This is a genomic window from Duganella sp. HH101, from assembly GCF_001758795.1.
Taxonomy (GTDB): domain Bacteria; phylum Pseudomonadota; class Gammaproteobacteria; order Burkholderiales; family Burkholderiaceae_D; genus Rugamonas; species Rugamonas rivuli.
In genome coordinates this window covers 1-57671 of record NZ_LRON01000028.1, presented here as the reverse complement: position 1 = coordinate 57671, position 57671 = coordinate 1, and the positions used below count along the sequence as shown (strand labels likewise).

Genomic DNA, 57671 nt, shown 5'->3' with positions numbered 1-57671 from the left:
CTGCTTCTGCTCGGCGATGTGGATGTGCACCGGACGGTCGCCCGGCAACGTCAACAACACCTCGTTAATCTGCGCCACCGACGCCGCGCGCAGCGAATGCGGCGCCACGCCCACCTCGGTCTGCGCGTCGCGCAGCGGCTCCAGCGCCTCGATCACCCGCAGCACATCTTGCGGATCGGTCTTGAAGCGCTTCTGCTCCGGCTTCAAGGCGCTTTCGCCGAAGCCGGAATAACTATACAACACTGGCAGCATGGTGATGCCGATTCCCGCCAAACGTGCGGCGGCGATGACACGCTCCGCCGTTTCCGCCGGGCGCGGATACATGGCGCCGTCCGGCGCCCGCTGCACGTAGTGGAACTCGCACATCGACGTGTAGCCATGGCGCAGGCATTCGGAAAACAGCTGGGCCGCGATGGCTTCGATGTGCTCGGGCGTGATGTTGCGCGCGAAGCGGTACATCAGGTCGCGCCAGGTCCAGAAGCTGTCCTTGAGGTTGCCAACCGCGTCGCCGGCCTTTTCCGTGCGGCCGCCAAGCGCCCGCTGGAAACTGTGCGAATGCAGGTTGATCATGCCCGGCAGCGCGTACTCGACGATCTGCGCCACCACCTGTTCGCCGGACGGCAACGCCGCCCCGGCCTCGGCGCGGACGATGGTGCCGTTGGCGTCCCACTCGATCAGCACATCCTTGCGCCAGCCCTCGGGCAGCAGCGCGTTGCGCGCGAACAGGCGGTTCATGCGCGCCCCCAATCGGCCGCGGCCTGCGTCATTTGCTTCAACACGCCTTGTACCTGCTGTGCGCGGTCCTCGCGGTAGCCGTACGGCGCCTCCTCATCCATATACGTGGACTGGCACATCTCCAGCTGGATCGAATGCACGTTGTTGGCCGGCTGGCCGTAGTGGCGGGTGATGTGCCCGCCCTTGAAGCGGCCGTTGACGGCCACGCTGAACCGGTCCTGCGCCAGCGCGCGCGCCACGATGGCGTCGCTCAGGCCCGGCGCGCAGCTCTTGCCGTCGGCCGTGCCGAAGTTCAGGTCCGGCAGCTTGCCTTCGAAGAAGCGCGGCACCACCGACGCGATCGAATGCGCATCCCACAGCACCACGCGGCCGTGCAGCGCCAGCAGGCGATCCAGCTCGGCGCGCAGCTGGTCGTGATACGGCTTCCAGTAGGCGGCCAGGCGGCGCTGCACCTCGGCCTCGCTGGGCGTATGGCCTTCGCGGTACAGCGGCTCGCGGTGGAAGGTGTCGACCGGGCACAGGCCCGTCGTGTCCTGGCCCGGATACAGGTTGGTGTTCTCCGGCGGACGATTCAAGTCGATGACGTAGCGCGACCAGCGTGCCGACAAGGTCGACGCGCCCATCTCGCCCAGGAACTCGTACAGGCGCACCAGGTGCCAGTCCGTGTCCTGCTTGTCGACGGCGGCCGGCGTCATCGCCGCCGCCACGTCGTCGGGTATATCGGTGCCCACGTGCGGCATGGACACCAGCAAGGGAATACTGCCTGCTTTGAACTGATAGTCCATGACGCCTCCTCTTACGGGTGCAGCGGCGTGAACAGGCTCTTGCACGACGCGCTCAACTCGCCGCGCATGACCATGCCCTTGGCTGCCTCGATGTCCGGCGCGAAGAAGCGGTCGGCGTCGAAGAACGGCACCTTCTGGCGCAGCTGCGCATGCACATGCTCCAGGTGCGGCGAGGTTTTCAGCGGACGGTGGAAGTCGATGCCCTGCGCAGCAGCCAGCAGCTCGATGCCGACGATGACGGCGGTGTTGTGCGCCATGTCGTCCAGGCGGCGCGCCGCGTAGGTCGCCATGCTGACGTGGTCTTCCTGGTTGGCCGAAGTCGGGATCGAATCGACGCTGCCAGGATGGGCCAGCGACTTGTTCTCCGACGCCAGCGCGGCGGCGGTCACGTGGGCGATCATGAAGCCCGAGTTCACGCCCGGATCGCGCACCAGGAACGGCGGCAGGCCGGACAAGGTGGCGTCGATCAGCAGCGCGATGCGGCGTTCGGAGATCGCGCCGATTTCGGCGATCGCCAGCGCCAGCGTGTCGGCGGCGAAGGCCACCGGCTCGGCGTGGAAGTTACCGCCCGAGACCACTACCGACAGCTCGCCGTCCTTGAACAGCAGCGGATTGTCGGTGACGGCGTTGGCTTCGATCAGCAGCGTGCGCGAGGCGTTGTTGATGATGTCCCAGCAGGCGCCCATGACTTGCGGCTGGCAGCGCAGGCAGTACGGGTCTTGCACGCGTTCGTCGCCGACCAGGTGCGAGGCGCGGATCGCGCTGTTGCTGACCAGTTGGCGATAGATGGAGGCGGCGGCGATCTGGCCCGGCTGGCCGCGCACTTCGTGCACGCGGGCGTCGAACGGCGAATCGGAACCCTTGGCCGCGTCCAGCGACAGCGCGCCGGACACCATGCCCGCTTCCAGCAGGCGCTCGGCCATGAACAGGCCATGCAGCGCCAGCGCGGTCGACACCTGGGTGCCGTTGATCAGCGCCAGGCCTTCTTTCGCGGCCAGCACCACCGGTGCGATGTTGGCCGCCTTCAGCGCGTCGGCGGCCTGCATCAGCTCACCGTTGACGCGCACTTCGCCCACGCCCAGCATCGCCAGCGTCATGTGCGACAGCGGCGCCAGGTCGCCCGAGGCGCCGACCGAACCCTTGGCCGGAATGGCAGGCATGATGCCGGCGTTGTACAGCGCGATCAGCGTGTCGATGATCAGCGGACGCACGCCCGAGTAGCCGCGCGCCAGGCTGCCGATCTTCATCAGCAGGATCAGGCGGCAGACCGCGTCCGACAGCAGCTCGCCGGTGCCGACCGAGTGCGACAGGATCAGGTTGCGCTGCAGCTGTTCCAGCTTCTCGTCCGGGATGCGGGTCTTGGCCAGCAGGCCGAAACCGGTGTTGATGCCGTAGGCGGCGTCGCCCTTGGCGACGATGGCGCGCACGGCGGCGGCCGATGCTTCGATCACGGGATAGGCTTCGGCGGCCAGCGACAGCGGGCCGGCGGCGCTCCACACGGCGCGCAGTTCGGTCAGGGTCATCGCGCCCGGTTTCAGGGTCAGTGCATTTGGTTTCATAGGTTTTCTCTGATTTACTTGATCATAGGGAGATTGAGGCCGTTGCGCTTGGCGCAGGCGACCGCAGTCTCGTATCCCGCATCGGCGTGACGCATCACGCCCGAACCGCTGTCGTTGACCAGCACGCGCGCCAGGCGCTTGGCGGCGGCGTCGGTGCCGTCGGCAACGATCACCACGCCGGAGTGCTGCGAATAGCCCATGCCCACGCCGCCGCCGTGGTGCAGCGACACCCAGGTCGCGCCGCCGGCGGTGTTGAGCAGCGCGTTCAGCAGCGGCCAGTCGGAGACGGCGTCGGTGCCGTCCTTCATGCTTTCGGTTTCGCGGTTAGGGCTGGCGACGGAGCCGGTGTCCAGGTGGTCGCGGCCGATGACGACAGGCGCCTTCAGCTCGCCGTTGCGCACCATCTCGTTGAAGGCCAGGCCGGCGATGTGGCGTTCGCCCAGGCCCAGCCAGCAGATACGCGCCGGCAGGCCCTGGAAGGCGATGCGCTCGCGCGCCATGTCCAGCCAGCGGTGCACGTTGGCGTGGTGCGGGAACAGCTCCTTGATCTTGGCGTCGGTCTTGTAGATGTCTTCCGGATCGCCGGACAGCGCCACCCAGCGGAACGGGCCGCGGCCTTCGCAGAACTGCGGGCGGATATAGGCCGGCACGAAGCCCGGGAAATCGAAGGCGTTCTTGACGCCGTGGTCGAAGGCCACCTGGCGGATGTTGTTGCCGTAGTCGACCACCTTGGCGCCCAGCGCCTGGAAGTCCAGCATCGCCTGCACGTGCACCGCGCACGATGCGGTGGCGGCGGCCTTCAACGCCTCGTGCTGCGCGGCGTCGTGCTGCGCGGTCTTCCACTGGTCGACCGACCAGCCTTGCGGCAGGTAGCCGTTGATCAGGTCATGCGCCGAGGTCTGGTCGGTGACGACATCAGGAACGATGCCGCCGGCCTTGGCGCGGCGCACCAGCTCCGGCAGCACGTCGGCCGCGTTGCCCAGCAGGCCGATGGAAATGGCGTCGCCATTGGCCTTGTGCAGTTTGATCAGTTCCAGCGCCTCGTCGATGCTGGCGGCCTGCTTGTCCAGGTAGCGGGTGCGCAGGCGGAAGTCGATGCTGCTCTGCTGGCACTCGATGGTCAGCGACACGGCGCCGGCCATGGTCGCGGCCAGCGGCTGCGCGCCGCCCATGCCGCCCAGGCCCGCGGTCAGCACCCAGCGGCCTTTGAGGTCGCCGCCGAAATGCTGGCGGCCCGCTTCGGCGAAGGTTTCGAAGGTGCCCTGCACGATGCCCTGGGTGCCGATGTAGATCCACGAGCCGGCCGTCATCTGGCCGTACATGAACAGGCCTTTGCGGTCCAGTTCATTGAAGTGTTCCCAGTTGGCCCATTTCGGCACCAGGTTGGAATTGGCGATCAGCACGCGCGGTGCGTCTTCGTGGGTCTGGAACACGCCGACCGGTTTGCCGGACTGGATCAGCAGGGTTTGATTGTCTTCCAGCTCGCGCAGCGAGGCCAGGATCTGGTCGTAGCATTCCCAGTTGCGGGCGGCGCGGCCGATGCCGCCGTATACCACCAGGTGTTTCGGGTTTTCCGCCACTTCCTTGTCCAGATTATTCTGGATCATGCGGTAGGCCGCCTCGGCGCCCCAGTTTTTACAGGTGCGCTCGGGTCCGCGCGGGGCGCGGATTTCGCGGCTGGCGTCAAAACGTGGATCGCTGTCTAAATGGGTCGTCATGGTGGCTCCTGCTCCTGAGTGAGTGGGACCGGCCACGGGCGCAACCATGCACGCGCAGCCAGCGCATCCTCAAAGGATAAGTTGTATATACAACCAAGTCAATCAGTTTTTAAGCGGCCTGAGGGAACCTAACGTCCCTGAGCTTGTCAAATATGTCATCAGCTCTTGATATCTTGCCAGCATACGCCGGCGCATGCTCACCGGGAGCTTCGATATGGTTGCCTTGCCGATCAACCTGCAGAATCTGTTGCGCCATCGCACAGTGGAAAGGGAACGCATCGAGTACAAAGCGGCATGGAACCCGGATGCAATTATCCGCGCTCTCTGCGCCTTCGCTAACGACTTCGAAAATCTCGGTGGTGGCTACATCATCATCGGACAGGATTGCGATGGCGAGGGCCGGCCTACGCGGCGAATGCGAGCAGGAGCTGCTGAACCTGACCGCCAACGTGCCGTTCGACGACCGGATCGCACAGCAGGCGAAGGTCAGCGACCTCTCCAAACCGTTGATGCTGGCCTATCTTCAGGAAGTGGGCAGCGCGCTGGCGGACTACGCGGACCGGCTCTCCATCGAAGAACTGGGACGCCAGATGAATGTGGTGGACGGCCCGAGCGAATGTCCTTGGCCCAAGAACGTCGGCCTGATGTTCTTTAGCGAGACGCCAGACCGGTTCTTTCCGTACACGCAAATCGATGTGGTCTGGTTCCAGGATGGTCCAGGCGGAGATCACTTCGATGAAAAGATATTCAAGGGGCCCTTGGCACGAATTACCCGCGAGGCCTTGGGCTACATCGAGCGCAATTATTTGCACCAAACTGTCCTGAAACATCCTGATCGCGCCGAAGCGACCCGTGTATGGAATTTCCCTTACCCGGCCATAGAAGAAGCGGTGGTCAATGCGGTCTATCATCGCTCTTATCAGGACAGGGAGCCGATAGAAGTACGCATCATGCGTGATGAAATACTGGTACTAAGCTACCCAGGACCCGACCGGTCGATAAAACTAGCGGACTGGATAGCCGGACATGCTACTTGTCACCGCTACCGGAACCGGCGCATCGGAGAGTTCCTGAAGGAACTTGGCCTGACCGAGGGGCGCTCCACCGGCGTCCCCAAAATCTTAAAAGCCATGTCAGCAAATGGTTCGCCACCGCCGCAGTTTGACACCGACGACGATCGCAGCGGGTGTCTGGTCAGGCTGCCGGTTCACAAACTGGCTCAATGGCCCATTGATCAGTCCGCCACCCCGGAAGTCACCCCGGAAGTCGGACGCCTGATCAAGCTGCTGATAGGCGAATGGCCACGACTGGAACTACAGCAAGCGCTAGGACTGAAGGATGACGACCATTTCCGCATAGCCTATTTACTACCCGCCATACAAGCGGGGCTCGTGCAGATGAAGTTCCCAGACAAACCCCGCAGCAGCAAACAGCGATACCGCTTGACCCCGGCGGGCCAGCAATGGCTTAAGCAACACGCCGACGGTTAATCCGGCCGTTTGTCTTTTTTATACACCCGCTTGCCACCCATCCAGGTCTGCAACACCTGCGTCTTGCCGATCTGCTCGGCCGGCACCTTGAACAGGTCGCGGTCGATCAGGATGAAATCGGCCCACTTGCCCGGCTCCAGCGTGCCGATGACGTTTTCCTGATGCGCCGCATACGCCGCGTCCAGCGTGAAGCAGCGGAAGGCCTCGGTCAGCGTCATCGCCTGGTTCTTGTACCAGCCGCCCGCCGGCACGCCGGCGTTGTTCTGCCGCGTGACCGCCGCATGCAAGCCCTCGAACGGATTCGGCGACTCCACCGGGAAGTCCGAGCCGCAGGCGATGCGCGAGCCCTGGTCCAGGAAGGTCCGCCACGCATACGCGCCCTTGATGCGCTCATGCCCGACGCGCTGCTCGGCCATGTTCTGGTCCGAAGTCGCATGCGTCGGCTGCATCGACGGCACGATGCCCAGCGCCTTGAAGCGCGGGATGTCCTCCAGCGCCACCACCTGCGCATGCTCGATGCGGTGCCGCAGTTCGACGTTGTTGTACTTGGGGATCAGCTGCGCGTAGGCGTCCAGGATCTGCCGGTTGCCCGCGTCGCCGATGGCGTGCACATTGACCTGGTAGCCGGCCTTCATGGCCTTGTTCATCTTGGCCTGCATCTCCGCGCTCGGATAGAACAGCAGCCCCTTGGTCGACGGCATGTCGGAATACGGCGCCAGCAAGGCCGCGCCACGGCTGCCCAGCGCGCCGTCCGAGTACAGCTTGACGGCGGCCAGCGCGTACACGTCGTTGGCGTAGGACTTGAGCGGCCCCTCCTTGGACAGCTCGTCGAAATCGGCCGCCGTGTCGCCGATCATCGCGTAGACGCGCGTGGTCAGCTTGCCGTGGTCGGCGTAGTCGCGATACAGGTCGTCCTGCACCACCCGGATGCCGGCGTCGTGCACGCTGGTCAGGCCGGCCTTGGACAAGACGGCCAGCGCGTGATCCAGCATGCCGCGCGCCTCGTTCGGCGTCGGCAGCGGCACCACCTTGTTGACCAGCTCCATGGCGGCGTCCACCAGCACGCCGCTAGGCTTGCCGGCGGCGTCGCGCTCGATCTTGCCGCCCTTCGGATCCGGCGTGTTCCTGTCGATGCCGGCCATTTCCAGCGCCTTGGTGTTGACCCAGACCGCATGGCCGTCGACGCGGCTCAGCAACACCGGACGGTCGCCCACCACCGCATCCAGCTCGGCGGCTGTCGGAAAACGGCCCAGCTTCCACACTTCCTGGTTCCAGCCGAAGCCCCGGATCCAGGCGTTTTTCGGGTGCGACCGGCTGAATTCCCCCACCGCCCGCACCGCGCCGCCCAGGGACGTGGCGCTGAACAGCTCCACGCCGGAAGCGATCTCGCCCAGTTCGAACACGTGGCCGTGGGCGTCGATCAGGCCAGGCAGCAGGGTTTTGCCCTGCACATCGATGTGCTCCGCCTTCGGCAGCCGGGCGGCCGTTTCCCGTTCGCTGCCCACCGCGACGATGCGGCCCAGGTCATCGAACGCCAGCGATGTGAAGCGCTGCAAGGTACCCGCCGCGTTCAGCGTATAGCCGTTGGCATGGTCGATGATGGTGTCGGCCTGCGCCGATGGCAAAACGGCGGACAAGGCCAGGCTGACGGCTGCGGCCAGCGGAGCGGGCGAAAACAGGGGTGCGCGCATCAATACTCTCCATTCAGAAGCAAGTAACAGAGTGTAGCGAACTTTGAGCCGGGGTCAATCAAACTCTAGGTACAATGGCGCATTCGCCGCTCTCTAACCACATCCGTGTCCAGCCGATCCCTCTATTTCCGCCTGCTTAAACAATTCAGCCCCTACGCCTGGATCGGGTTCGCCACCCTGTTGGCGGTCGGCCTGGCCGCCGCCGCCGACGTTTTATTGATACGCCAGCTGCAAAACGTGGTCGACGCGCTGGCGCCGTCGCACACCCTGGGCGGCGCGCGCCCGGCCGCCGGCCTGCTGGCCGAAGTGCAGGAATGGCTGCGCCAGATGCTGCCCAACGATCCGGCCAACGCCGCGCTGTGGTCGATACCGGCGGTGATCTTCGGGCTGGCCGTGATGCGCATGTTTTCCAGTTTTGCCGCCGAATACGGCGCCGCGTGGCTGAGCAGCCGGGTGCAGGCCAATCTGCGCGAGGTGATGTTCGCCCGCATCATGCGCCTGCCGAACGGCTTTTTCGACCAGTCCTCCACCGGCACCACGCTGTCGCGCGTGGCCTTCGACGCCGCCCAGGTGGCGCAGGCCGTCCTCACCGTGGTCAACGTGGCGGTGCGCGACTCGGTCGCCGCCATCGGCTACCTGGCGACGCTGTTCATCGTCGACTGGCAACTGGCCCTGTTCTGCCTTGGCCTGCTGCCGATGGTGGCCATCATCGTCACCTTCGCCGGCCGCCGCATGCGCCACCTGAGCAAGAGCGCGCAGGCCGCCATGGGCTACCTGACCAATGTGCTCGACGAGAGCATCAGCGGCCAGCGCGTGGTGAAGATCTTCGGCGGCCAGAAGTACGAACAGGCGCGCTTCGACGGCGTGGTCAAGCTCAATCGCCAGCTGGCGGTCAAGCACGCGGCGACGTCGGCGCTCAACTCCGGCATCATCATGCTGCTGATCGGGATCACACTGTCGTCGGTGATCTACTTCGCGCTGCTGCGCGCACAGGCCGGCGCATTGACGCCAGGCGCCTTCGTGGCCTTCATGTCGTCGCTGATGGCGATGCAGTCGCCGATCAAGAACCTGACCAAGATTAACGAACCGATGCAACGCGGTCTGGCCGCCGCCGAATCCGTGTTCGGCCTGATCGACACCGAAGCCGAAGCCGATACCGGTACCCGCAAGGTGGAGCGCGCCGTAGGCCGCCTGGCGCTGGAGGACGTGAGCTTCCACTACAGCGCCGATGCCGACGCCAGGCCGGCGCTGGACCGCGTGTCGCTGGACATCGCCGCCGGCGAGACGGTGGCCCTGGTCGGCAGCTCGGGCAGCGGCAAGACCACACTGGCAGGCCTGCTGCCGCGCTTCTACGATGTCAGCTCGGGCAGCATCAAGCTCGATGGCGTCGACCTGCGCGACTACACCATGGCCTCATTGCGTCAGCAGATCGCGCTGGTCAGCCAGGATGTGGTGCTGTTCAACGACACGCTGGCCGCCAACATCGCTTACGGCGATCCGGAGCCGTCGATGCAGCGCATCGAAGCGGCGGCCCGCGCCGCGCACGCGCACGAATTCATCGAACGCCAGGCCGACGGCTACAACACCTCGGTCGGAGAGAATGGCTTGCGGCTGTCGGGCGGCCAGCGCCAGCGCCTGGCGATCGCGCGCGCGCTGTACAAGAACGCGCCCATCCTGATCCTGGACGAAGCGACCAGCGCGCTGGATACGGAATCGGAACGCCTGGTGCAGGCGGCATTGGAAGTGTTGATGCAGGGCCGCACGACGGTGGTCATCGCGCACCGCCTGTCGACCATCGAAAACGCCGACCGCATCGTGGTGCTGGACGGCGGCCGCATCGCCGAAGTGGGCAGCCACGACGCGCTGCTGGCGCAGCACGGCATCTACGCCCGCCTGTATCAAACGCAGAAGAGCGTTCAGGCTGCGTCGTGAAAGATCAGTCCCAGCGTGTGGCGTGAGCCGGCGCGCAGCCGGCTCACGCCATGCCGCATGCTGACCCGGTAGACCCCGCGCGTCCCCTGCGCCGGGCGGTGGTTGACGGGGAAGATCACCATGTCGCCGCGCTTGAGCGGCACCACCTCCACCCGCGACTGCATGCGCGGGCGCTGCTCGGTCAGCACGAACTCCCCGCCTTCGAAGTCCTTGCCCGGTTGGCTCAGCAGAATCGCGGCCTGCAGCGGGAACACATGGTCGCCGTATAAATCCTGGTGCAGGCAGTTGTAGTCGCCGGGGCCGTACTGCAGCATCAGCGGCGTCGGACGCTGCTGGCCGGCGGCGTGGCAGCGCGCCAGGAAGTCGGCATGGTCGGCCGGGAAGCGCGCCTCCATGTCCATCGCCTCGTGCCAGCGGTTGGCGATATCGGCCAGCGGGCCATACAGCGACTGCCGCAGCGCGGCGATCATCGACGGCAGCGGGTAACGGAAGTACTGGTACTCGCCGCTGCCGAAGCCGTGCTGCGACATCACCACCCGGCTGCGGTACAGCGACGCCTGCCCATATTGCGCGGCCATGGCGATGCATTCGTCGGCGGTCAGCATGCCGGGCACGATGGCGTAGCCGTGGGCATTGAGCTCGTCCGCGATGGATTGCCAGTCCAGCCCCGCCACACCGGCGGCGTCTTGCGCGGCTTGCGCTCGGCCGCGCCGCCGCCGAAATCGAATTCGCCGTTCTTCATTGCTTCGCCTCCCGGTCCAGCAGCGCGGCCTTGCGGTCCACGCCCCAGCGGTAGCCGGAAATCGAACCATCGTTGCGCACCACGCGGTGGCACGGTATCGCCACCGCCAGCGCATTCGCCGCACAGGCCCCCGCCACCGCCCGCGCGCCATTCGGCGAGCCCACCAGCTGCGCCAGTTCCGCATAGCTGACGGTGCGCCCGGCCGGTATCCCGCGCAGCACCTGCCACACGCGCTGCTGGAAGGCCGTGCCGCGCACATCCAACGGCAGGTCGAGGCCGAGCTCCGGCCGCTCCACCAGGCCCACCACGCGCGACACCACCTGTTCGAACTCCGGCTCGGCGCCGATCAGCTCCGCCTTGGGAAAACGGTCCTGCAGATCGCGCACCAGCACATCGGGATCGTCATCCATCAGGATCGCGCAGATGCCCTGCTCCGTGCTGGCCACCAGGATCGCGCCCAGCGAACAGGCGCCGATGGCGAAGCGTATCTGCGCGCCACGCCCGCCGGCGCGGAAGGCGGTCGGCGTCATGCCCAGCACCGCCGGCGACTGCGCATAAAACCGCCCGCTGGAATTGAAGCCGGCCGCATACATCGCATCCGTCACCGTGGCCTGCTGCGCCAGCCCGGCCTGCATGCGGCGGGCGCGCTGGGCGTTGGCGTAGGCCTTGGGCGTGATCCCCGTCACGGCCTTGAACATGCGATGGAAGTGAAAACGGCTCACGCCCACCGCCGTCGCCAGGCTGTCCAGGTCGAGCGCCGTCTCGGCGTCGGCCTCGTCGATCAGGCGGCAGGCGCGCGCCACCACGGCGGCCTGGCGCTCGGCCAGCGGCGGCTGTTCCGGCTTGCAGCGCATGCAGGGACGGAAGCCGGCCTGCTCGGCCGCCTCGCGGCTGTCGTAGAACGCCACGTTCTTGCGCAGCGCCGGCCGCGCGCCGCACGACGGCCGGCAGTACACGCCGGTGCTGCGCACCGAGTACCAGAACACGTCGTCGGCGCCGCCGTCGCGCTGCTGCACGGCGGCCCAGCGCAAGTCCTCGCCCTGGTAGGCGGTCTGCTCGGCGAGTTTGTTTGCCAGTTTGTTTGCTGTCTTGCCCATTTCAGACTCCATGATCGGATAAGGTATGCAGCCATCTTATCCAGCGCCCCGCAGCGACACACTCCGGCTCTTGCTTTTGAATTGGAGATTGTACGCCGGCTACAAAAGATGTTCAGCAGGCAAGCTCGCGATGCTAAAATGTCCGTCTGCCGCCAGTGAGGCGCACCCACGGAGAAGCCGTTTGGACGACGAACCAGCCCTGCAAGACACCACCCCGATTTTCCAGCGCATCAAGGACTACCTGGTGGCCCAGATCGCCGCCGGCATCTGGAAGGAAGGCGACGTGATCCCGTCCGAACAGGCGCTGGTCAAGCAGTTCGGCGTCTCCCGCATGACCGTCAACCGCGCCGTGCGCGAGCTCACCGCCGACCAGATCCTGACCCGCCGCCAGGGTTCCGGCACCTACGTCGCGCAACAGAAGTACCAGGCCACGCTGCTGGAGATCAAATCCATCGCCGACGAGATCCGCGCGCGCGGCCACGCCCACCGCAGCAGCCTGCAGCAGCTCGAGCGCGTCAAGGCCAGCGAGCTGATGGCCAAGCAGTTCGACCTGCCGGCCGGCCATCCGCTGTTCCACTCGGTGATCGTGCATTTCGAAAACGGCGTGCCGATCCAGGTCGAGGACCGCTGGGCCAACCCGCTGTGCGCGCCCGACTATATGGAACAGGACTACACCGCCATCACCCCCAACGAATACCTGATGCAGGCCGCGCCGCTGCAAGGCGCCACCTACAGCATCGAAGCGCTGGCGGCGCCGCGCGACATCGCCGAAATGCTGGCCATCGACACCAAACAGGCCTGCCTGGTGCTCAAGCGCCAGACCCGCTCCGGCGGCCAGGTGGCGTCGATCGCCACCATGTGGCATCCCGGCCACCGCTACCAGTTCGCCGGCAGCTTCGCCCAGTAAGCGCGCTTGGCTTCCGGGCTGGCTACCGGTTTGCTACCGTTCTTACAACTTTTCTCGCCTACGGCCAAACCTTCAATGCTATAGTGGCCCGGCCATAGTAGAAACAGGTAATGCCTTGCGGATTGAAAGGGAAGCTCTTGTTGCACCGCCGTTCCAGCCCCCTCTTCTGGCGCCGTCTGCCAAGCCGGCTGACGGCGGCTGCGCTCGTGCTGGCCTGGGGCCTGGGCGGCATCGGCGGCGCGCAGGCGGCGGAAAAGGTCAGCCTGCAGCTCAAGTGGACGCACCAGTTCCAGTTCGCCGGCTACTACGCGGCGCAGGACCAGGGCTACTACCGCGACGTCGGCCTCGACGTCACGCTGATCGAGGCCCGCCCCGGCGTCGATCCCACCCAGTCGGTGCTTGACGGCCGCGCCCAGTACGGCGTCGGCAACACCTCGCTGCTGGTGGCGCGCGGACGCGGCCAGCCGGTGGTGGCGCTGGCGTCGATCTTCCAGCATTCGGCCGCCGCGCTGCTGGTGCGCCACGACGCCGACGGCAAGCCGCGCCCCTGGCCCGGCAGCCGCGTGATGCTGGCGCCGAACAATGAAGAGCTGGTGGTGTTCCTGAAAAAACAGGGCATCCGTCCCGACAGCCTGGCGCAGCCGGCGCACAGCTACAACACCGACGACCTGCTCGAAGGCCGCGCCGACGCCATGTCGATCTACATCACCGAGGCGCCGTACACGCTCGAGCGCAGCAGCGTCGGTTACGAGATCCTGTCGCCGCGCATGCTGGGCGACGACTTCTACGGCGACACCCTGTACACCACCGAGAGCGAGCTGCGCGAACATCCCCTGCGCGCGCAGGCGCTGCGCGAGGCCACGCTGCGCGGCTGGCGCTACGCGATGGCGCATCCCGGCGAGATCGCCGACCTGATACGGGCGCGCTATCCCGAGCGCCACAGCCGCGAACACCTGATGTACGAAGCCCAGCGCATCGCGCCGCTGCTGGAGCAGGGCCTGATCGAACTGGGTTACAGCAATCCCGAACGCTGGCAAGCCATCGCCCGCACCTACATCGGCCAGGGCATGCTGCCGGCCGACTTCAAGCTGGACGGCTTCCTGTACCAGCCGCAGCCCGGCAACCGCCTGCAGCGCTACGCCACGGCGCTGGCGGCGCTGCTGGTGCTGGCGCTGACGGCGGGCGTGCTGTGGCGCCTGCGCCGGCAGGCGGCGGCGCTGCGCGCCACGCGCGCGGAGCTGGACAAGTCCGAACGCTTCGCCAGCTTCGCGCTGGAGAGCTCGGGCATCGGCATGTGGGAGTGGCAGGTCGACACCGGCATGCTGACGCTGTCGCCGCGCTATTGCGCGCTGCTGGGCTACGGCCCCGGCGAGTTCGCGCCGACGCTGGAGCAATGGCTGGGCCATGTGCACCCGGACGACGTGGCCCGCGTCGAGCGCAGCACCCAGTACTACCTGGCCAGCCTGCCCGAATCGAACGCCCAGATCTTCAGCGAGCACCGCATGCGCACCAAGAACGGCGGCTGGATCTGGTCGCTGGCGCGCGGCATGATCGTCGAGCGCGACGCCGCCGGCCGGCCGCTGCGCGCCATCGGCACCATGGCCGACATCAGCGAGCGCGCCGCCGCCGAGGAGGCGCGCATGTGCGCCATCATCGACGCCACGCCGGGCGCGATGCTGATCGCCGACAAGAGCGGCCGGGTGCGCTACGCCAACCCGGCCTGCGCGCGCAGCTTCGGCTACGAGGGCACGATGACCGGGCGCTCGGTCGAGCAGCTGGCGCCGGAGGCGATGCGCAGCAACGGCCGCGTGCGCGAGCTGTTCTCGCGCCCCAACCTGCCGGGCCGCGTGCTGAGCGCGATCCGCGCCGACGGCGGCAGCTTCCCGGCCATGGTGCACATCGCGCCGGTGATGCTGGCCGGCCAGGAGCTGGTGGTGATGGCGCTGCGCGACATGACCCAGCGCCAGCGCGCCGAGGAGGCGCTGCACGCCAGCTCCGAGCGCTACCGGCTGATCGTGCAGACCGCCGCCGAAGGCATCTGGATGACCGGCGCCGACGACCGCACCAGCTTCGTCAACCCCACCATGGCGCGCATGCTGGACTACGACGTCGAGCAGATGCTGGGCCGCGTGATGACCGACTTCATGGACGACGACGGCCGCGCCCTGCTCAAGCAGCACCTGCAGCGCCGCCTGGCCGGCGAGGCTTGCCAGGGCGACGTCTGCTTCCTGCGGCGCGACGGCAGCGCGGTGTGGTGCCTGCTGTCGACCACCGTCATCAACTCCGACGCCGGCCACTACGCCGGCACGCTGGCGATGCTGACCGATATCACCGCGCGGCGCCACGCCGACAGCGCGCTGCGCAGCTCCAGCCAGCGGCTGGCGTCGATCTTCAACGCCGTCACCAACGGCCTGGTGATGGTCGACGGCGACGGCCGCATCCTGGAGAGCAACGCCGCCGCCGCGCGCATGCTGGCGCACTCGCTGGCGGTCGACGGCGGCAGCCTGTGGCGCGGCGTGCGCGAGGACGGCACGCCGTTCGACGCCGCCAGCCATCCGGTGCGGCTGGCCATCGTCACCGGCATGTCGGTGCGCGACGTGGTGATGGGCGTGAGCCAGCCGGGCGGCGGCATGCACTGGCTGTCGGTCAACGCCGAGCCGATACCCGACGACAGCGGCGCGGTGCCGCTGGTGGTGGCCAGCCTGACCGACATCACCGACCGCAAGCACGGCGAAGACCAGCTGCGCGAACTGAACGAACACCTGGAAGAACGGGTGGCGATGCGCACCGTGGAATTGAACCAGGCCCGCCTGCTGGCCGAAGACGCCAGCCAGACCAAGGGCCAGTTCCTGGCCAATATGAGCCATGAGATCCGCACGCCGATGAACGGCGTGATCGGCATGGCCTACCTGGCGCTGAAGACCGACCTCGATCCGCGCCAGCGCGACTACCTGGAAAAAATCCGCTTCGCCGGCGAGCACCTGCTGGGCATCATCGACGACATCCTCGACATCTCCAAGATCGAGGCGGGCAAGCTGGAGATCGAGCAGGTCGACTTCGCGCTCGACCACGTGATCCAGACGCTGACCACGGTGGTCGCGCCCAAGGCCGCCAGCCGCGAGCTGGAGCTGGTGTTCGACCTCGACCCCGGCCTGCCCCGGGTGCTGCGCGGCGATCCGCTGCGCCTGGGCCAGGTGCTGATCAACTACACCAACAACGCCATCAAGTTCAGCGAGAAGGGCCGCATCGAGGTGCGGGTGCGCCAGGTGGTGGGCGACGCCACCGGCTGCCTGCTGCGCTTCGAGGTCAGCGACTGCGGCATCGGCCTGTCCGAGGCCGAGATCGACAAGCTGTTCCAGTCCTTCCAGCAGGCCGACACGTCGACCACGCGCGAGTACGGCGGCACCGGCCTGGGGCTGGCGATCTGCAAGCAGCTGGCGCAGCTGATGGGCGGCGAGGTCGGCGTGCGCAGCCGGCCCGGCCAGGGCAGCACCTTCTGGTTCACCGCGCGCCTGGGCATCTCCAGCGCCAGCGTGCCGGCGCTGATCGACCGCGTCAAGGACGCCGCCGCCGAACTGCTGGCGTCCTCGCGCAGCGCCGCCGTCATGGCCGCGCTGAAGAACGCCCGCATCCTGCTGGTCGAGGACAACACCTTCAACCAGCAGATCGCGCTGGAGATGCTGGAGGAAGTGGGCTCCTCGGTGTGCCTGGCCGCCAACGGCATGGAGGCGCTGGAGCTGCTGCGCCAGACCGCCTTCGACTGCGTGCTGATGGACGTGCAGATGCCGCTGATGGACGGCCTGGAAACCACGCGCCGCATCCGCGCCGACCCCGGCCTGGCCGACCTGCGGGTGCTGGCCATGACCGCCACCGCCACCAACGAAGACCGGGTGCGCTGCATCGAGGCCGGCATGGACGACTTCATCTCCAAGCCGATCCAGCCGGCGCTGATGTACCAGACCATCGCCAACTGGCTGCCGGTGCGCAGCGGCGACGCCCTGAGCGAAGCGCCGCCGGCCGCGCCGCGCCCGGCCTTCAAGGCCACGCTGGGCGGCGACCCGGCGGTGATCGACCTGTCCATCCTGGCCAAGCTGCTGGGCTATCATCCGCACAAGGTGCGCAAGTTCGCCTTCAAGTTCCTGCAGAACACCCAGGAGGGCCTGACCAAGATGGAGCGCGCGCTGCAGCGGGGCGATCTGGTCCAGGTGCGCGAGCTGGGCCACCGGCTGAAATCGCCGGCGCGCACCGTCGGCGCCCTCGGCATGGGCGAGCTGATGCTGGAGATCGAACAGTTGCCGGCCGACGGCCCGCACGCGCAGACGGCGGCGCGCGCGCAAGCCCTGCTGGCGCGGCTGTGGCCGCTGCTGGAACTGATCACCGAACAAATCATGACCAACACCACTTTCGCCGACGACAACTGAGGCAGGCAACACACCATGCGGATATTGCTGCTGGACGACGACGGATTCATGCTGGAACTGCTGGCCGACATGATCGCCAGCCTGGGCGAGCACGAGGTGCTGAGCGAAACCGACGGCCGCCGCGCGCTGGTGGCGCTGCGCCTGCGTCCGCCGGAGCTGCTGATCTGCGACCTCAGCATGCCGGTCATGGACGGCATCGACTTCCTGCGGCTGGCCGCCGCGCAGCAGTACGGCGGCTGCGTGGTGCTGCTGTCGGGCGTGGACAGAGCGGTGCTCAAGACCGCCGCCCGCCTGGCCGAGGCGCAGGGCCTGGCCATCCTCGACGCCTGCGCCAAGCCGCTGGAGATCGGCACGCTGGCGGCGCTGCTGGCCCGCGCGGCGGCGCGCTGCCGGCCGCAGGCCGGGCCGGTTCTTGACAACAATGGCAAATAGTTTAGATGGTTTCTACAATCTGCCGCACATTTCTAAAAAATGGGTTATTATTTACGCCATCCCCGCCTGCCGACCTTGTTGCCATCCCTTCCAAGACATTGAATTCGCGCAATTGGCCACCATCTGCTGCCTGTTACCGGCAACGTTGATGGCGATTGCAGACAACATGGCATAATCCCCAGGCGTTATTGATCCCACAGACCTCGATTGAGGAATATATGAGCGAAAACATCAAACACATCACCGATACTTCTTTTGACGCCGACGTCCTGAAATCCGACCGCCCGGTGCTGGTCGATTTCTGGGCCGAGTGGTGCGGTCCTTGCAAGAGCATCGCCCCGATCCTGGAAGAAGTCGCCAAGGAATACGACGGCAAGATCCTGATCGCCAAGATGGACGTCGACGCCAACCAGGCAGTGCCTGCCAAGTTCGGCATCCGCGGCATCCCGACCCTGATCCTGTTCAAGAACGGTGTCGCAGCGGCGCAAAAGGTTGGCGCCATGGCGAAAGGCCAGCTGACCTCTTTCATCGACAGCAATATCTAAGTAAGATAGTATTACGCTGGACCAAAACGGTGCCGCGCCCGCGGCGCCGTTTAATAACAGAGACAACCACGCAGTCCCCTCCCCTACCTTTACTTTCCCGTCACGGGACACTCAACACATATGCATCTATCTGAATTAAAGGCCCTACACGTCTCGGCATTGCTGGAGATGGCCATCGGTCTTGATATCGACAACGCGGCGCGTCTGCGCAAACAGGAGTTGATGTTTGCGATCCTGAAAAAGCGCGCCAAGACCGGCGAACAGATCTTCGGCGACGGCGCCCTGGAAGTGCTGCCGGACGGATTCGGCTTCCTGCGCTCGCCGGACGCCAGCTACATGGCGTCCACCGACGACATCTACATTTCCCCATCGCAGATCCGCCGCTTCAACCTGCACACCGGCGATTCGATCGAGGGCGAAGTGCGCACCCCCAAGGATGGCGAGCGCTATTTCGCGCTGGTCAAGGTGGACAAGGTCAACGGCGAATCGCCGGAAGCGTCGAAGCACCGCATATTGTTTGAGAACCTGACGCCGCTGCACCCGAACGAGCCGCTGCGCCTGGAACGTGACATCAACGGCACCGAGAACATCACCGGCCGCATCATCGACCTGATCGCGCCGATCGGCAAGGGCCAGCGCGGCCTGCTGGTGGCGTCGCCGAAGTCCGGCAAATCGGTGGTGCTGCAGCATATCGCCCACGCGATCACCTCGAATCACCCGGACGTGACGCTGATCGTGCTGCTGATCGACGAACGCCCGGAGGAAGTGACCGAGATGCAGCGCTCCGTGCGCGGCGAAGTGGTCGCCTCGACCTTCGACGAACCGGCCACCCGCCACGTGCAGGTCGCCGAGATGGTGCTGGAAAAAGCCAAGCGCCTGGTCGAGATGAAAAAAGACGTGGTCATCCTGCTGGACTCGATCACCCGCCTGGCGCGCGCCTACAACACCGTGATCCCTGCCTCCGGCAAGGTGCTGACCGGCGGTGTGGACGCCAACGCGCTGCAACGTCCTAAGCGCTTCTTCGGCGCCGCGCGCAACATCGAGGAAGGCGGCTCGCTGACCATCATCGCCACCGCGCTGATCGAAACCGGTTCGCGCATGGACGACGTGATCTACGAGGAATTCAAGGGTACCGGCAATATGGAGGTGCACCTGGAGCGCCGCCTGGCCGAGAAGCGCGTCTACCCGGCGATCAACCTGAACAAATCGGGCACCCGCCGCGAAGAGCTGCTGATCAAGCCGGACCAGCTGCAGAAGATCTGGATCCTGCGCAAGTTGCTGTACTCGATGGACGAGATCGAAGCGATGGAGTTCATCCTCGACAAGATGAAGGCCACCAAGAACAACGGTGAGTTCTTCGACATGATGCGGCGCGGCGGTTAAAACCGCCCACAGCTTCGTTGCCCCTCCTAGCCGTGCTATTCGCACTGTCTTCGTCGGGGCGCCTCGCCGCGAGCGGTTTTAACCGCCGCGCGATGCCGGGGTAGTAAAAGCGAAGTGCATCATGACAAACAGGCAACCTCGGTTGCCTGTTTGCGTTTACACCGGTATAATCGCCGATCGCATTATTTTTAATTCTGGCAAGTGAGCGGCAATCGGGTCACGAAGCAGTACCGACCGACGAAGTGCTGTTTGGCTACCTAACTAACCGAGGCTTCAAATGAAACCAGAAATCCATCCAGACTACCGCGAAGTGGTGTTCCACGACCTGTCGTGCGACTTCAAATTCGTTACCCGTTCGACCATCCAGACCCGCGAAAAGATCGAGCACAACGGTAAAGAATACCCGCTGATCAAGATCGAGGTGTCGGCTGAATCGCACCCGTTCTACACCGGCAAGCACAAAATCGTCGACACCGCTGGCCGCGTTGAGAAATTCCGCCAGAAGTTCGGCGCCGTGGGTTCGAAGACCCAAATCGCACAAGGCTGATTTTCGCCGCGATCATGAAAAAAGCAGCCTCTGGCTGCTTTTTTTGTTTGTCGCCGCCGCCGCCAGCCGGTTTTCCTTCATACTCCCGTTCACCTCTCACTTGCATACCGATCGATGAAGCCAGTCCGTCTTCCCGCCGCCGCTACCCTGGCACTGCCGCGCTGGGCCTTGTTTGCCCTGGGCCTGCTGTACATCCTGCCTGGCCTGATCGGCCGCGACCCGTGGAAGAACGACGACGCCGCCAGCTTCGGCATCATGTGGACCATGGCGCACGGCACTTGGCAGGACTGGCTGTGGCCGAACATCGCCGGCCTGTCGATGCCGGACGAAGGCCCGCTGGCGTTCTGGCTGGGCGCGCTCGGCATCAAGCTGTTCGGCTGGCTGATCGGCGACGTGCCGGCGGCCCGCGTCGGCACCGTCGGCGTGTTCCTGCTGGGCGTGCTGTCGCTGTGGTACGCCACCTTCAACCTGGGGCGCCGCCAGGATGCGCAGCCGCTGCGCCTGGCCTTCGGCGGCCAGCCCGAACCGGACGACTTCGGCCGCACGCTGGCCGACGCCGCCGTGCTGCTCTACCTCGGCTGCCTGGGCTTGCTGCTGCACAGCCACGAGACCACCTCGGAGGCGCTGCAGGTGTCGCTGGTGGCGCTGCTGCTGTACCGCACCGTGCGCTATGTGGAAGGCCCGTCGCTGCGCAACGCCGCCCTCAGCGGCCTGGCGGTCGGCCTGCTGATCTTGACGCGCGGCTGGGTCACGCCGGTGCTGCTCATGCTGGCCCTGTTCGCCTGCACCCGCTTCCTCGACCAGCCCGCTATCCGCGCGATGCGCGACCTGGGCGCCACCATCGCCGTCGGCGGCGCCGTGGCCGCGCTGTGGCTGCTGCCGGCGCAATGGCTGCAACCGTATCACCAGCTGCCGCTGAACGCCTGGCTGGCCTGGAACCTGGAGCTGTTCGGCCTGCCGAGCGCGGTGTCGCTCAAATTCTTCTTCCGCGTCGGCGTCTGGTTCTTCTGGCCGGCGTGGCCGTTCGCCGGCTGGGCCGTGTGGGCCTGGCGCCGCCAGCGCCGCGCGCTGCACATCGTGGTGCCGCTGGCCTTCGTCACCATGGGCGCGCTGCTGACGCTGTTCAACAGCCAGCCCGAGCAAGGCCAGCTGCTGGTGCTGCTGCCGCCGCTGGCCATCATGGCCGCCTTCGGCCTGCTGACCATGAAGCGCGGCGCCATCAACGCCATCGACTGGTTCTCGGTGATGGCGCTGACCTTGTGCGCGGCCGTGATCTGGGTGTTCTGGATCGCCAAGCTGACCGGCTGGCCGGCCAAGGCCGCCAAGAACGCGCTCAAGCTGGTGCCGGGCTTCCATCCGGAGCTGGGCTGGATCGCGCTGCTGGTGGCGCTGGCCGCCACCGCCGGCTGGTTCGCGCTGGTGCACTGGCGCATCTCGCGCCAGCCCGCCGTGCTGTGGCGCGCGGTGGTGCTGTCGTCCGGCGGGCTGATCCTGATCTGGATCCTGCTGATGACCCTGTTCCTGCCCGACGTCAATTACAGCAAGAGCTACGCCAGCGTGGCGCGCCAGATCGCCGACAAGCTGCCGCCGAACGCGCGCTGCATCGAGTCCAACGTCGGCCCGGCGCAGCGCGCCTCGTTCGCCTACTACGCCCAGCTGCCGTTCGCCGGCGTCGAAGGCGATGCCTGCGACATGCTGCTGCTGCAGGACAGCATCAAACTGCGCGACGAGCGCGAGATTCCGGCGCGCTACCGCGACCAGCAATGGCGCCTGCTGTGGGAAGGCCGCCGCCCGGCCGACCGCGACGAGCGCTTCCGCCTGTACCGCCGCGCCGACTAGGCCGCCGCACGCAAGGCCGGCGGGCGACAGTGTTGCCGCCCGCTTCGCATTGCTGCTATGCTTTTGACGAGAAAGCGGCCAGCCCATGCGACTTATTTTCCTGCCATTGTTACTCGCTGCCGCCGGCGCGGATGCCGGCGCCGCCACGCCGCTGAACATCGTCACCGAACACGCGCCGCCCGCCAGCATGCAGGGGCCGGACGGCGTGACCGGCCGCGAAACCGACAAGGTGCGCGAGCTGATGGCGCGCACCGCCACCCCCTACAAGATCGAGCTGTTCCCGTGGAAGCGCGCCTACCTGATGGCGCAGAGCCAGCCGCACACCTGCGTGTACTCGACCTCGCGCACGCCCGAGCGTGAAAAACTGTTCAAATGGATAGGACCGACCGACGAGGCCGAATGGGTGTTGTGGGGCCGCGCCGACCACGAGTTCCCGTTGAAGACGCTGGAGGATGCGCGCAAGCTGCGCATCGGCACCTACATCGGCGATGCGCGCGACGAGTATCTGCGCAGCCGCGGTTTCAATGTCGAGCCGGTCAGCAACGACCTGGCCAACCCGCAGAAGGTGCTGCTCAAGCGCATAGATTTGTGGGCGGTGGGCATGCGCACCGGCAGCCCCGGACCGAGCCGGCAGGAGTGGGCGGACAAGGTGGTGCCGCTGCTGGTGTTCAACCGCATCAAGGTCTACCTCGCGTGCAACCCCTCAGTGCCGGATGAGCTGGTGGACAAGCTCAACGCGGCACTGGCGGAGATGCGGCGCGACGGTAGTCTGGCGCGCCTCGAACGCAAGTACGAACACTAGGCCCTGCCGGCGTCGCACCCGGCATCAACGCTTGGCCATGACGATGGCGTCGCCGGTGGCCTTGGCCAGCGGCAGGCGGCCGAAGTTGGCGACGCCGACGGTCTGGGCTTCATCGCTGAAGTCGAAGCGGGTGCCGGCATCGCTGACGAACTGGTCGCGGGCGGTAGGGAAGATCTCGACGCGCTCGCCCTTGTCGACCTGCGCGTAGAAGTGGGCCTGGCGCTGGCTGAATTTCAGCACCTGGCCGTTGGTCAACTGATACGCATTTTTGTAGTCGGCAAAGTCTTCCTGCATGATGTGGATGCGGGCGTGGCCGCCTTTGATCTGGACGCTGGTATCGTCGGCGTGGGCCGCTGGGAGGGTGGCGAAAGCGAGAGCGGCGACGACGCCGAAGAGAGTGGTTTTCATGGTGTGCTCCGTTAGATGAGTGCGTTGTAAATACTGCCGGGGAGCCACCGCTGCTTGATCGAATCAGCGGTAGACATGTACAGATTAACAAAGCGCGCGCGCAAGATCCGGCGTATGCGACGAGCTGTCAATCCGCGTGCGCAAAACGTCGAAAATCGCGATGAACGGCAGCCGCGCCGCCGTTGTTGCGGCACCTGCCTTTTTTTTCAGCACAACCGAGACAAAGCGCCGCAGTCCCGCTATAGTGCCGGTATGCCGAGTTGCCACACGGCATGTTTGTTTCGCAATATTGAAGGCAACACCCCGGCAGCGCCCCACCTCGCGCGCCGGCCATAGCGGCCTCGGCTGCTGCGCCCCGCCCCTGCGCACCAGCCCGCCATCAGCCGCACAGCCCTCTGGCCTGGATAGCGTCATGTTTAATCTGTACAAACTTCACACCGCCCTGCGTAACAATTACGTGCGCGCCGGACTGGTGCTGCTGGCCGCGGCCATCGTGGTGCTGCTCGGCTGGCGCGCCGACGTGCCGCAGGACCAGCACCCGATGCTGCGCTCGCAGGACATCTCGCAGATCACCGCGCTGGCGGGCGAGCGCGAGCGGCTGGAATACCTGATGGTGGCGGCGCCGCTGTCGGAAGCGCCGCGCTATGTGTTCAAGCTGCGCGACGATCCGCTGCTGTACGTGGTCAAGGTGCCGGCCAGCACGCACCAGAGCCTGGAGCGCGAGATCCTGCTGCGCCATAACATCCCCTACGCCATCGCGCGCGACGATTACCTGGCCTCGCACCGCGCGGTGCTGCAGGACGAGGAAGACAGCAAGCTGGCGCGCGTCGGCGCCTTCCTGCGGCGCCACGCGGTCGACCTGCTGCTGGTCGGCCTGGCGCTGTTCGTGCTGCGCCACGGCCTGCCCGGGACGGGCGTGTCGGCCACGGTGCTGACGCCGGACCAGCTGAGCGGCAGCATGGACGACCTGATCGGCATGGAGGACATCAAGCAGGAAGTGCTGCACCTGGAGGACATGATACGCAACCGCGCGGTCTACCGCGAACACGATATCGACAAGCCCTTCAACGTCATGCTGACCGGGCCGGCGGGCACCGGCAAGACCAAGCTGGCCGGCTACCTGGCCAAGCGCCTCGACGTGCCGCTGATCCAGGCCTCGGCCTCGGCGCTGGAGTCCGGCTACATCGGCGGCGGCTCCAAGGCGCTGCACGCGTTACACCGCAAGGCTTGCGCGCGCGGCAGCTGTATCATTTTCCTCGACGAAGCCCAAAGCCTGTTCATGCCGCGCGGCCGCGGCGAAAAGAAATGGGAAGACGACACCGCCAACACCCTGCTGGGCCTGCTCGACGGCGTGCGCAGCGACCAGGGCGCGGGCGTGATCTGGGTGGTGGCCTCCAACTTCGACGACGCCTCGTCGCAGATGGACGAGGCGATGCTGCGCCGCTTCTCGGTCAAGATCAACTTCCGCCTGCCGAACAAGACCGAGCGGCGCGAGCTGCTGCGCGCCTTCCTGGCGCGCAAGGCCGACGGCTGCGTGAACTGGGACCAGCTCAACCTCGACCAGGTGGCCGAGATCACGGCCAACCTCAGCCCGGCGCTGCTGCAGACGGTGGTCGAGCGCGCCAGCATGATCGCCATCCAGGAGCACGCGGTGATCGACACCGCGCTGATGTTCCGCGCCTTCGAGCGCGCCACCATCGGCCTGACCGACCGCGCCACCACGGCCGAGAAGACGCGCCAGCGCGAGCGCGTGGCGCTGCACGAGCTGGGCCACTTCTTCATGCAGATCGACCCGTGGCTGCGCCAGGGCATGACGCTGGAGCAGGTCAAGGAGCGCTCGCCGCTGCTCAAGATCAGCACCGAGTCGGTATCCAAGCTGGGCGCGCTCGGCTATGTGCTGTCGGCCGCGGACGACGTCGCGCTGCGCACGCTGGAAGAGCTGGAGCAGGACGTGATCCAGCTGTACGGCGGCGTCGCGGCGGAGGAACTGTTCTACGGCGCGCGCGGCATCTCGGTCGGCAGCCAGAACGATATCCAGAAAGCCACCTCGATGCTGGACATGATGGTCAACCAGCTGTCGATGTATTCGCGTTCCAAGCTGGACTACAGCCAGTTCAAGCACCAGGAGCGCGACCTCGACCAGGTCGAGGCCAAGGCCGACGAACTCTACAGCTACACGCTGCAGGCGATCGCCGACTACCGTGTGCAGATCGGCGAGCTGAAGGAGGTACTGATGGACCAGTACGTGCTGTCTAAGGACGCCATCTTCGCGCTGCTGGCGCAGCAGCAGCTGGCGCCGCGTTCATAGTATTTTTTTAATATTTCATCCTCTGGTGCGCCGCGATTTGGCGTAACGGTGTAATATTGCGGTGCAACATAGGACTCGTCTACCTATGCCCCAAAGGATGAAAATGAAACAACTTCTGAAGCGCGCCATTAAAAAAAGCCTGAAAGCGACCATAGGCTGGCCCAGGGACAAACCCGACCTGATCGACCACTACCGCAAAAACGGCATGAAGGTGGGCAGCAACTTCCACATGCTGGAGGGCTGCATCATCGACGACTCGCACTACTGGCTGATCGAAATCGGCGACAACGTCACCCTGGCGCCGCGCGTGCACCTGCTGGCCCACGACGCCAGCACCAAGATGCACCTGAACTACACCAAGATCAAGAACGTCACGATCGGCAACAAGGTCTTCATCGGCGCCGGCAGCATCGTCATGCCGGGCGTGACTATCGGCGACAACGTCATCATCGGCGCCGGCTCGGTCGTCACGCGCGACGTCGATTCGGACTCGGTCTACGCCGGCAATCCGGCCAGACGCATCTGCGGCATCGAGGAATACCTGGCCAAGGAAGAAGCCCGCATGACGGAGGACAAAACCTTCGGCGAAGACTACACGCTGCGCCAGGCCGTGGGCGCGGATAAAAAGGCCCACATGAAACGCGTGCTGGAAAAGAACGGCATCGGCTTCGTCATCTAGACCTTCATCGGCAAGATCACCATCTGCAAGCCTTCCAGGTGCAGGCGGCGCTGGGCCGCCAGCGCCGCCTGGTTGTGCAGCAGCCGCGTGAACCAGTTGTCGGACGAGAAGATCAGCTTGCTGGTGAAGAAGATCGCGTGCGGGAACTCCTGGCTGATCTCCTCGCACATGCGGGTCACTTCCTCCACCGCGTCGGTGCCGAAGCCCAGATAGGACGAGGCCGCCATGCCGTGGCTGTGGCAGAAGTCGACAAAGAACTCCAGCGTCTCCGCCGCCTCTGCGCGCATCTGCTCCAGCGCGCCCTCGCCGCCGTAGGCGTGCGAATCGACCGTGCGCGCATTGACGAACAAGAAATTCTTGAAATGGTGGGGGAACATGCGCTGCACCCACAGCAGCGCGTGCAGGCCGCCGCCGCGCGAGGTGCCGACGATGAACACGGCGGTCTGGTCTTCCGGATTGGGTTCGACCGGCTGCGTGTTCGGGCCGAAGGGCTGGCTGGCGAACACCTCGTCGACCGAATGGATGGCTTGCTTGGTGGCGCGGTAGTGCTTGCGTATCAGCACGCACAGGCCGGCGATGGCGGCGATGATCAGCGCCGTCGCCCAGCCGCCCTCGGTGAAGCGCTCGACCAGCAGGATGGCCAGGATGCCGGCGCAGATCACGAAGCCGGTGGCCGACAGCAGCAGGCGGCGCTTCCAGTAGGTGCCGGGCCGGCGGTTGCGCGACCAGTACAGCACCAGGCCGAACAGCGAAATGGCGAAGGTCAGGAACACCGAGATCGAATACAGCACCACCAGCAGCGTCACGCTGCCGCCGGTCCACCACAGGATGGCCAGCGCGGCGATGCCCATCACCAGGATGCCGTTCTGCGTCACCAGCCGGGTCGACAGGTAGCGGAACTTGTGCGGCACCCAGGAATCGGACGCCATGTTCGACAGCACCGACGGCCCGCCCAGGAAGCCGGTGTTGGCCGCCACGAACAGCAGCCCGGCCTCGAACGCCAGCACGATCACCAGCAGCAGCTGGTTGAGCGTCTCGCCGCCCAGGCCCATGCTGGCGATGATGGTCTTGAAGGTGGAGGCGTTGAGCGTCTCGCCCGGCACCGGATGGGCGTCCCACAGCAGGTACAGCAGGATGATGCCGCCGGCCGTGAACGCCAGCGACAGCGCCATGTACAACATCGTCACCTTGCCGGTGCGCACGCGCGGCTCGGCCAGCAGGTTGACGTTGTTGGACACCGCCTCCAGCCCGGTGTAGGTGCCGCCGCCCTGCGAATAGGCCAGCAGCAGCATGCCGGCCACGCCGGTCCAGCCGATCTCGCTGGCCAGCTTGCCGGTGTCGGCCATCGTGGTCGGGACCAGTTCCGGCAGATGCGAGGCGTGGGCGAAAATGCCGTAAACGATTAATACCAAATGGGTGGCGACGAAGCCGAGGAAGATCGGCAGCAGGATCTGGATCGCTTCCTTCAGGCCGCGCAGGTTCATCACGATCAGCAGGCCGATGAAGAACACCTCGGCCCACAGCTTGTAGGGCTGGAAGCCCAGCGGCAGGAAGGAGGCCAGCGCGTCGACGCCGGAGGCGATGGAGATGGCGATGGTCAGCACATAGTCGAGGATCAGCGCGCAGCCGGAGATCAGGCCCATGTAGGGGCCGACCAGCTTGGTCGCCACGCGGTAGCCGCCGCCGCCGGTGGGGAATAGTTCGATCACCTGGTTGTAGGCCAGCGCGATGATGAACACCGTGACGGCGGTGGCGATCGCCATGTAGAGGCCGAGGTGGGTATGGCTGCCCAGCGCGCGGAAGGTTTCCTCGGGGCCGTAGGCGGAAGAGGACAGGCCGTCGGCGCCGAGGCCGACCCAGGCCAGGAAGGCCACCAGCGCCATCGAGTGGCGGGTTTCGCTCTTCATCGGGTCGAGCGCCTTGCCCAGGATTATTTCGCGTATCTTGTTATTTTTCATGCGGCAGCTGCCGGCGCGGGCCGGCGGAAGCGGAAGGTAGGCGTGATGATACCCGCTTCGGCGGCGGATAAATACTTGTAAAAATATAAAATTTCCACACCATGGCTTGCGGCATGGGGGTAAATCAGTGATAATGCGGGTCGCGTTGCCGGGATGGCGGAATAGGTAGACGCACGGGACTCAAAATCCCGCGCCGCAAGGCGTGCCGGTTCGATTCCGGCTCCCGGCACCAACACATTGAAACCCGCAAGCCGCCAGGCTGGGCGGGTTTTTTGTTGCCCGGCGTCCGGCGCCGGGCGGCAGGCGGCGCTTAGCGGCCCGCTTTTTTCCTCGACCGCGCCACGCCGGCCAGCAACAGCAGCCCGGCGCCCAGCATGGCGTAGCTTTCCGGCTCAGGCACCGGCGTCAGCTGGGTAATCGTCTTGACTGTTTCCGACGTGAAGTAAGCGCCCTCCCAGTCATGATGCATCTGTTGCGCGCTCTCATATTCGATGCCGAAGTCGGTGTTGTATTCCACAGTATAGATGGCCCAATCCGGCCCCGGTGGCGTCCCCCAGCGTTCCGTTTTTCCTGCAACGAAATTCAGTCCGCCTCCCTGCGAGTAGGAAAAGGACTTCACGCCGCATTCACCACCGCAGGTGGCGTAGTCGAACCCGTCAATTTTCAGCTCGGTCAATTCGCCCAGTTCGATGGCGCCATTGTGATTGGCGTCCACACCGCCAAAGGTCCCACCGTGGGTGACATCCGGCTGGAACTGGAACACCGATGACAATTGAAAACCGGTCCACGAAAATTCCCAGCGGGACGGCGCGGCGGTCTCCGCATGTGCCAGCGTGGCGGATGCGGCCAGAAGGCCGCTAACGATCATTTTCTTCAGCATATACGCTCCTATCGAGGGCTGGCAACCAGGAAGGTTGCCAAGGCGTAAATCATATCATTAATGAAATTTAAAATATTAACTTTATGATCTTTGCAATATCCAGGAACGCCCGCCCTCCGTCACCACCGTCGTCCGGCGTCTAGCGGCCCGCTTTTTTCCTCGACCGCGCCACGCCGGCCAGCAACAGCAGCCCGGCGCCCAGCATGGCGTAACTCTCCGGCTCAGGCACCGGCGTCAGCTGCGTTATCGTCTCCACCGTTGCTGGCGTGAAGAAATACGTCCAACTCTCATAGTGCATCTGGTACGAGACGGTATAGCGGATCGCCACTCCGGCTTCGTACTCGAGCGAAGTGTCGCTCCAGCCCGGCTCCGGGTATTCTCCATAGGAGTGCGACTCTCCAGCGAGGAAGCTCAGTGCACCGCCCACCTTGTACGAGAAGGACGTCACGCCGCAATGGCCATTGCAAGTGGCGTAGTCGACACCGTCGATCTTCAATTCGGTCAATTCGTTGAGTGCGATGACGCCATCGTGATCGGCATCCACACCGCCAAAGGTGCCGCTGTACTTGTAATCCGGGAAAAAACCATACTCCAGCGTCGAGTAAAAACCGGTCCACGAAAACGCCCAGCGGGTCGGTGCCGGCGTGTCCGCATGCGCCAGTGTGGTGCTTGCGGCCAGAAGGCCGCTGATGATGATTTTCTTCAACATGTTCGCTCCCTATCGAGGTTCGGCAACCGAAAAGTTACCAGAAAATAAATCATATCATTAATACATTTCGAAAGATTCATTTTGTTGAATACGCAATCCGAAAGCAAGAACCGCCACCTCGTCACGCCGGCGTTGTTGTTTTTGTCCTAAATCATATAAATCATATGCAAACTTGTTTAAATTTTCATATTTTTATTGTGCATATGTTATGGTTTGATCATGCAAGCTCATCTGTAAAAAGATTGCATGGCCCGGCGTGGCGGGGGCTTCGCCGGATTTCATTAGATTGCTTGATGGAGGTGTAGAAATGGCTGTTTCGTTTAAATCTGCTGTGATTTCCTCGCTGTTGCTGGCATCCGTACTGAGTGCAGGCGCCGCTTCGGCCAACGCGCTCACCGAGAATTTCGACGGCGGCGTGCCTGCCGGCTGGACGGTGGTCAACAACAGCGATCCACTGGGCTCGACCGACTGGTTCCAGGGGAATCCAACCGTATTCGGTTCGTACCAGGGTGCAGCCAATTCCTACCTCGGCGCCAACTTCAACAACGGCGCCGGCGTGGCCACCATCAGCAATTGGCTGATCCTGCCTACCTCCACCTACCACAACGGCGACACCCTGTCGTTCTACACCCGCACCGCTGACGGTTCGTCCTGGCCTGACCGTCTGGAAGTACGCTTCAGCAACGTCGGCGGCACCAATGTCGGCAACAGCGCCGACAGCGTCGGTTCGTTCAGCAGCCTGCTGCTGTCGGTGAACGGCGGCCAGGACGTGGGCGGCTACCCTGAGGAATGGACCAAGTACAGCGTCACGCTGAGCGGCCTGTCCGGCGCCACCAACGGCGCCTTCGCCCTGCACTACTCGGTCGACGACGGCGGCCCGAGCGGCGACAATTCCAACTACATCGGCATCGACAGCCTGTCGGTAACGGCCGTGCCGGAACCTAGCACCTACCTGATGCTGGGCGCCGGCCTGGGCCTGGTTGGCCTGGCGCGCAAACGCAAGGCCAAGGCTGCGCAAGCCGCTTAAGCAACATCCTTCGCAAACCCCGGACGGCGCCGCGCCTGTGCGCGCGGCGCCGTCCGGTAAAATGGCGCGATGCCTGCCGCCAAACTCCCCATCTTCCCCGGACCGCTGACCGCACGCGGCGCCGTCCTCGCCGTCCTCATTTCCGATGCCGACCAGACCGGCGCGCCGCCGCTGCAAGGCCGCACCTCGCTGGCCGCCATCGTCAAGGCGCTCAAGCGCAAATACCACTGGCCGGTCGAGACCAGCAGCTTCCCGTCCAACACCGGCGACGGCCGCGCCAGCTGGGCCACGGTCTACAGCCTGCCGCCCGCCGTCATCGCCAGGGCGCTGGACCACGGCGGCCGCGAATGGCTGGAGCGCCGCAACGCCGCCCGCGGCGCACCGTAACATCTGCTTACGCTGGAAACACTTTCTGCGTCACCCGCTTTGTTCTCCAGCCCGTTATATGGGCAAGCGCCACCGTGGCGCAATATTGGAGAACAACAATGACGATCGCTCAAACCACCCGCATCCACCCACTGATGGCCGTAGCCGCCGTGTCCCTGACCCTGGTCAGCCTGGTCGGCGCCGCGTCGATCGCCGGCCTGCTGCCGAACTCCCATGCCACCCCGGACAACACGCCGGTCGCCGCCAGCGTCGCGCCGGCCTCGGCCCAGTCGATCAACGGCCAGCCCATGAATGGCCAGCCGCTGGCCGCCCAGGCGCAGCAGCAAACCCGCCCGGCCGTGGTTGAACACCGCACCGTGGTGCACCACCGCGACGCCCCGGCCCGCAATGCCGGCCACGCCGACTACAGCGCCCAGGCCGCGCCCGCCCCACAAGCGCCGGCGCCGGTCGCCCAGAACAGCCCGCTCGGCATGGGCATAGGCGCGGTGGTCGGCGGCTTGATCGGCAACCAGGTCGGCGGCGGCAAAGGCAAGACCGCAGCCACCATCGCCGGTGTGGTCGGCGGCGCCTACGTCGGCAACGAGATCGCCAAGAAAAACTAAGCATCCACACGCAACCACGGCCCGGCCCCGCACAGGGGACCGGGCCGTGGTTGTTTGCGCCGGCTCAATACGGGTTTAGTTTCCCGTCGGAAAATATGACATAATACCTGCCGCCCTGCCCGCCACGAACAAGCTTATCGTTATGACCATACCCACCGACCAACTCGAAGCCCCGCGGCAATTCTGGGAGCAGCGCGTCAAGGCCAGCCGCTGGCTGATCGTCAAGACGCTGTCGCTGGGCGTGCTGGCGGCCATCTGCGGCCTGCTGGGCCAGGGTTGGCTGGAGGACGCCAGTCCGCTGTTCCCCATCATCAGCCAGAACTACGGCATCTGGCAGGCCGGCTACCTGCTGGCGCTGCTCGTGGTGTTCCTGATCTGGGCCGCCGCCATGTTGCAGAAATTCAGCCTGCTACGGAACAGCAAACAGGGCCGCGCCATGCAGCAGCGCATCGACGAGCACAACGAGCGCATCGCCCAGAAGAAACTGGAGGCCAAACTGCGCCGCGAACAGGAACTGAAGGAGCGCGAAACCGCGCCGTCCTTCTTCAAGAATTCCGCCCGCAGCGGCAAGTTCGACTACTGATCTACTCGTAGCGCAGGCAGTCGACCGGCAGCAGGCGCGAGGCGCGCCGCGCCGGATAGAAGCCGAAGAACACCCCCACCAGGCTGGAGAAGCCGCACGCCACCACCACCGCCTGCACGGTGATGAACACGTCGAACTTGCCGGTCGAGGTGATGGCCGCCGCCGCCCCGGTGGCCAGCATGATGCCGAACACGCCGCCCACCAGGCAGATCACCACCGCCTCCGTCAGGAACTGCAGCAGCACGTCGCGCGGCTTGGCGCCGATCGCCATGCGGATGCCGATCTCGCGGGTGCGCTCCGTCACCGACACCAGCATGATGTTCATGATGCCGATGCCGCCGACGATCAGCGAGATCGCGCCGATCAGGCCCAGCAGCGCGGCCAGGCCGGCGCTGATCTTCTGCGCGGTCTCGGCGAACGAGGCCAGGTTGTCGATGCGGAAATCGTCCGGCTGCTCAAGCTTGATGTGATGGCGGTCGCGCAGCGTTTCGTTGATGTCCTGGATGGCGTCCTGCAGATTGCCGCCGGACTTGCCCTGCGCCACCACATAATGCACATTGCCGGGGAAGGTCAGCCGCACCAGGTTGGCCGCCGACGCCGTGATCGGCACCAGCACGTAGTCGGCCAGGTCGCCGCCGTCCACCTGCTTGCCCTCGCCGTACAGCACGCCCACCACCTGGAACGACACGTTCTCGATGCGGATGTACTTGCCCAGCGGGTCGACCTTGTAGAAGAACTGGTCGGCGATCTTCTTGCCGATCACCACCATGCGCGCGGCGGCGCGCACGTCGGCGTCGCTGAAGGCGCTGCCCTTGTCGATCTTCCAGCCGCGGATCTTGAACATGGCCGGCGTCACGCCGTGCACCGTCTTCGACGCGTTCTCGTTGCCGACCGCCAGGTTGAAGCCGCCCTGCAGCACGCCCGCCGCGCCGGCCAGCGACGGCAGCGCGTTGAGCGCCGCCGCATCGCCCATGGTCAGCGCCGGCGCCGCGCCGGTGCGCATGCGCTGCTGCTGCGCACGGTCGCCGCCGGGCGAGACGAACAGCATATTCGTGCCCAGTTGCTCCAGCTCCTTGGCGATGAAGCGCTTCATGCTGTCGCCGACCGCCAGCAGCAGCACCACCGAAGTGATGCCGATGATGATGCCCAGCATGGTCAGCAGCGTGCGCAGGCGGTTCGCCATCATCGAGCGAAACGCCTCTACCACTATCTGTAAAGGATTCATGATTGTTTTATATAGTTTATACGGTTGGCGCTTCATGGCCCTGCGACATCAGCCGCAAGCCCTCCGCGGCCGGGCCGTCGTACAGCACGTGGCCGTCCTTGAGGCGCATCAGCCGCTTGCTGTAGGCCGCGATATCCGGCTCGTGCGTCACCAGCAAGATCGTGATGCCGCGTTCCTCGTTGAGCTGCTGGAAGGAGCGCATGATCTCGATGCTGGTCTGCGTATCGAGGTTGCCGGTCGGCTCGTCGGCCAGGATCAGCGGCGGATCGCCGACCAGCGCGCGCGCGATCGCCACCCGCTGCTGCTGGCCGCCGGACAGCTGGTTGGGCGTGCGCCTGGCATAGTCCTTCAGGCCGACCCGCTCCAGCTCCACCAGCGCCTTGGCGTGCGCCTTGGAGCGCGACACGCCGGCGTAGATCAGCGGCAGCGCCACGTTTTCCGCCACGCTCATGCGCTTGATCAGGTTAAAGCTCTGGAACACGAAGCCGATGGTGCGGTTGCGGATGCCCGCCAACTCGGCGCGCGACAGCGTCAACGTGTCGACGCCGTTCAGGTGGTAGCTGCCGCCGGTGGCCTGGTCGAGGCAGCCGAAGATATTCATCAGCGTCGACTTGCCCGAGCCGGACTGTCCCATCACCGCCAGGAAGTCGCCGCGAGGCACCGCCAGGTCGATGCCGAACAACACCTGGGTTTCGACATTGCCGGAGAAATAGCTCTTGGTGACTTGGCGGATATCGATCAGCAGCTGCGGCGCCGTCGTCACAGATCACCCGGTTTTTCGTTGATGGCGCGGGTGATCACCTTGTCGCCCTTTTTCAGCCCGCCGCCCACCACCTCGGTGTAGCGGAAGTTGGACAGGCCGATCTTGATATCCCTGGCCACCGGGTTGTTCTTGTCGTCCAGCGTGTAGACCTTGAACGAGCGCGCCAGTTCGCTCTTGCTGCGGAAGGCGATGTCGTCCTCCCGCGGCGCCTCGGCCACGGCGGCGGCCGGGGCGCTGGCGCCGCCGGCCTTGGCGGCGGCCGCCTTGTCCTGCTTGGCCTGCTTCTCGATCTCCTCGTCGCTGAGGCGGAAGCGCAGCGCCGCCGTCGGGATGCGCAACACCTGCTGGCGGTTGCCGACCAGCAGGCGCACCTGGGCCGTCATGCCCGGCTTGAGCAGCTCTTCCTTGTTGTCCACGTCCAGCACCACGTTGTAGGTGACGACGTTCTGCACCACGTTGGCGGCCAGGCGGAACTGGCGCATGCGCGCATCGAATTCCTTGTCCGGATAGGCATCGACCACGAAGCGGGCCTCCTGCCCTTCCTTCAGCGCGCCGACGTCGGCCTCGGAGACGCTGGTATCGATCTGCATCTTGGTCAGGTCGCGGGCGATCTGGAACAAGGTCGGCGTGGTGAACGAGGCGGCCACGGTCTGGCCCAGGTCCACCGTGCGCTTGATGATGACGCCGTCGATCGGCGAGCGTATCACGCTGTTGTCCAGGTCGGCCTGGGCGCGCTGCAGCTGCGCCTGCGCCAGCTGGATATTGGCCTGGGCCACGTCGACCTCGCGCTTGGACTGGTCCAGCGCCAGCGGCGAGATGAAGCTTTGCGTCACCAGCGTCTGGTTGCGCTGGTGGGTGGCCTGCGCCAGCCGCAGGCTGGCGCGCGCCGACGCCAGCTGCGCCTCGACCTGGCGGATCTGGGCGTTGAAGATGGTCGGATCGAGCTTGAGCAGCACCTGGCCCTTCTGCACACGGTCGTTGAAATCCGCCTTCAGTTCGCTCACCGTGCCCGACACCTGCGAGCCGATGTTGATCAGCGCCACCGGGTTGATGGTGCCGGTGGCCGTCACCGTCTGCGTGATGTTGCCGGTCTCGGCGGCGGCCACGCGGAAGCGCGGCGGCTCGACCACCGGGGCCTTGCTTTTGGAATACCAGGCGGCGCTGGCGCCGCCGATAACGAGCAGGCCGACGGCCAGCGCGATCTTCTTCTTGGTCAGGAAAGCCATCGTCTCTACACATCCCATAGGTGAGATCCGTCGGTATGCGGATCAGCTCGCCAAGTATATGGATTTTTGTAAAGAATGCAATCATGCAAGTCTTAAAACCCCGCCTCTCCTTTTAGTCGGGGCTGGCGGCGACCCGATCGCGGTATGTGCAAAGTCGCAATCCGGGATTGCACGTATGGGCGTTCCCGGCGCGGGAAAAGCGCCCTACCATGGCTTCATCACTCACCCTCAAAGGAAGCCATCATGTCCAGCAGCGCAAGCCAGCAAGTCAACCCATCCCGTCGTTCCGCCATGGTCGGCGCAGCCGCCGCCGTGGCCGCCCTGCCGCTGGCCACCGTCGCCGGCGACAGCCATGCCGCCGCAGCCGGCGCCAAGGTGCACAAGCACGGCAGCACCATCACCACCCGCGACGGCGTCGAGATCTACTACAAGGACTGGGGCCCGCGCGGCGGCCAGCCGGTGATCCTGAGCCATGGCTGGCCGCTGAACGCCGACAGCTGGGAATCGGCCGCCTTCCACCTGGCCAACAACGGTTTCCGCGTCATCACCCATGACCGCCGCGGCCACGGCCGTTCGAGCCAGCCATGGGACGGCAACGACATGGACCACTACGCCGACGACCTGGCGCAGCTGATCGAAGCGCTGGATTTGAAGAACATCATCCTGGCCGGCTTCTCCACCGGCGGCGGCGAAGTGGCGCGCTACGTGGGCCGCCACGGCACCCAGCGCATCGCCAAGCTGGGCCTGATCTCGGCCGTGCCGCCGCTGATGCTCAAGACCGCCACCAACCCCGGCGGCCTGCCGATGTCGGTGTTCGACGGCATCCGCGCCGCCTCGGTCGCCAACCGCGCGCAGCTGTACCTGGACCTGGCCTCGGGCCCGTTCTACAACTACAACCGTCCGGGCGCCAAGCCGTCGCAGGGCATCATCGCCGCCTGGTACGCGCAGGGCATGCAGGCCGGCCACAAGAACACCTATGACTCGATCAAGGCCTTCTCCGAAACCGACTTCCGCGACGACCTGAAAAAGTTCGACAAGCCGACGCTGGTGATCCACGGCGAGGACGACCAGATCGTGCCGATCGACGCCGCCGGCCGCGCCTCGGCCGCCATCGTCAAGCACGCCAAGCTGATCACCTATCCCGGCGCCCCGCACGGCCTGACCGACACCCACAAGGAACAGTTCAACGCCGATTTCCTGGCCTTCGCCAAATCCTGATAAATCCGGGGATTTTATGTGATAAGGTTTCTGCTGTGCCCAGTTCGCATCAGCGGAAACCTTATGAATCTCGATACTCTCCGGCAGCTGTTCGCGCCGCCCGCCGATCCCGCCCTGATCCAATACGGCAGCTACACGCCGTCGCTGGTACTGCTCTCCATCTTGATAGCCATCTTTTCCTCATGGATGGGATTGCAGGTGGTCGCCCAGGCCCAGTCCAGCAAGAGCCGCGGCCTGCGCGCCATCATGCTGGGCACCGGCAGCCTGGCGCTGGGCTGCGGCGTCTGGGCCATGCACTTCATCGGCATGCTGGCGTTCAACCTGTGCACGGCGGTCGACTACGACCATGTCGTCACCATGCTGTCGGTGCTGCCCAGCCTGGCCGCGTCCGGCATCGCCCTGTCCATCATCAGCCGCCGCCAGCTCGGCACCGGCTCGCTGCTGCTCGGCGGCCTGCTGGTGGGCGCCGGCATCGGCGCCATGCACTACACCGGCATGGCCGCCATGCGCATGGCGTTCGCGCTGTACTACGATCCGCTGATGTTCGGCCTGTCCATCGTGGTGGCCGTGGTGCTGGCCACGCTGGCGCTGTGGGTGCGCTTCGGCCTGCGCCTGCACACCCGCCTGCCGTCCAGCGCGCTGGGCGCGATCAGCGCCACCGTCATGGGCTGCGCCATCGCCGGCATGCACTACACCGGCATGGCGGCCGCGCGCTTCGCCGGCCAGCCGCAAGCCGGCGCCGCCCCCGAACAGAGCAGCACCTTCCTGGCGCTGGCCATCTCGCTGATCACCGTCGCCATCACCATCTTCATCATGTCGGCCAACGGCCTGCTGCGCTACCGCGAACTGTTCCGCCAGAAAAGCGAGAGCGAAGCCTGGATGCGCGCCCTGCTCACCACCACCATCGACGGCGTCGTCACCGTCGACCGCGCCGGCGTGATCCATGAATTCAACGCCTCGGCCGAACGCATCTTCGGCTGGCGCCGCGACGAAATCGTCGGCCGCAATATCCGCGTGCTGATGGACGACGCCCAGCGCTCCGAGCAGGACGGCCTGCTCAACTACCTGCGCACCGAGGACTCGGCCATCCCCGGCCAGGGCAGCGAGGTGATCGCGCTGCGCAAGGACCGCAGCCGCGTGCCGATCCGGCGCGCGCTGGGCCATGCGCGGCTGGCCGAGCGCGACCTGTTCGTGCTGTTCATCACCGACATCAGCGAACGGCGCGCCATCATGCAGGCGCTGCGCGACAGCGAGCAGCAGTTCCGCTCGCTGATCGGCAACATCCCCGGCATCTCCTTCCGCAGCAGCATGCGCTTCGACGCGCCGCCGGTGTTCGTCAGCGACGGCATCGAGCGCCTGGCCGGCTACCCGGCCAGCGATTTCGTCGGCGACGAGCGCAGCCGCACATTGGGCAGCCTGATCGTGCCGGAAGACCGCGCCGGCGTCGAGGCCGAGATCGACCGCGCCGTCGCCGACCTCAGCGCCTACCAGGTCGAATACCGGCTGCGCCACGCCGACGGCCACACCAGCTGGATGTGGGAGCACGGCGCCGTCACCCAGGACGAGAGCGATCCCGAGCTGCGCTGGATCGACGGCGTCATCCTCGACATCAGCGAGCGCCGCCAGATGGAGCAGCAGCTGCGCAGGGCCAAGGAGACGGCCGAGCAGGCCGCCGCCGCGCGCGCCAGCTTCGTCGCCAACATGAGCCATGAAATCCGCACGCCGATGAACGCCATCCTCGGCTTCACCGACGTGCTGCTGGACACCGAACTCGACGACAACCAGCGGCGCCACCTGGACACGGTGCGCAAGGAAGGCCGCTCGCTGCTGCGCCTGCTCAACGAAATCCTCGACACCGCCAAGCTGGACAAGGGCGCGGTGGAGCTGGAGCCGGACGACTACAGCCTGCTCGGCCTGATCGACGAGCTGGCCTCCACCTTCGGCAGCAACGCCCGCAGCAAGGGCCTTTGCGTCGACATCGTCTACGACCCGTCGCTGCCGGCCTGGCTGTACGGCGACGAGCTGCGCATGCGCCAGATCCTCGGCAACCTGCTCGACAACGCCATCAAGTTCACCGCCGCCGGCAGCGTCAGCCTGCGCGCCGGCGCGGCCCAGGGCCAGCTGCGGATCGCCGTGCAGGACACCGGCATCGGCATCGCGCCGGACCGGCTGGAGGCGATCTTCGATCCCTTCACCCAGGCCGACCCGTCGATGACGCGGCGCTTCGGCGGCACCGGCCTGGGCACCACCATCAGCCGCCAGCTGGTGGCGCTGATGGGCGGCAAGCTGTGGGCCGAAAGCATACAGGGCGTGGGCACCACCTTCCACCTGACGCTGCCGCTGGAGCCGGCCCGCAACGACGGCAGCCAGAGCGCCGAGCGCAGCGCCTATCCGCTGCCGCCGCTGCGGGTGCTGGCGGCCGACGACGTGCCGCAGAACCTGGAGCTGCTGACCCTGCTGATGAACAAGCGCGGCCACACGCTGGAGCGGGCCGGCGACGGCGCCGCCGCGCTGCGCATGTCGGACGAGCGCAGCTACGACCTGATCCTGATGGACATGCAGATGCCGCAGATGGACGGCCTGGCGGCCACGCGCGCCATCCGCGCCCGCGAGCAGGCGCGCGGCACGCCGGCCATCCCCATCGTCGCCATGACGGCCAGCGTGCTGGCGGCGCACCGCGAGGCCGCCGCCGCCGCCGGCATGAACGGCTTCGCGTCCAAGCCGGTGGACTGGTATGCGCTGTCGCATGAAATCGCCCGCGTGATGGCGCTGCCGCCGCAGGAACAGGCGCCGGCCGCGGCCGACGCGCCGGCGCGCGCGCGCGTGCTGAACCAGAAGACCGGCCTGCAGCGCTGGTCCGGCGACGAAGTCAAATACCACCAGGCGCTGCACCGCTTCGCCACCGACTACGGCGACGCCGCCACGTCGCTGGCGCGGCTGTTCGCCAGCGACAGCGCGACCCGCCTGGCCGAGGCGCAGGCCTGCTGCCACAAGGTGCGCGGCGTGGCCGCCAACCTCGGCCTGGAGCAGCTGGCCGCCACGCTGGCGCAGGCGGAAAGGCTGTGCGGCTCGCCGCAGCGCGAGGCCGGCGCGCCGACCCTGCCGACCGAACTGGCGCAGGTGCAGCGGCTGCTGACGGCGCAGCTCGATGCGGCGCTGAGCGCGATCCACGCCATCGAGACCCCGCGCGCCGTGCGCAGGGAACGCGAGCAGGCGGCCGAGGCCGCGGCGGCGGCGCCGGCCTTCGACGCGGCGCGCGCGCACGCGGCGGCGCAGGCGCTGCTGCCGTCGCTGAAGCGCGGCGCGCTGGAGGACGCGGCGCTGGCCGCGCTGGCGGGCGCGATGAGCGGCGCCGGCCTGTCGGCCGCGCTGGCCAGGCAACTGGCGGAGCTGCACACCGCCCTCAACGATTTCGATTTCCCGCAAGCCCATGCTACGCTGCTGGAATTGGCCGACCATCTGGCCAAGGAGACCCCATGATGAAAGCCCCCACCAACGACCTGCCCTTGATCCTGGCCGTCGACGACGAGGCCAGCAACCTGCAACTGCTGCGCCATATCTTGCAGGACCAGTACCGCCTGCTGTTCGCCAAGGACGGCCCGCGCGCGCTGGAGCTGGCGCGCCAGGAGCGGCCGCAGCTGATCCTGCTGGACGTGATGATGCCCGGCATGACCGGCTATGAGGTGTGCCGCCAGCTCAAGGACGACGACGCCACCGCCGCCATACCGGTGATCTTCGTCACCGCGCTCAGCGACGCCAGCGACGAGGTGGTCGGCTTCGACGCCGGCGCGGTCGACTACATCACCAAGCCGGTCAGCCCGCCCATCGTGCGGGCCCGCGTGCGCACCCACCTGTCGCTGGTGCGCATGGACGAGCTGACCCGCACCCGGCTGGAAATCGTCCAGCGCCTGGGCCTGGCGGCCGAATACAAGGACAATGAAACCGGCCTGCACGTGATCCGCATGAGCCACTACTCGCGCATCCTCGGCCGCGCGGCCGGCATGAGCGAGGCCGAGGCGGACGACCTGCTGCACGCGGCGCCGATGCACGACGTCGGCAAGATCGGCATCCCGGACAGCATCCTGCGCAAGCCCGGCCCGCTGGAGACGGCGGAATGGAAGGTGATGCAGACCCATGCCGCCATCGGCGGCGAGATCATCGGCCGGCACCCCGGCGGCATGCTGGCGATGGCCTACCAGGTGGCGGTCACGCACCATGAGAAATGGGATGGCAGCGGCTATCCGAACGGCCTGGCCGGCGAGCAGATCCCGCTGGTGGGGCGCATCGTCGCCATCGCCGACGTGTTCGACGCGCTGACCTCGGCCCGCCCCTACAAGCCGGAATGGCCGATCCCGCAGGCGGTGGAATACCTGGAGCAGCAGCGCGGCAAGCACTTCGACGCCGACCTGGTCGACCTGTTCCTGCAGCAGATGCCGGCGCTGCTGGAGGTCAAGCAGCGCTGGGCCGAGCAGAGCGCCGCGGCCTAGGCGGCCAGGCGCGAGGCGCGGCCGGCCAGCTGCGCCATCACCCGCACCGCATGGTCGATTTGCGCGCGGCTGTGGCCGGCGTTGATGACGAAGCGCAGGCGGGCCTGGCCCACCGGCGCCGCCGGGAACTGGACCGCGTCGACATGGATGCCTTCCTTGCGCAGCGCGATCGCATAGCGCTGGCAAGTCTCGGCCTCGCCGACCAGCACCGGCAGGATGGGCGTCGAGGTCGACAACATGGCGTAGCCCAGCGGCGCCATCCGCTCGATGAAGTAGCGCTGGTTGTCCCACAGGCGCTGGCGGCGCTCCGGCTCTTGTTCCAGCAAGTCCAGCGCGGCCAGCAGCGCGGCGGCGCGCTCCGGCGGCGGCGGGCTGGCGTAGCCGTAGGCGGCACTGGCCATGCGTATCACGTCGGCGGCCTCGCGCTCGACGGCGACGTAGCCGCCCAGCGCGCCCAGCGCCTTGCCCAGGCTGCCCATCTGCATGATGCACGGGCTGTGGCAATCGTAGTGCTCGGTGCTGCCGCCGCCATGGGCGCCCAGCACGCCGGTGGCGTGGGCGTCGTCGACGTAGAGCAGCGCGCCGAAACGCTCGGCCAGCGCCACCAGCTGCGGCAGCGGCGCGATCGTGCCCTCCATGCCGAACACGCCGTCGCTGGCGATGATGGGCGTACAGCCCTCTTCCGCGCCCGACTTCAGCAGCGATTCCAGATGCCCCATATCGCCGTGGCGGTAGGTGTAGCGCAACGCGCCCGACATCTGGATGCCCTCGCGGATGCTGACGTGGTTGAACTCGTCCGAGTAGTAGGCGTACTTGTGGCGCTTGCGGGCGCGGTAGCCGTGCAGCCGCGCCAGCGCTGCCGCCTTGACGATGGACGACAGCACGCCGATATTGGTCATGTAGCCGGACACAAACAGCAGCGCGTCGCTCTTGCGCGCCAGTGCGCCGAGACGGCTTTCCAGCGCGCGGTAGACCTCCGGCTCGGCGCCGGGCCGCCACGACGCCACGCCGTCGCCGTGGCGCACGCCGTAGCGGTCCAGCCCGTCCTTGGCCGCCGCCACCAGGCGCGGATGGCCGGCCAGCGCCAGATAGTCGTGGCTGCTGAACGACACCATGTGCGCGCCCTGCGCGCGCGCGTCCTGCTGGACGGGATGATGCTTGAGCCAATCGGCGATGTCGCTTAAATCGTGCATGGTGGAGGGCGTATCGGTATGGAACCGTCCATGCTAGCGCGCGGCGGCTTTCCGCCAGCTTGCGGCGACATTACCGATCGGAAAGCCAATGCGGGCGGCTAGGACTGCGGCGCCAGCGGCAGCAGGATGCGCGCCACCAGCCCCGGCGCGGCGTCCTCCAGCACCAGCTCGCCGCCGTGGGCCAGCGCGGTGGCGCTGACGATGGCCAGGCCCAGGCCGTTGCCCGGCAGGTGGCGGCTGTCGTCCAGGCGGTAGAAGCGCTGCGTCACCTTGCCGCGCTCCTGCTCGGGGATGCCGGGGCCGTTGTCGTGCACCGCGATCGAGGCCAGGCCGCCGTGGTACAGCCCGGCGCGCAGGCGCAGCGACGCGCCCGGTCCGGCGTACTTGATGGCGTTGTCCAGCAGGCTGGCGACGGCGCTGGCCAGCAGGTTGCGGTCGCCGTCCACGTACAGGTGCTCGGGCGCGTCCACCGTCAGCCGCAGGCCGCTGTCCTCGGCGCTGGCCTCGTACATCTCGCCGATGTCGCTGGCGATATGGCCCAGGTCCAGCCGCTCGAACAGGCGGCTGCGCACGCCCGACTCGGCCTCGGCGATCTGCAGCAGGCGTTCGAACAGCCGTATCAGGTCGTCGATGTCCTCGATGGCGTCGCGGGCGGCGGCGGTCAGGCGCGGCACGCTGGCCTCGCGCCGCACCACCTCGTCGAGCCTGCCGCGGATGCGGCCCAGCGGCGTGCGCAGGTCGTGGGCGATGGCGTTCGAGACGTGGCGTATGCCTTCCATCAGCAGTTCGATGCGGTCCAGCATGCGGTTGATGTCGCGCCCCAGCAGCGCGAATTCGTCGTGGCCCGTGACCGGGATGCGCGGGCTGAGGTCGCCCGCCTCGATCTGCGCGGCGGTGCGGCGGATCGCGCTGAGGCGGCGTTCGATCGCGCGCCGGAACAGCAGCGCGCCGCCCACCGTCAGCAGCAGCGAGACGGCGGCGCCGGCCAGCAGCGCGTGCCAGATCACCTCGCGCACCGCTTCCTGCTCGCTGAGGTCGCGGCCGACGATCAGCGCGCCGCCGTCGCCCAGCGGGCGCAGGTAGAGCCGCGCCGGCGTCGGATGGCCCTGGCGCACCACCATCGCGCTCACCAGCCCCGGACCGGTGCCCGGCGACGGCAGGCCCGATTTCGGCCACGCATCCAGGTTGCCCGCCAGCGGCGTGCCGTCGGCCGCCACCAGCTGGAAGATTTCGCGGTCGCTGTCGACGCCGTCGTCCAGCTGGCGCCGCACCTCGGCCAGCAGCACGCCGTGCGGCAAGCCGTTGGCGCGCGCCAGCAGGCGGTCCGACTGCAGCACGATGCGGCCGTCGATATCGCGGTCCAGCACGCCCACGGTGCCGCGGTAGAACACCGCCGACACCAGCACGATGGAGGCCGTGCCCAGCAGGCCGTAGCCCAGCACCAGCTTGGCCGCGATGGACGCGCGCAGCCGGATCAAGCGGCCGGCTCCGCGTCTTCCGGCGGGGTCGGCCCCATGCGGTAGCCGACGCCGCGCAGCGTATGGATCAGCATGACGGGGAAGTCCTTGTCGACCTTGGCGCGCAGGCGGCTGATCTGGACGTCGATGACATTGGTCTGCGGGTCGAAATGGTAGTCCCACACCGATTCGAGCAGCATGGTGCGCGTGACCACCTGGTTGACGTTGCGCATCAGGTACTCCAGCAGCCGGTATTCGCGCGGCTGCAGCGTGATCACCTTGCTGCCGCGCGTCACGCGCAGCGTGCGCAGGTCCAGCCGCAGGTCGGCCACCTGCAGCTGCGAGCTGTCGGCGCCGGGCGCGCTGCGGCGCTGCAGCGCCTCGATGCGGGCCAGCAGTTCGGAAAAGGCGAAGGGTTTGGACAGGTAGTCGTCGGCGCCGCCGCGCAGGCCGCTGACGCGGGCGTCGATGGTGGTCAGCGCGCTGACGATGATGACCGGGGTCTGCTTGCCCAGCGCGCGCAGGCGGTCGACGATGGACAGGCCGTCGACGCGGCCCGGCAGCATGCGGTCGAGCACGATGATGTCCCAGTCGTTGCCGACCGCGAGATCGAGGCCTTCGGGGCCGTTGTCGCAGGCGCTGACCAGGTAGCCCGCCTCGCGCAGCCCCTTGCAGATGTAGTTCGAGGTTTCGGCTTCGTCTTCAATAACCAGGCAGCGCACGCGGATCTCCGGGATTCAGGGGTGGTGGCGGTATTCTACCCTGCTGGACGAGGCGCGGCGGAAGGTGAACTCCCGCCCGGACGACGTCGTTGCGTCGCACAGCGGGTGGCGCCGTCTTGGCGGCGTCATTGTTGAGGACCATCGGCAGGGCGCGGAGTTCGACCGCCATGATAGCCGCGCCCGCCGGCGCCGCCCTTGCGTCAGATCAAACGGTGCGTGGGCGGACGGGCTCGCCGGCCGTGCCCGCGCGGGCCGCCAGCTCGCTGTACAGCGCGTGGTAGTTGCGCGCCATGGTTTCGGCGGTGAACAGTTCCCAGTAGCGCGCCTCGGCGCGGCGGCCCATCTCGGCCGCGCGTTCCGGCTGCTCCCACAGCGCGCGCATGGCCGCGCCCAGCGCCGCCGGATCGTCGGGCGGCACCACCAGGCCGGTCTCCTGGTCGATATTGATGTAGGTGGTGCCGGTGCCGATCTCGCTGGAAATCATCGGCTTGCCGTACATCGCCCCTTCCAGCAGCGAGATGCCGAACGCTTCCGAACGCAGGTGCGAAGGGAACACCATCGCGTAGCTCAGCTCCAGCAGCGCCACCTTGTCCTCCTCTTCCAGCGCGCCGACGAACAGCACATGGGTCAGGCCCAGGCGCCCGGCGTGCGCCTTCAGTTCCTGCTCCTCCGGGCCGCCGCCGACGATCACCACCGGGTAGTCCAGGTTGGCCATGGCGTCGAGCAGGATGTGCAGGCCCTTGTAGTAGCGCAGCACGCCGACGAACAGGAAGAAGCGCTCGCCGCAGCGCGCGCGCCAGCCGTCCTTGCAGGCGGCCGACGGCTGCGGGTAGATCGTCTTGTCCAGGCCGTAGGTGATGGTGCGCGTCTTGTGCTCGAAGCGCTTGAGCACCGGCGACGAGGCCAGGTAGTTGGGCGAGGTGGCGACGATGGTGTCGATGCTGCGCAGGAAGCGGCGCTTGAGCGGGCTGTACACGCGCAGCAGGTTCTTCTGGCGCACGATGTCCGAGTGGTAGGTGACGACGCAGGGCTTGTCGATGCGCGCCATGAAGTGCGCCAGGTCCATGAACGGCCACGGGAAGTGGTAGTGGATCACGTCGGCCTCGCGCGCCAGGCGCGCCAGCTGGCGGATCGCGGCGAACGAAAAACCGGTCGAGGCGACCTCGAAATCGAGCTGCGCGCGGTGCACGGTGTGGCCCTCGAACTCGATGCGGGCCGGGCCCTGGTCGCGCGTCAGCGTCAGCACTTCGTTGGCGACGCCGAGGCGGCCGGTGCCCACGCACAGCTGGCGTATCACCTGCTCGATGCCGCCCCAGCTATCCGGGTAGTAGGTCTTGTAGAAATGGAGGACGCGCATGACTGCTTCAGTGAGAGAGGACGTGGTGGTACACGGCGACGGTACGGCGTGCCGCTTCATCCCATGTCAGTTCGAGCGCGCGGCGGCGGCCGGCGGCGATGCAGCGGTTGCGGGTGGCGTCGTCGCGCGCCAGCGTGGTCATGGCGGCGGTCATTTCCGGCACCGACAGCGGATCGAATTCCAGCGCCGCGCCCTGCGCCACTTCCGGCAGCGAGGTGGCGTTGGAGGTGGCCACCGGCACGCCGCTGGCGAAGGCTTCGACCAGCGGCAGGCCGAAGCCCTCGTGCAGCGACGGGAAGACGAAGGCGCCGGCGCCGGCGTAGATGTGGTGCAGCTGGGCGTCGTCGGTCAGCTTGCTGAGCCACACCACGTTTTCGCCGCGCTGCCCGGCGGCCTTGATCCGGGCCACCAGCTCGTCGCTGAGCCAGCCCGGCGCGCCGACGATCACCAGCTGGCGCGCCGAGCGCAGCACCGGCGGCAAGGCCAGGTAGGCTTCCAGCAGGCGGCCGACGTTCTTGCGCGGCTGCAGCGTGCCGACGAACAGGAAGTAGCCGGGGTGGAGGCCGTGCAGCGCCAGCGTGGCGTCGCGCGCCTCGGCCGACGGCGCATCGAACCATTCGGGGCGCACGCCGTGGTGCACCACGCTGATCTTGCCCTCGTCGACGCCGAAGTGTTCGACCAGCTCGCGGATCGAATAGCGGGAACCGGTGATCACGTGCTGCGCCTTGCGCGCGGCCTTGATCTGCAGCCAGTTCTTCAGGCCGCGCAAGCGCGGCGTGCACCACTCGGGATGGGCGATCGGCACGGCGTCGTGCAGCGTCGCCACCACCGGGCAATCCATGCGCACGATGCGGTAGTCGGTGGCGTGGAACAGGTCCAGCGGCGGCGCCCCGCGGCCCATGACGGCGCTGACGTGCATATGCACCGACGACGGCAGCAGCAGGTCGGCCAGCGTCGCGCCGCGGAACGACAGCGGCAGCGCGCGGCCGACGCTGACGCGGCTGGCGTCGCCGCCGGGGGCGAAGGAAAACGGCAGCACCTCGGCGCCGGCCTGCGGCAGGTGTTCGAGCAGCGCGCGGCTGTACACGCCCAGGCCGTCGAGACGGCCGCCGGTCAGCGCCGTCTCGGCCGTGGTGGTGGACAGGCCCACCCGCACGATGCGGGATGCGGTGTTGTCCATCGCCGTCACGCCGTGTACATCCAGCGCAGCGTGTCGGCCAGCGGCACGGCCGCCGAGGCGCCGATGGCGGCCAGCAGGCGGCGGTTGTCGCCGACCAGGCGCACCACTTCGTTGGCGCGCACGAAGGCCGGGTTGACGTGGACCTTGATCTGGTAGCCGGCGATATCGGCCATCATGTCGAGCGCCTCGCCCAGCGAATAGGCCTGGCCGGAGCAGACGTTGAAGGTCTGGCCGGCGGCGGCCGGGCCGAGCGCCAGCAGGCGGCGGTAGCTGGACGCCACCGTGCGCACGTCGGAAAAGTCGCGCCACACGTGCAGGTTGCCCAGCTCGATGTCGCCGGCCCGGCGGCGGAAGTGGGCGACGATCTTCGGCAGCAGGAAGTTCTCGTGCTGGCCGACGCCGGTGTAGTTGAAGGGGCGGACCATGATCAGCGGCAGCTTGTCCTGCCACAGCCGCGCCATGTATTCCATGGCCAGCTTGCTGACCGCGTAATCGTTGGCCGGCGCGGCCGGCACGTGCTCGCCGATCACGCCGGCGTCGGTGTTGCCGTAGACATTGGCGCTGGAGGCCAGCAGCACGGCCGACGGCTTGTGCTCGGCGGCGGCCAGCGCCTCCAGCAGGTTGCGGGTGCCCGCCACGTTGACGCGGTAGATTTGCTCGACGTCGCCGTGGCCGACGAAGGCGATGGCGGCCAGGTGGGCCACCACGTCCGGCCGCACCTGGGCCACGACGGCGGCCAGGCCGGCGCGGTCGCCCAGGTCGACGGCGAACTGGCGCGGGCCGGGTTCGTGGCCGGGCGTGATGGTGCCGTAGACTTCGTAGCCGGCGGCGCTCAGCTCCTGTTCGACATAGCGTCCGGTGAAGCCGGACAGCCCGGTGATCAGGGCGCGCTTGCCTGCGCCCTCCATGCCCTCGGCAGCCATGGTCGCGTCCTTAGAAGGAGAAGCCGGCTTTGTTGCGGCGCAGGTCGGCCTCGACCATCATCTGGCACAGCTGTTCCAGCGTGGTCTGCGGCTTCCAGCCCAGTTCCTTTTCCGCCTTGGCCGGGTCGCCGATCAGCAGCTCCACCTCGGCCGGACGGTAGAACTTAGGATTGACGCGCACCAGCACCTTGCCGGTTTTCTTGCAGGTGCCGATTTCGTGGTCGGCCGCGCCGCTCCACTCCAGCGCCACGTCGACCGCCTTGAACGCCATGCTGACGAAGTCGCGCACGGTCTCGGTGCGGTTGGTCGCCAGCACATAGGTGTCCGGATGGTCGGCCTGCAGGATGCGCCACATGCCTTCGACGTATTCCTTGGCGTAGCCCCAGTCGCGCTTGGCGTCCAGGTTGCCCAGTTCCAGCACGTCGAGCTGGCCCAGGTGGATCTTGGCCACCGAGTCGGTGATCTTGCGGGTGACGAATTCACGGCCGCGCAGCGGCGACTCGTGGTTGAACAGGATGCCGGAGCAGCCGAAGATGCCATAGGATTCGCGGTAGTTCACGGTCATCCAGTGGGCATACAGCTTGGCCACGCCGTACGGGCTGCGCGGGTAGAACGGCGTGTCTTCCTTTTGCGGCACGGCCTGCACCTTGCCGAACATTTCCGAGGTCGACGCCTGGTAGAAGCGGATCTTCGGATTGACGATGCGGATCGCCTCCAGCAGGTTGACCGGGCCGACGCCGGTGATTTCGGCCGTCGTCACCGGCTGTTCGAAGGAGACGCCGACGAAGCTTTGCGCCGCCAGGTTGTAGACCTCGTCCGGCTGCGCGTTTTGCAGCAGGCGGATGTTGGAGCCCAGGTCGGTCAGATCGTATTCCACCAGCTTCAGATTCGGGTGCGACTGGATGCCGAGTTCCTCGATGCGCCAGAAATTCACCGAGCTCGTGCGGCGATAAGTTCCCGTAACTTCGTAACCTTTTTCCAGCAGCAACTCGGCCAGATAAGCACCGTCCTGGCCGGTAATGCCCGTAATCAGGGCTTTTTTTATTTTATTCATGGTGAATAGCAATCCAAATCATGGGTGACTTTACAGCCCGGTATTGTAACAGAGCGTCCCTGTCGCACTTCTCACCAATTATGTCGATTACATCACTTACATCTTGTTACCATCATCGGCAGTGATGACTCGGCTTAGTTGAGATTGAGGCAATAAAAATGGGGTCAAGTCTGACATTCGGACACGAGCTCTACCGTAACGCGCGTTACGGTAGAGCTCGTGTCCGAATGTCAGACTTGACCCCGGCCTTGCGGCGGCGTGCTACATCAGGCCTTGCGCTGGGCCACCGCGTCGACCACGCACAGCGCGGTCATGTTGACGATGCGGCGCACCGTGGCCGACGGCGTCAGGATGTGCACCGGCTTGGCGCAGCCCAGCAGGATAGGGCCGACCGCGATGCCGTTGCCGGCCGCCGTCTTGACCAGGTTGTAGGCGATGTTGGCGGCGTCGATGTTCGGCATCACCAGCAGGTTGGCGTCGCCGGTCAGCGTGCTGCCCGGCATGATGGAGTTGCGCAGCTTGGAGTCCAGCGCGGTGTCGCCGTGCATTTCGCCGTCCACTTCCAGCGTCGGATCGAGCTGCTTGACCAGCTCCAGCGCGGCGCGCATCTTCTGCGCCGATTCGCTGTTGGACGAGCCGAAGTTCGAGTGCGACAGCAGCGCCGCGCGCGGCGACAGGCCGAAACGGCGCATCTCTTCGGCCGCCATCACGGTGATCGCCGCCAGCTCTTTCGCGTTCGGGTTTTCGTTGACGTGGGTGTCGACCATCACCAGCTGGCGCTCAGGCATGATCAGCACGTTCATCGCCGCGTACACGCAGGCGCCGTCGCGCTTGCCCAGCACCTGGTCGATATAGTGCAGGTGCAGCTGGGTGGTGCCGAAGGTGCCGCAGATCATGCCGTCGGCGTCGCCCTTCTTGATCATCATGGCGCCGATCAGCGAGTGGCGGCGGCGCATTTCCAGCTTGGCGTACTCCTGCGTCACGCCCTTGCGCGCGGTCAGCTCGTAGTAGGCCTGCCAGTATTCGCGGTAGCGCTCGTCGTGGTCGGGGTTGATGACGTTGAAGTCCACGCCCTGCTTCAGGCGCAGGCCGAACTTGGTGATGCGGGTTTCCAGCACGGCCGGACGGCCGACCAGGATGGGACGGGCCAGCTTCTCGTCGACGATCACCTGCACCGCGCGCAGCACGCGCTCTTCCTCGCCCTCGGCGTAGACGATGCGCTTGAGTTCGGCGGCGGTCTTCTTGGCGACCTGGAACAGCGGCTTCATGAAGGTGCCGCTGCGGTAGACGAACTGCTGCAGGCTGTCGGCGTAGGCTTGCAAATCCTTGATAGGACGGGTGGCGACGCCGGAATCCTCGGCCGCCTTGGCCACGGCCGGGGCGATCTTGATCAGCAGGCGAGGATCGAACGGCATCGGGATCAGGTACTCGGGGCCGAACGACAGGCTGCTGAAGCCGTAGGTGGTGGCGACGATGTCCGACTGCTCGGCGTGGGCCAGCTCGGCGATCGCGTGCACCACGGCGATTTCCATTTCGCGCGTGATGGTGGTGGCGCCGCAATCGAGCGCGCCGCGGAAGATGTACGGGAAGCACAGCACGTTGTTGACCTGGTTCGGATAGTCCGAACGGCCGGTGCAGATGATGGCGTCGCCGCGCACGGCCTTGACGTCTTCCGGCAGGATCTCGGGGTTCGGGTTGGCCAGCGCCAGGATCAGCGGATTGGGCGCCATGGCCTTGACCATGTCCTGCTTGAGCACGCCGCCGGCCGACAGGCCGAGGAAGATGTCGGCGTCGCTGATGACTTCGGCCAGCGTGCGGGCCGTGGTGTCGCGGGCGAAGCGTTCCTTGTCCGGGTCCATCAATTCCTGGCGCCCCTTGTAGACCACGCCGGCCAGGTCGGTGACGTAGATGTTTTCCAGCGGGAAGCCGAGGTCGACGATCAGGTCCAGGCAGGCCAGCGCGGCCGCGCCGGCGCCCGACACCACCAGCTTGCAGTTGGCGATATCCTTGCCGACGTACTGGATGCCGTTCATGATGGCGGCGCCGACGATGATGGCGGTGCCGTGCTGGTCGTCGTGGAAGACCGGGATCTTCATGCGCTCGCGCAGCTGGCGCTCGATGTAGAAGCACTCGGGCGCCTTGATGTCTTCCAGGTTGACGCCGCCGAAGGTCGGCTCCAGCGAGGCGATGATGTCGACCAGCTTGTCCGGGTCCATCTCGTTGATCTCGATGTCGAACACGTCGATGCCGGCGAATTTCTTGAACAGCACGCCCTTGCCTTCCATCACAGGCTTGGCGGCCAGCGGGCCGATGTTGCCCAGGCCCAGCACGGCGGTGCCGTTGGTGATGACGGCCACCAGGTTGCCGCGCGCCGTGTATTTGTAGGCGTTGGCCGGATCGATGACGATCTCTTCGCACGGCGCGGCCACGCCCGGCGAGTAGGCCAGCGCCAGGTCGCGCTGGTTGGTCAGTTGCTTGGTCGGCGTGACGCTGATCTTGCCTGGCGTCGGGCACTCGTGGTATTCGAGCGCCGCGAGGCGCAATTGTTGACGAAGTTCTTCTTTTTTATCAGATGACGAATCCATGCTGTGCTGCCTTCCTGTTTGTACTGTCGGAAAGCTTCCGATTTTATCAGACCAATTCTTTCAATTAAGTAGGTATTTTCACCAACAGCTATGACAGATATCAGCATTATTTATGATCTGAGGCAACTCAAACCGAATTTTTGACGCTTTTAGCGGCATTAAACTATCAATAGCTTCAACATAATCAATTTTCCGGTTTTATCACTATTTTGTATCGACCGATGAAATTTGATTGAAAATGCCAATCAACCGGCGGCCGGGCCCAAGTAAGCTCACGCCATCCCCATCTACCGGAGCCAGCCATGTCCACCATGATCAGCAGCGGCGCCACGCTGCCCGCGAGCGGCGACGCCCCCCCTTCCGACGCCTGGGCCTGCCTGCAGGATTGGCAGCGCCACGGCATCCAGCTGAGCTTTGTCTACAGCCGCTCGCTCGGCGGCCTGATGCAGACCGGCCAGGGCAGGCTGGCGCAGCTGGGCGAGCAGGCGCTGACCATCGAAGCGGCCGGCAGCCGTCTGCTCGTGATGCTGGCCGGCGCCCGCTACGAGGCGGGGCCGCAGCTGTTCTTCACGCCCGACCTGCTGGAGCGCTACCAGGTCGCAGGCATCGCGATCCGGCTGGCCAACCACGACTGGCTGTTCCTGTCCGCCGACACCGCGGCGCCCCGCGCGACGCTGCACGCACCGGTACAATAACGCCATGCTCTCAGAATTCGATCTCATCAAGGAATACTTCCAGCGCCCCCGCCACCCTGCCCGCGCCACGCTCGGCATCGGCGACGACTGCGCCCTGCTCACCCCCACGCCCGGCATGCAGACGGCGATCTCGTCCGACATGCTGGTCGAGGGCCGCCACTTCTTCGCCGGCGAGGACGCAGCCCGCCTCGGCCACAAGGCGCTGGCGGTCAACCTGTCCGACCTGGCGGCCATGGGCGCGCGCCCGGTCGGCTTCACCCTGGCGCTGGCGCTGCCGTCGGCCGACCGCGACTGGCTGGCCGGCTTTTCCCAGGGCTTGTTCGCGCTGGCCGACGCCCATGACATCGAGCTGATCGGCGGCGACACCACCAAGGGCCCGCTGACCATCTGCATCACCGTGTTCGGCGAAGTGCGGCCCGGCCGGGCGCTGCGCCGCAGCGGCGCCCGCGCCGGCGACGACATCTGGATCTCCGGCACGCTGGGCGACGCCCGCCTGGCGCTGGCCGGCTACCGCCTCGAACAAACGATGGACGCGGCCAGCCTGCTGGCGGCCGCCGCGCGCCTGCACACGCCGACGCCGCGCGTGGCGCTGGGCATGGCGCTGGCCGAACCGGGCCTGGCCCACGCCGCCATCGACATCTCCGACGGCCTCGTCGGCGATCTCGGCCACATCCTCAAGCTGTCCGGGGTCGGCGCCACGCTGGACCTGGACGCGCTGCCGGCCGGCGCCGTGCTGGCCGCGCGCGACGCCGCCATGCGCCGCGCCTACGCCGCCGCCGGCGGCGACGACTACGAACTGTGCTTCACCGCGCCGGCCTCGGCGCGCGCGGACGTGCTGGCGGCGGCGGCCGGCGCGGCCACGCCCGTCACGCGGGTCGGCACGATAGACGCCGCCCCCGGCCTGCGCCTGGTGGACGCGGCCGGGGCCGCGCTAGCCCTGCAACTGGAAAGCTTCGATCACTTCACTTCCTGAAGCGCGGTGACATCCTCGTCCGGCTGCCCCGCGTGGCGGCCGCTGCCGTGCATCAGCCAGTAGTGGTGGAAGGCCAGGCGGATGTTGTCGCGCAGCTGGGTGTCGTCCCACGGCTTGGTGTAGAAGCGGTAGATGGCGCCGCGGTTGATCGAATCGAGCACCGCGTCCAGCCCCGTGTAGCCGGACAGGATGATGCGTATCGTCTCCGGATACATTTCCTTGACCTTGCTGAGGAACTCGGTGCCGCTCATGCCCGGCATGCGCTGGTCGCAGACGATCACCTGCACCGCATGCAGCGCCAGCATCTCGAAGGCTTCGCCCGGCGTGGCCGCGGCCAGGATCTGGTAGCCGTCGCGGCGGAACAGCCGGTGCAGCGAGGACAGCACGTTGACGTCGTCGTCGACGATCAGCAGCGTCTGCGCCGGCTTGCCGGGATGGGCGGCGTCCGGCGGCAGGCCGCGGCCCGAGGCCAGCAGGTCGGCCAGGTCCGCCGGCGCCACCGGGCGGCTGAAGTAATAGCCCTGGATTTCATCGCAGCGGCTGCGCCGCAGGTACTCGAGCTGCGCGCGCGTCTCCACCCCTTCGGCGATCACCCGCAGCTTCAGGCTGTGCGCCATGCTGATGATGGCCTGGGCGATGGCGGCGTCGTTGGGGTTGGTGGTGATGTCGCGCACGAAGGCGATGTCGATCTTCAGCTTGTCGATCGGGAAGCGCTGCAGATAGGCCAGCGAGGAATAGCCGGTGCCGAAATCGTCGATCGCCACCTTGATGCCGATCGCCTTCAGGTTGCTCAGCACGCTGATGGTGCGCTCGGTGTTGGACATCAGCGCGGTCTCGGTCAACTCCAGCTCCAGCAGCTCGGCCGGGACGTCGTGGCGCAGCAGCGCGCTGCGCACGGTCAGTTCCAGGTCGCCCTCGACGAACTGGCGGCTGGCGACGTTGACCGCGATCCGCACCGGACCGACATCGCTGCGCAGCCAGGCGCCGATCTGGCGGCAGGCGGCATCGATGATCCAGGCGCCGACCCGCACGATCAGGCCGGTATCCTCCAGCACCGGCACGAACTCGGCCGGATAGACCAGGCCGAAGCCGGGCCGCTGCCAGCGCAGCAGCGCCTCGGCGCCGGCCACCTCCCCGCTGAGCAGGTTGACCTTGGGCTGGTAGTACAGCAGCAGTTCGTTGTTGTCCAGCGCGCGCCGCAGCGCCAGCTCCATGTCCAGCCGCGCCAGCACCTGCACGTTCATGCCGGCGGTGAAGAAGCGGTAGCCGTCGCGCCCGGCCTGCTTGGCGCGCTCCATCGCGGTGTCGGCGTACTTGACCAGCGTGTGCGGATCGGTGGCGTCTTCCGGATACATGGCGATGCCGATGCTGGCGCTGAGCACGGCCTGGTGGCCGTCCAGGTCGAACGGCAGGCGCAGCGCCTCGCGCACCTCGTTGGCCACGTGCACCGCGTCCTGCTGGTCGCGCGTCATGGTCAGGATCAGCGCGAACTCGTCGCCGCCCATGCGGCCGACGGTGTCGCGGATGCGCACGCACTGCACCAGCCGGTTGCTGAACTGGCGCAGCAGCTCGTCGCCCAGCGCCGCGCCCAGCGAATCGTTGATGTTCTTGAAGCGGTCCAGCGCGATGAACAGCACCACGATGCGCCAGGACTTGTCCTGCGCCAGCGCGATGGCGTCGCCCAGGGTCTGGAAGAACAGCGTGCGGTTGGGCAGGCCGGTCAGGCTGTCGTAGTGGGCCATGTGCTGCAGCAGTTCCTCGGACTGGCGGCGCTCGCTGATGTCGCGCGCCACGCCCAGCAGCACGGTCGGCTGGCCGGGGCGCTGCAGCAGCTGCCAGTAGAGCTCCACCGGCACCGCGATCAGGTCGCGCCGCATCAGGTCCTGTTCGAGCAGCTCGGGCGCGCGCGTCGGGCCGATGGCGGCGGCGTAGGCGGCCAGCCGCTCGGCCTGGTCGCGCAGCGCCGGCGGCGCACCGAGGCCGATGCGGCTGGCGCTCTGGCCCAGCATCTCGCCGCGCGGATAGCCCAGCATGCGGCAGGCGCCGTCGTTGACGTCGACCACGTCGGCGCTGTCGGCGTCGAGCAGGAAGATGGCGTCGGCGGTGGCGTCCATCGCGCTGCGGAAGCGCTGCAGCTCGGCGGTGCGCTCGCGCACGGTCTGCTCCAGGCGCGCGTTGTAGTCGCGCGTTTCGCGGTGCAGCAGGCGCACCTCCAGCATGTTGCGGATGCGTGTCAGCACCTCGACCGGGTCGAAGGGCTTGCTGACGAAATCGCGCGCGCCCATGTCCAGCGCCTGGATCTTGTGGTCGGGCTGGGCGGTGACGACCAGCACCGGCAGCCAGGCGTCGGCCTCCAGCGGCTTGAGCGCCTCCATGACCTCGAAGCCGGTCATATTGGGCATCTGCATGTCGAGGATGATCAGGTCGTACTGGTGCTCGGCGTGCCAGCCGGCCACCACGCGCGGGTCGGTGGTGGCGCTGACGGCCGTGTAGCCGGTGGAACGCAGCAGGTACTCCAGCAGTTCCACGTTCACCGGCTGATCGTCGACGATCAGGATGCGGGCGCTGAAAATGTCGGTCTGGCTGATCATAGGATGGGCCTCCGTGTGGTCCCCGATGAGCCGGCGTTGTGGCCGGTTCGGACCGCGTCCCTTTCTTGTGCAAGCTTAACAGCTCGCGCAATCGGCGGCGCACGCCTGCGGTGTCTGGGCAGGGGCGTCCGGTCTTTCTTTTCGAGTGTACGCAAGTTCAAATCGGCGGTCTAATGTTTTTATGGACTATTGCGATTCTAGCAAAACATTTTGTACACTACTGGCATCGATTGCGAACTGCATGGTACAGTGGAAGCCAGCCCGCAGATTGCCGCAACAGAAGGAGCGTTTCATGAATTCGAACAGCGACACCATCCTCGACCTGGCCGCGCAAGTCGGCAAATCCCTGCAAGCCAAAGGCCTGATACTGGCCACCGCCGAGTCGTGCACCGGCGGCGGCGTGGCCCAGGCCATCACTGAAATCGCCGGTTCGACCGCCTGGTTCGACTGCGGCTTCATCACCTATTCCAATGCCTCCAAGACGGAGATGCTGGACGTGTCGGCCGCGCTGATCGCGCAGATGGGCAGCGTGTCCGAGGAAGTGGCGGCCGCCATGGCGACGGGCGCGCTCGGCGCCAGCAACGCCCACCTGGCGCTGTCGACCACCGGCATCGCCGGCCCCACCGGCGCCGTGCCCGGCAAGCCGGTCGGCACGGTCTGCTTCGGCTGGGCCAACGGCGACACCGTGCACACCGAACGGCTGGTGTTGGCCGGCGACCGCAAGGCCGTGCGCGAGCAGACCGTCATCCACGCCTTGCAGGGTTTGCTCCGCTTCATCGACTAGGCGGTTGCCATCCCGCCGCAAAACAATTACTCTCGACGCATTCAAGCGATTCAGGAGTAATTGATGCAAAACTCGGTACATTTTATTCTCCAAGGTAAGGGCGGCATCGGCAAGACGCTGGTCTCCACCATCCTGGCGCAGTGGATCGCGGCCAAGGACGCGGTGGAAAACCAGCAGCCGCTGCGCTGCTACGACACCGACCAGGAGAACGCGACCTTCTCGCGCTACAAGGCGATGGACGTCAAGCATGTGCCGGTGATGACCGACAGCCGCACCATCGATCCCAAGCGCTTCGACGCGCTGATGATCGATATCCTGGAAGAGGACGGCAACTGCGTCATCGACAATGGCGCCAACACCTTCTCGCCGCTGATGGGCTACCTGATCGAGAACGATTGCTTCTCGCTGCTGCAGGAATCGGGCCGCAAGGTCTACATCCACACCATCGTCGGCGGCGGCGACACGCTGCACGACACCGCCATGGGCTTCGTCTCGACCGCCAAGTCGACCAATGTGCCGCTGGTGCTGTGGGAGAACGAGCACTTCGGCCTGTTGCAATCGGCGTCCGGCAAGCAGTTCACCGAATCGCAGACCTATGCCGACAATTCGGCGCGCGTGAAGGGCCGCATCGTGCTGTCGGCGCGCAACGCCGACACCTTCGGCGCCGACATCAAGAAAATGAACACCGCGCGCCTGACCGCCAACGAGGTCAAGGAAAGCGACAAGTTCAACCTGATGGAAAAACAACGCATCAAGGTGGTGTTCCGCGATTTGTTCGAGCAACTCGACAAAGTGGAGTGGTAAGCCGCCATGGATCAGCACAAGCTGCGCAGCCTGGTGTTTGAAAAAACCGGCGTCCGCATCGACGTCGACGACCCCGTGTTCGCGCTGGTGGCGCTGAACGAGGCGGTGCTGGCCGAGACGGTCGAGCGCCACATCGCCCTGATCGACGCCGCCTCGCAGGAACTGGTGCAGCACGCCAGGTCGGCCGTCGGACTGGGCGCGCAGCACGACGGCGCGCGCAAACCGCTGGCGCTGGACGCCACCAACGAGCCGGCCGCCGTCGCGGCGG

At 66.4% G+C, this 57671-nt stretch carries 46 protein-coding genes, 1 tRNA gene and 1 pseudogene (1 of these 48 running past the window's edge); 25 read left to right on the top strand and 23 right to left on the bottom strand.

Annotated features, from left to right (window positions below; translation table 11 throughout):
* The 4 genes in view from DUGA2_RS28990 to hutU are tightly spaced (at most 14 nt apart) and all read right to left on the bottom strand, a layout consistent with a single transcriptional unit that may run on beyond the window.
* On the bottom strand, positions 1-735 hold the 5' portion of the coding sequence (locus tag DUGA2_RS28990; RefSeq protein WP_070272822.1) for a formimidoylglutamate deiminase. 654 nt of this gene lie to the left of the window's left edge; 735 of the gene's 1389 nt are visible here — the first part of the coding sequence; its start codon is at positions 733-735; its stop codon lies off the left edge, out of view.
* Complete coding sequence (hutG, locus tag DUGA2_RS28985; RefSeq protein WP_070272821.1) at positions 732-1520, bottom strand: N-formylglutamate deformylase; 789 nt, start codon at positions 1518-1520, stop codon at positions 732-734. The genes DUGA2_RS28990 and hutG overlap by 4 nt, the downstream gene beginning before the upstream one ends.
* An 11-nt stretch (positions 1521-1531) precedes the next feature.
* Positions 1532-3079: a histidine ammonia-lyase gene (gene hutH, locus DUGA2_RS28980; protein WP_070272820.1), complete on the bottom strand. Its 1548-nt coding sequence runs from the start codon at positions 3077-3079 to the stop codon at positions 1532-1534.
* Positions 3080-3093: 14 nt separating this feature from the next.
* A complete protein-coding gene (hutU, locus tag DUGA2_RS28975) occupies positions 3094-4797 on the bottom strand; it encodes a urocanate hydratase (RefSeq protein WP_070272819.1) in 1704 nt (567 codons plus the stop codon).
* A gap of 305 nt (positions 4798-5102) precedes the next feature.
* Here hutU and DUGA2_RS28970 point away from each other — a divergent pair, with 305 nt between their 5' ends.
* Positions 5103-6287, top strand: coding sequence for a Fic family protein (locus DUGA2_RS28970; protein WP_210402604.1), 1185 nt, complete (start codon positions 5103-5105; stop codon positions 6285-6287).
* On the opposite strand, the gene DUGA2_RS28965 is transcribed toward DUGA2_RS28970, so the two are convergent.
* Positions 6284-7978 (bottom strand): amidohydrolase, encoded by a 1695-nt coding sequence (locus tag DUGA2_RS28965; protein WP_070272818.1) that lies wholly within the window; start codon positions 7976-7978, stop codon positions 6284-6286. The genes DUGA2_RS28970 and DUGA2_RS28965 overlap by 4 nt on opposite strands.
* 105 nt (positions 7979-8083) lie before the next feature.
* Here DUGA2_RS28965 and msbA point away from each other — a divergent pair, with 105 nt between their 5' ends.
* Positions 8084-9910: a lipid A export permease/ATP-binding protein MsbA gene (gene msbA / locus DUGA2_RS28960; RefSeq protein ID WP_083296526.1), complete on the top strand. Its 1827-nt coding sequence runs from the start codon at positions 8084-8086 to the stop codon at positions 9908-9910.
* Here msbA and DUGA2_RS28955 read toward each other — a convergent pair.
* Positions 9895-10767, bottom strand: a complete 873-nt coding sequence (locus DUGA2_RS28955) for a 2OG-Fe(II) oxygenase (protein ID WP_373994856.1) — start codon at positions 10765-10767, stop codon at positions 9895-9897. The two genes, msbA and DUGA2_RS28955, sit on opposite strands and share 16 nt — an antisense overlap.
* Complete coding sequence (ada, locus tag DUGA2_RS28950; protein ID WP_168167837.1) at positions 10649-11749, bottom strand: bifunctional DNA-binding transcriptional regulator/O6-methylguanine-DNA methyltransferase Ada; 1101 nt, start codon at positions 11747-11749, stop codon at positions 10649-10651. The genes DUGA2_RS28955 and ada overlap by 119 nt, the downstream gene beginning before the upstream one ends.
* A gap of 130 nt (positions 11750-11879) precedes the next feature.
* On the opposite strand from ada, the gene hutC reads away from it, so the two are divergent.
* From hutC to DUGA2_RS28910, 8 genes are all read left to right on the top strand, one after another.
* On the top strand, positions 11880-12656 hold the full coding sequence (gene hutC, locus DUGA2_RS28945) for a histidine utilization repressor (protein WP_071658994.1): 777 nt from the start codon (positions 11880-11882) through the stop codon (positions 12654-12656).
* Between the two features lie 137 nt (positions 12657-12793).
* Entirely contained in the window at positions 12794-17077 is a 4284-nt protein-coding gene (locus tag DUGA2_RS28940) for a PAS domain S-box protein (protein WP_070272814.1), read from the top strand.
* Positions 17078-17092: 15 nt separating this feature from the next.
* A complete protein-coding gene (locus tag DUGA2_RS28935) occupies positions 17093-17509 on the top strand; it encodes a response regulator (protein ID WP_070272813.1) in 417 nt (138 codons plus the stop codon).
* Positions 17510-17727: 218 nt separating this feature from the next.
* Positions 17728-18054, top strand: coding sequence for a thioredoxin TrxA (trxA, locus tag DUGA2_RS28930; protein WP_008452390.1), 327 nt, complete (start codon positions 17728-17730; stop codon positions 18052-18054).
* 120 nt (positions 18055-18174) lie between these two features.
* Positions 18175-19437, top strand: a complete 1263-nt coding sequence (gene rho / locus DUGA2_RS28925; protein WP_070272812.1) for a transcription termination factor Rho — start codon at positions 18175-18177, stop codon at positions 19435-19437.
* Between the two features lie 277 nt (positions 19438-19714).
* Entirely contained in the window at positions 19715-19984 is a 270-nt protein-coding gene (locus tag DUGA2_RS28920) for a type B 50S ribosomal protein L31 (RefSeq protein WP_008452394.1), read from the top strand.
* A 114-nt stretch (positions 19985-20098) separates the two neighbouring features.
* The gene (locus tag DUGA2_RS28915; protein ID WP_070272811.1) at positions 20099-21823 is read left to right on the top strand and encodes a glycosyltransferase family 39 protein; all 1725 of its coding nucleotides are present in this window, start codon (positions 20099-20101) and stop codon (positions 21821-21823) included.
* An 85-nt stretch (positions 21824-21908) separates the two neighbouring features.
* Positions 21909-22625: an ABC transporter substrate-binding protein gene (locus DUGA2_RS28910; RefSeq protein ID WP_070272810.1), complete on the top strand. Its 717-nt coding sequence runs from the start codon at positions 21909-21911 to the stop codon at positions 22623-22625.
* A gap of 24 nt (positions 22626-22649) precedes the next feature.
* Here DUGA2_RS28910 and DUGA2_RS28905 read toward each other — a convergent pair whose 3' ends face one another.
* Positions 22650-23033: a gel scht gene (locus DUGA2_RS28905; RefSeq protein WP_070272809.1), complete on the bottom strand. Its 384-nt coding sequence runs from the start codon at positions 23031-23033 to the stop codon at positions 22650-22652.
* 412 nt (positions 23034-23445) lie between these two features.
* Between DUGA2_RS28905 and DUGA2_RS28900 the strand changes: the two genes are divergently transcribed.
* Both DUGA2_RS28900 and DUGA2_RS28895 read left to right on the top strand, forming a co-directional pair.
* Positions 23446-25341 carry an AAA family ATPase gene (locus tag DUGA2_RS28900; protein ID WP_070272808.1) on the top strand — a complete coding sequence of 632 codons (1896 nt, stop codon included), beginning with the start codon at positions 23446-23448 and terminating at the stop codon, positions 25339-25341.
* Positions 25342-25444: 103 nt separating this feature from the next.
* Positions 25445-26020, top strand: a complete 576-nt coding sequence (locus tag DUGA2_RS28895) for a DapH/DapD/GlmU-related protein (protein WP_070272845.1) — start codon at positions 25445-25447, stop codon at positions 26018-26020.
* Here the strand turns inward: DUGA2_RS28895 and DUGA2_RS28890 are convergent.
* On the bottom strand, positions 26017-27978 hold the full coding sequence (locus tag DUGA2_RS28890; RefSeq protein WP_070272807.1) for an APC family permease: 1962 nt from the start codon (positions 27976-27978) through the stop codon (positions 26017-26019). The genes DUGA2_RS28895 and DUGA2_RS28890 overlap by 4 nt on opposite strands.
* Before the next feature lie 147 nt (positions 27979-28125).
* On the opposite strand from DUGA2_RS28890, the gene DUGA2_RS28885 reads away from it, so the two are divergent.
* Positions 28126-28210, top strand: a tRNA-Leu gene (locus tag DUGA2_RS28885).
* Positions 28211-28288: 78 nt separating this feature from the next.
* Here DUGA2_RS28885 and DUGA2_RS34650 read toward each other — a convergent pair.
* The gene (locus tag DUGA2_RS34650) at positions 28289-28858 is read right to left on the bottom strand and encodes a PEP-CTERM sorting domain-containing protein (protein WP_070272806.1); all 570 of its coding nucleotides are present in this window, start codon (positions 28856-28858) and stop codon (positions 28289-28291) included.
* A gap of 139 nt (positions 28859-28997) precedes the next feature.
* Positions 28998-29567 (bottom strand): PEP-CTERM sorting domain-containing protein, encoded by a 570-nt coding sequence (locus tag DUGA2_RS34645; protein WP_070272805.1) that lies wholly within the window; start codon positions 29565-29567, stop codon positions 28998-29000.
* Between the two features lie 307 nt (positions 29568-29874).
* Here DUGA2_RS34645 and DUGA2_RS28870 point away from each other — a divergent pair, with 307 nt between their 5' ends.
* From DUGA2_RS28870 to DUGA2_RS28855, 4 genes are all read left to right on the top strand, one after another.
* Entirely contained in the window at positions 29875-30594 is a 720-nt protein-coding gene (locus DUGA2_RS28870; RefSeq protein WP_070272804.1) for a choice-of-anchor J family PEP-CTERM protein, read from the top strand.
* 69 nt (positions 30595-30663) lie between these two features.
* The gene (locus DUGA2_RS28865) at positions 30664-30981 is read left to right on the top strand and encodes a hypothetical protein (RefSeq protein WP_008452413.1); all 318 of its coding nucleotides are present in this window, start codon (positions 30664-30666) and stop codon (positions 30979-30981) included.
* 98 nt (positions 30982-31079) lie between these two features.
* Complete coding sequence (locus DUGA2_RS28860) at positions 31080-31583, top strand: glycine zipper 2TM domain-containing protein (protein WP_070272803.1); 504 nt, start codon at positions 31080-31082, stop codon at positions 31581-31583.
* 142 nt (positions 31584-31725) lie between these two features.
* Entirely contained in the window at positions 31726-32166 is a 441-nt protein-coding gene (locus tag DUGA2_RS28855) for a hypothetical protein (RefSeq protein WP_070272802.1), read from the top strand.
* A 1-nt stretch (position 32167) separates the two neighbouring features.
* Here DUGA2_RS28855 and DUGA2_RS28850 read toward each other — a convergent pair whose 3' ends face one another.
* From DUGA2_RS28850 to DUGA2_RS28840, 3 genes are read right to left on the bottom strand one after another with little or no spacing between them, the layout of a single operon-like run.
* Entirely contained in the window at positions 32168-33352 is a 1185-nt protein-coding gene (locus DUGA2_RS28850; RefSeq protein WP_083296524.1) for an ABC transporter permease, read from the bottom strand.
* Positions 33353-33407: 55 nt separating this feature from the next.
* Positions 33408-34154 (bottom strand): ABC transporter ATP-binding protein, encoded by a 747-nt coding sequence (locus tag DUGA2_RS28845; RefSeq protein ID WP_070272800.1) that lies wholly within the window; start codon positions 34152-34154, stop codon positions 33408-33410.
* Complete coding sequence (locus DUGA2_RS28840) at positions 34151-35380, bottom strand: efflux RND transporter periplasmic adaptor subunit (RefSeq protein WP_070272799.1); 1230 nt, start codon at positions 35378-35380, stop codon at positions 34151-34153. The genes DUGA2_RS28845 and DUGA2_RS28840 overlap by 4 nt, the downstream gene beginning before the upstream one ends.
* 243 nt (positions 35381-35623) lie before the next feature.
* Between DUGA2_RS28840 and DUGA2_RS28835 the strand changes: the two genes are divergently transcribed.
* The 3 genes from DUGA2_RS28835 (at position 35624) to DUGA2_RS28825 (ending at position 41085) form a co-directional block, all read left to right on the top strand.
* Positions 35624-36598, top strand: coding sequence for an alpha/beta fold hydrolase (locus tag DUGA2_RS28835; RefSeq protein WP_070272798.1), 975 nt, complete (start codon positions 35624-35626; stop codon positions 36596-36598).
* A 63-nt stretch (positions 36599-36661) separates the two neighbouring features.
* Positions 36662-40078 (top strand): MHYT domain-containing protein, encoded by a 3417-nt coding sequence (locus DUGA2_RS28830; protein WP_070272797.1) that lies wholly within the window; start codon positions 36662-36664, stop codon positions 40076-40078.
* Positions 40075-41085, top strand: coding sequence for an HD-GYP domain-containing protein (locus tag DUGA2_RS28825; protein WP_141753412.1), 1011 nt, complete (start codon positions 40075-40077; stop codon positions 41083-41085). Before DUGA2_RS28830 ends, DUGA2_RS28825 begins: the two co-directional genes overlap by 4 nt.
* Here the strand turns inward: DUGA2_RS28825 and DUGA2_RS28820 are convergent.
* From DUGA2_RS28820 to DUGA2_RS28785, 8 genes are all read right to left on the bottom strand, one after another.
* Positions 41082-42278, bottom strand: coding sequence for an aminotransferase class I/II-fold pyridoxal phosphate-dependent enzyme (locus DUGA2_RS28820; protein ID WP_070272796.1), 1197 nt, complete (start codon positions 42276-42278; stop codon positions 41082-41084). The genes DUGA2_RS28825 and DUGA2_RS28820 overlap by 4 nt on opposite strands.
* A 98-nt stretch (positions 42279-42376) precedes the next feature.
* Positions 42377-43756 (bottom strand): HAMP domain-containing sensor histidine kinase, encoded by a 1380-nt coding sequence (locus tag DUGA2_RS28815; RefSeq protein WP_070272795.1) that lies wholly within the window; start codon positions 43754-43756, stop codon positions 42377-42379.
* On the bottom strand, positions 43753-44457 hold the full coding sequence (locus DUGA2_RS28810; RefSeq protein WP_008452431.1) for a response regulator transcription factor: 705 nt from the start codon (positions 44455-44457) through the stop codon (positions 43753-43755). The genes DUGA2_RS28815 and DUGA2_RS28810 overlap by 4 nt, the downstream gene beginning before the upstream one ends.
* A gap of 205 nt (positions 44458-44662) precedes the next feature.
* Positions 44663-45814 carry a glycosyltransferase family 4 protein gene (locus DUGA2_RS28805; RefSeq protein ID WP_070272794.1) on the bottom strand — a complete coding sequence of 384 codons (1152 nt, stop codon included), beginning with the start codon at positions 45812-45814 and terminating at the stop codon, positions 44663-44665.
* Positions 45815-45821: 7 nt separating this feature from the next.
* Positions 45822-46994, bottom strand: coding sequence for a glycosyltransferase family 1 protein (locus DUGA2_RS28800; protein ID WP_307171575.1), 1173 nt, complete (start codon positions 46992-46994; stop codon positions 45822-45824).
* Between the two features lie 5 nt (positions 46995-46999).
* The gene (locus tag DUGA2_RS28795; RefSeq protein WP_083296522.1) at positions 47000-47917 is read right to left on the bottom strand and encodes a GDP-mannose 4,6-dehydratase; all 918 of its coding nucleotides are present in this window, start codon (positions 47915-47917) and stop codon (positions 47000-47002) included.
* A gap of 10 nt (positions 47918-47927) precedes the next feature.
* Positions 47928-48971: a GDP-mannose 4,6-dehydratase gene (gene gmd / locus DUGA2_RS28790; protein ID WP_070272793.1), complete on the bottom strand. Its 1044-nt coding sequence runs from the start codon at positions 48969-48971 to the stop codon at positions 47928-47930.
* A 266-nt stretch (positions 48972-49237) separates the two neighbouring features.
* The gene (locus DUGA2_RS28785; protein ID WP_070272792.1) at positions 49238-51556 is read right to left on the bottom strand and encodes an NADP-dependent malic enzyme; all 2319 of its coding nucleotides are present in this window, start codon (positions 51554-51556) and stop codon (positions 49238-49240) included.
* 302 nt (positions 51557-51858) lie between these two features.
* Between DUGA2_RS28785 and DUGA2_RS28780 the strand changes: the two genes are divergently transcribed.
* Complete coding sequence (locus DUGA2_RS28780; RefSeq protein WP_070272791.1) at positions 51859-52251, top strand: hypothetical protein; 393 nt, start codon at positions 51859-51861, stop codon at positions 52249-52251.
* A gap of 4 nt (positions 52252-52255) precedes the next feature.
* Positions 52256-53224 carry a thiamine-phosphate kinase gene (gene thiL, locus DUGA2_RS28775; protein WP_070272790.1) on the top strand — a complete coding sequence of 323 codons (969 nt, stop codon included), beginning with the start codon at positions 52256-52258 and terminating at the stop codon, positions 53222-53224.
* Here the strand turns inward: thiL and DUGA2_RS28770 are convergent.
* Positions 53209-55815, bottom strand: coding sequence for an EAL domain-containing protein (locus DUGA2_RS28770; protein WP_070272789.1), 2607 nt, complete (start codon positions 55813-55815; stop codon positions 53209-53211). The genes thiL and DUGA2_RS28770 overlap by 16 nt on opposite strands.
* Before the next feature lie 292 nt (positions 55816-56107).
* Between DUGA2_RS28770 and DUGA2_RS28765 the strand changes: the two genes are divergently transcribed.
* The 3 genes and pseudogenes from DUGA2_RS28765 to DUGA2_RS28755 all read left to right on the top strand — a co-directional run.
* A complete protein-coding gene (locus tag DUGA2_RS28765; RefSeq protein ID WP_070272841.1) occupies positions 56108-56599 on the top strand; it encodes a CinA family protein in 492 nt (163 codons plus the stop codon).
* Between the two features lie 63 nt (positions 56600-56662).
* Positions 56663-57403, top strand: a complete 741-nt coding sequence (locus tag DUGA2_RS28760) for a hypothetical protein (RefSeq protein ID WP_070272788.1) — start codon at positions 56663-56665, stop codon at positions 57401-57403.
* Positions 57404-57409: 6 nt separating this feature from the next.
* A pseudogene (locus DUGA2_RS28755) lies at positions 57410-57671 on the top strand (hypothetical protein); the annotation flags it as partial.

Excerpts from the sequence above, each read along its gene's own strand:
- hutG (WP_070272821.1), bottom strand. The coding sequence starts at position 1,520 with ATGGACTATCAGTTCAAAGCAGGCAGTATTCCCTTGCTGGTGTCCATG.
- hutH (WP_070272820.1), bottom strand. The coding sequence starts at position 3,079 with ATGAAACCAAATGCACTGACCCTGAAACCGGGCGCGATGACCCTGACC.
- hutU (WP_070272819.1), bottom strand. The coding sequence starts at position 4,797 with ATGACGACCCATTTAGACAGCGATCCACGTTTTGACGCCAGCCGCGAA.
- DUGA2_RS28970 (WP_210402604.1), top strand. The coding sequence starts at position 5,103 with ATGCAATTATCCGCGCTCTCTGCGCCTTCGCTAACGACTTCGAAAATC.
- DUGA2_RS28965 (WP_070272818.1), bottom strand. The coding sequence starts at position 7,978 with ATGCGCGCACCCCTGTTTTCGCCCGCTCCGCTGGCCGCAGCCGTCAGC.
- DUGA2_RS28955 (WP_373994856.1), bottom strand. The coding sequence starts at position 10,767 with ATGCGCTGGCGGTGGCGATACCGTGCCACCGCGTGGTGCGCAACGATG.
- ada (WP_168167837.1), bottom strand. The coding sequence starts at position 11,749 with ATGGGCAAGACAGCAAACAAACTGGCAAACAAACTCGCCGAGCAGACC.
- hutC (WP_071658994.1), top strand. The coding sequence starts at position 11,880 with ATGCTAAAATGTCCGTCTGCCGCCAGTGAGGCGCACCCACGGAGAAGC.
- DUGA2_RS28935 (WP_070272813.1), top strand. The coding sequence starts at position 17,093 with ATGCGGATATTGCTGCTGGACGACGACGGATTCATGCTGGAACTGCTG.
- trxA (WP_008452390.1), top strand. The coding sequence starts at position 17,728 with ATGAGCGAAAACATCAAACACATCACCGATACTTCTTTTGACGCCGAC.
- rho (WP_070272812.1), top strand. The coding sequence starts at position 18,175 with ATGCATCTATCTGAATTAAAGGCCCTACACGTCTCGGCATTGCTGGAG.
- DUGA2_RS28920 (WP_008452394.1), top strand. The coding sequence starts at position 19,715 with ATGAAACCAGAAATCCATCCAGACTACCGCGAAGTGGTGTTCCACGAC.
- DUGA2_RS28915 (WP_070272811.1), top strand. The coding sequence starts at position 20,099 with ATGAAGCCAGTCCGTCTTCCCGCCGCCGCTACCCTGGCACTGCCGCGC.
- DUGA2_RS28910 (WP_070272810.1), top strand. The coding sequence starts at position 21,909 with ATGCGACTTATTTTCCTGCCATTGTTACTCGCTGCCGCCGGCGCGGAT.
- DUGA2_RS28905 (WP_070272809.1), bottom strand. The coding sequence starts at position 23,033 with ATGAAAACCACTCTCTTCGGCGTCGTCGCCGCTCTCGCTTTCGCCACC.
- DUGA2_RS28900 (WP_070272808.1), top strand. The coding sequence starts at position 23,446 with ATGTTTAATCTGTACAAACTTCACACCGCCCTGCGTAACAATTACGTG.
- DUGA2_RS28895 (WP_070272845.1), top strand. The coding sequence starts at position 25,445 with ATGAAACAACTTCTGAAGCGCGCCATTAAAAAAAGCCTGAAAGCGACC.
- DUGA2_RS28890 (WP_070272807.1), bottom strand. The coding sequence starts at position 27,978 with ATGAAAAATAACAAGATACGCGAAATAATCCTGGGCAAGGCGCTCGAC.
- DUGA2_RS34650 (WP_070272806.1), bottom strand. The coding sequence starts at position 28,858 with ATGCTGAAGAAAATGATCGTTAGCGGCCTTCTGGCCGCATCCGCCACG.
- DUGA2_RS34645 (WP_070272805.1), bottom strand. The coding sequence starts at position 29,567 with ATGTTGAAGAAAATCATCATCAGCGGCCTTCTGGCCGCAAGCACCACA.
- DUGA2_RS28870 (WP_070272804.1), top strand. The coding sequence starts at position 29,875 with ATGGCTGTTTCGTTTAAATCTGCTGTGATTTCCTCGCTGTTGCTGGCA.
- DUGA2_RS28865 (WP_008452413.1), top strand. The coding sequence starts at position 30,664 with ATGCCTGCCGCCAAACTCCCCATCTTCCCCGGACCGCTGACCGCACGC.
- DUGA2_RS28860 (WP_070272803.1), top strand. The coding sequence starts at position 31,080 with ATGACGATCGCTCAAACCACCCGCATCCACCCACTGATGGCCGTAGCC.
- DUGA2_RS28855 (WP_070272802.1), top strand. The coding sequence starts at position 31,726 with ATGACCATACCCACCGACCAACTCGAAGCCCCGCGGCAATTCTGGGAG.
- DUGA2_RS28850 (WP_083296524.1), bottom strand. The coding sequence starts at position 33,352 with ATGATGGCGAACCGCCTGCGCACGCTGCTGACCATGCTGGGCATCATC.
- DUGA2_RS28840 (WP_070272799.1), bottom strand. The coding sequence starts at position 35,380 with ATGGCTTTCCTGACCAAGAAGAAGATCGCGCTGGCCGTCGGCCTGCTC.
- DUGA2_RS28835 (WP_070272798.1), top strand. The coding sequence starts at position 35,624 with ATGTCCAGCAGCGCAAGCCAGCAAGTCAACCCATCCCGTCGTTCCGCC.
- DUGA2_RS28830 (WP_070272797.1), top strand. The coding sequence starts at position 36,662 with ATGAATCTCGATACTCTCCGGCAGCTGTTCGCGCCGCCCGCCGATCCC.
- DUGA2_RS28825 (WP_141753412.1), top strand. The coding sequence starts at position 40,075 with ATGATGAAAGCCCCCACCAACGACCTGCCCTTGATCCTGGCCGTCGAC.
- DUGA2_RS28820 (WP_070272796.1), bottom strand. The coding sequence starts at position 42,278 with ATGCACGATTTAAGCGACATCGCCGATTGGCTCAAGCATCATCCCGTC.
- DUGA2_RS28805 (WP_070272794.1), bottom strand. The coding sequence starts at position 45,814 with ATGCGCGTCCTCCATTTCTACAAGACCTACTACCCGGATAGCTGGGGC.
- DUGA2_RS28800 (WP_307171575.1), bottom strand. The coding sequence starts at position 46,994 with ATGGACAACACCGCATCCCGCATCGTGCGGGTGGGCCTGTCCACCACC.
- DUGA2_RS28795 (WP_083296522.1), bottom strand. The coding sequence starts at position 47,917 with ATGGCTGCCGAGGGCATGGAGGGCGCAGGCAAGCGCGCCCTGATCACC.
- gmd (WP_070272793.1), bottom strand. The coding sequence starts at position 48,971 with ATGAATAAAATAAAAAAAGCCCTGATTACGGGCATTACCGGCCAGGAC.
- DUGA2_RS28785 (WP_070272792.1), bottom strand. The coding sequence starts at position 51,556 with ATGGATTCGTCATCTGATAAAAAAGAAGAACTTCGTCAACAATTGCGC.
- DUGA2_RS28780 (WP_070272791.1), top strand. The coding sequence starts at position 51,859 with ATGTCCACCATGATCAGCAGCGGCGCCACGCTGCCCGCGAGCGGCGAC.
- thiL (WP_070272790.1), top strand. The coding sequence starts at position 52,256 with ATGCTCTCAGAATTCGATCTCATCAAGGAATACTTCCAGCGCCCCCGC.
- DUGA2_RS28770 (WP_070272789.1), bottom strand. The coding sequence starts at position 55,815 with ATGATCAGCCAGACCGACATTTTCAGCGCCCGCATCCTGATCGTCGAC.
- DUGA2_RS28765 (WP_070272841.1), top strand. The coding sequence starts at position 56,108 with ATGAATTCGAACAGCGACACCATCCTCGACCTGGCCGCGCAAGTCGGC.
- DUGA2_RS28760 (WP_070272788.1), top strand. The coding sequence starts at position 56,663 with ATGCAAAACTCGGTACATTTTATTCTCCAAGGTAAGGGCGGCATCGGC.